General features: G+C 50.3%; 43 protein-coding genes and 2 pseudogenes (2 of these 45 only partly in view). 22 read left to right on the forward strand and 23 right to left on the reverse strand.

The window, feature by feature from the left end:
• From AC6I7T_RS12935 to AC6I7T_RS12955, 5 genes are all read right to left on the reverse strand, one after another.
• Window positions 1-168, reverse strand: partial view of a hypothetical protein gene (locus tag AC6I7T_RS12935; protein WP_497793874.1) — the 5' end (the start) only. 423 nt of this gene lie to the left of the window's left edge; 168 of the gene's 591 nt are visible here — the first part of the coding sequence; the start codon lies at window positions 166-168; the stop codon falls past the left edge of the window.
• Window positions 169-274: 106 nt separating this feature from the next.
• A complete protein-coding gene (locus AC6I7T_RS12940) occupies window positions 275-685 on the reverse strand; it encodes a very short patch repair endonuclease (RefSeq protein ID WP_497794603.1) in 411 nt (136 codons plus the stop codon).
• A gap of 122 nt (window positions 686-807) precedes the next feature.
• Window positions 808-1869 carry a DNA cytosine methyltransferase gene (locus tag AC6I7T_RS12945; RefSeq protein ID WP_497793875.1) on the reverse strand — a complete coding sequence of 354 codons (1062 nt, stop codon included), beginning with the start codon at window positions 1867-1869 and terminating at the stop codon, window positions 808-810.
• On the reverse strand, window positions 1866-2585 hold the full coding sequence (locus AC6I7T_RS12950; RefSeq protein ID WP_497793876.1) for an MAE_28990/MAE_18760 family HEPN-like nuclease: 720 nt from the start codon (window positions 2583-2585) through the stop codon (window positions 1866-1868). Before AC6I7T_RS12950 ends, AC6I7T_RS12945 begins: the two co-directional genes overlap by 4 nt.
• Before the next feature lie 2 nt (window positions 2586-2587).
• Entirely contained in the window at window positions 2588-3688 is a 1101-nt protein-coding gene (locus AC6I7T_RS12955; RefSeq protein WP_497793877.1) for a DUF262 domain-containing protein, read from the reverse strand.
• Window positions 3689-4346: 658 nt separating this feature from the next.
• Between AC6I7T_RS12955 and AC6I7T_RS12960 the strand changes: the two genes are divergently transcribed.
• The 4 genes from AC6I7T_RS12960 to AC6I7T_RS12975 all read left to right on the forward strand — a co-directional run bounded on the left by AC6I7T_RS12960 (window position 4347) and on the right by AC6I7T_RS12975 (window position 13111).
• Window positions 4347-5495: a type IV toxin-antitoxin system AbiEi family antitoxin gene (locus AC6I7T_RS12960; protein WP_497793879.1), complete on the forward strand. Its 1149-nt coding sequence runs from the start codon at window positions 4347-4349 to the stop codon at window positions 5493-5495.
• Complete coding sequence (locus AC6I7T_RS12965; RefSeq protein WP_497793880.1) at window positions 5492-6646, forward strand: nucleotidyl transferase AbiEii/AbiGii toxin family protein; 1155 nt, start codon at window positions 5492-5494, stop codon at window positions 6644-6646. Before AC6I7T_RS12960 ends, AC6I7T_RS12965 begins: the two co-directional genes overlap by 4 nt.
• Before the next feature lie 30 nt (window positions 6647-6676).
• On the forward strand, window positions 6677-11308 hold the full coding sequence (locus AC6I7T_RS12970) for an NACHT domain-containing protein (protein WP_497793881.1): 4632 nt from the start codon (window positions 6677-6679) through the stop codon (window positions 11306-11308).
• Window positions 11309-11713: 405 nt separating this feature from the next.
• Window positions 11714-13111, forward strand: coding sequence for a hypothetical protein (locus tag AC6I7T_RS12975; protein WP_497793882.1), 1398 nt, complete (start codon window positions 11714-11716; stop codon window positions 13109-13111).
• Between the two features lie 126 nt (window positions 13112-13237).
• Here AC6I7T_RS12975 and AC6I7T_RS12980 read toward each other — a convergent pair whose 3' ends face one another.
• Window positions 13238-14215, reverse strand: a complete 978-nt coding sequence (locus AC6I7T_RS12980) for a LysR family transcriptional regulator (protein WP_497793883.1) — start codon at window positions 14213-14215, stop codon at window positions 13238-13240.
• A gap of 314 nt (window positions 14216-14529) precedes the next feature.
• Between AC6I7T_RS12980 and AC6I7T_RS12985 the strand changes: the two genes are divergently transcribed.
• From AC6I7T_RS12985 to AC6I7T_RS13015, 7 genes are all read left to right on the forward strand, one after another.
• A complete protein-coding gene (locus AC6I7T_RS12985; RefSeq protein WP_497793884.1) occupies window positions 14530-15423 on the forward strand; it encodes a hypothetical protein in 894 nt (297 codons plus the stop codon).
• A gap of 7 nt (window positions 15424-15430) precedes the next feature.
• Entirely contained in the window at window positions 15431-16081 is a 651-nt protein-coding gene (locus AC6I7T_RS12990; protein ID WP_497793885.1) for a hypothetical protein, read from the forward strand.
• A gap of 233 nt (window positions 16082-16314) precedes the next feature.
• Complete coding sequence (locus tag AC6I7T_RS12995; protein WP_497793886.1) at window positions 16315-16569, forward strand: PqqD family protein; 255 nt, start codon at window positions 16315-16317, stop codon at window positions 16567-16569.
• Window positions 16570-16580: 11 nt separating this feature from the next.
• Window positions 16581-17936, forward strand: a complete 1356-nt coding sequence (locus AC6I7T_RS13000) for a phosphotransferase family protein (RefSeq protein WP_497793887.1) — start codon at window positions 16581-16583, stop codon at window positions 17934-17936.
• A gap of 180 nt (window positions 17937-18116) precedes the next feature.
• Window positions 18117-18494 (forward strand): lasso peptide biosynthesis B2 protein, encoded by a 378-nt coding sequence (locus AC6I7T_RS13005; protein ID WP_497793888.1) that lies wholly within the window; start codon window positions 18117-18119, stop codon window positions 18492-18494.
• Between the two features lie 15 nt (window positions 18495-18509).
• Window positions 18510-20486: an asparagine synthetase B family protein gene (locus tag AC6I7T_RS13010; RefSeq protein WP_497793889.1), complete on the forward strand. Its 1977-nt coding sequence runs from the start codon at window positions 18510-18512 to the stop codon at window positions 20484-20486.
• Window positions 20467-20598 carry a hypothetical protein gene (locus AC6I7T_RS13015; protein WP_497793890.1) on the forward strand — a complete coding sequence of 44 codons (132 nt, stop codon included), beginning with the start codon at window positions 20467-20469 and terminating at the stop codon, window positions 20596-20598. Before AC6I7T_RS13010 ends, AC6I7T_RS13015 begins: the two co-directional genes overlap by 20 nt.
• 57 nt (window positions 20599-20655) lie before the next feature.
• Here the strand turns inward: AC6I7T_RS13015 and AC6I7T_RS13020 are convergent, their stop codons facing one another.
• Together AC6I7T_RS13020 and AC6I7T_RS13025 are read right to left on the reverse strand one after the other, a co-directional pair.
• Complete coding sequence (locus AC6I7T_RS13020; protein ID WP_497793891.1) at window positions 20656-22944, reverse strand: prolyl oligopeptidase family serine peptidase; 2289 nt, start codon at window positions 22942-22944, stop codon at window positions 20656-20658.
• A 171-nt stretch (window positions 22945-23115) separates the two neighbouring features.
• Complete coding sequence (locus AC6I7T_RS13025; RefSeq protein WP_497793892.1) at window positions 23116-26256, reverse strand: TonB-dependent receptor; 3141 nt, start codon at window positions 26254-26256, stop codon at window positions 23116-23118.
• A 179-nt stretch (window positions 26257-26435) separates the two neighbouring features.
• Between AC6I7T_RS13025 and AC6I7T_RS13030 the strand changes: the two genes are divergently transcribed.
• Window positions 26436-27518: a hypothetical protein gene (locus AC6I7T_RS13030; RefSeq protein ID WP_497793894.1), complete on the forward strand. Its 1083-nt coding sequence runs from the start codon at window positions 26436-26438 to the stop codon at window positions 27516-27518.
• A 61-nt stretch (window positions 27519-27579) separates the two neighbouring features.
• Window positions 27580-28020: a hypothetical protein gene (locus tag AC6I7T_RS13035; RefSeq protein ID WP_497793895.1), complete on the forward strand. Its 441-nt coding sequence runs from the start codon at window positions 27580-27582 to the stop codon at window positions 28018-28020.
• A gap of 94 nt (window positions 28021-28114) precedes the next feature.
• Here AC6I7T_RS13035 and AC6I7T_RS13040 read toward each other — a convergent pair whose 3' ends face one another.
• From AC6I7T_RS13040 to AC6I7T_RS13060, 5 genes are all read right to left on the reverse strand, one after another.
• Entirely contained in the window at window positions 28115-29047 is a 933-nt protein-coding gene (locus AC6I7T_RS13040; RefSeq protein ID WP_497793896.1) for a hypothetical protein, read from the reverse strand.
• A gap of 11 nt (window positions 29048-29058) precedes the next feature.
• Window positions 29059-30039 carry a hypothetical protein gene (locus AC6I7T_RS13045; RefSeq protein WP_497793897.1) on the reverse strand — a complete coding sequence of 327 codons (981 nt, stop codon included), beginning with the start codon at window positions 30037-30039 and terminating at the stop codon, window positions 29059-29061.
• A gap of 23 nt (window positions 30040-30062) precedes the next feature.
• On the reverse strand, window positions 30063-30869 hold the full coding sequence (locus tag AC6I7T_RS13050; RefSeq protein ID WP_497793898.1) for a hypothetical protein: 807 nt from the start codon (window positions 30867-30869) through the stop codon (window positions 30063-30065).
• A gap of 872 nt (window positions 30870-31741) precedes the next feature.
• Window positions 31742-33049: a zf-HC2 domain-containing protein gene (locus AC6I7T_RS13055; protein WP_497793899.1), complete on the reverse strand. Its 1308-nt coding sequence runs from the start codon at window positions 33047-33049 to the stop codon at window positions 31742-31744.
• A 5-nt stretch (window positions 33050-33054) separates the two neighbouring features.
• Window positions 33055-33747, reverse strand: a complete 693-nt coding sequence (locus AC6I7T_RS13060; RefSeq protein ID WP_497793900.1) for an RNA polymerase sigma factor — start codon at window positions 33745-33747, stop codon at window positions 33055-33057.
• Between the two features lie 117 nt (window positions 33748-33864).
• Here AC6I7T_RS13060 and AC6I7T_RS13065 point away from each other — a divergent pair, with 117 nt between their 5' ends.
• The 6 genes and pseudogenes from AC6I7T_RS13065 to AC6I7T_RS13090 all read left to right on the forward strand — a co-directional run bounded on the left by AC6I7T_RS13065 (window position 33865) and on the right by AC6I7T_RS13090 (window position 38980).
• Entirely contained in the window at window positions 33865-34107 is a 243-nt protein-coding gene (locus AC6I7T_RS13065) for a helix-turn-helix domain-containing protein (protein WP_497793901.1), read from the forward strand.
• A 135-nt stretch (window positions 34108-34242) separates the two neighbouring features.
• Window positions 34243-34557: a helix-turn-helix domain-containing protein gene (locus AC6I7T_RS13070; RefSeq protein ID WP_497793902.1), complete on the forward strand. Its 315-nt coding sequence runs from the start codon at window positions 34243-34245 to the stop codon at window positions 34555-34557.
• Between the two features lie 796 nt (window positions 34558-35353).
• Complete coding sequence (locus tag AC6I7T_RS13075; protein ID WP_497793903.1) at window positions 35354-35542, forward strand: hypothetical protein; 189 nt, start codon at window positions 35354-35356, stop codon at window positions 35540-35542.
• Between the two features lie 192 nt (window positions 35543-35734).
• A complete protein-coding gene (locus AC6I7T_RS13080; protein WP_497793904.1) occupies window positions 35735-37735 on the forward strand; it encodes an ATP-binding protein in 2001 nt (666 codons plus the stop codon).
• Window positions 37736-38050: 315 nt separating this feature from the next.
• A pseudogene (locus tag AC6I7T_RS13085) lies at window positions 38051-38206 on the forward strand (HNH endonuclease); the annotation flags it as partial.
• Between the two features lie 174 nt (window positions 38207-38380).
• Window positions 38381-38980, forward strand: a complete 600-nt coding sequence (locus AC6I7T_RS13090; RefSeq protein WP_497794663.1) for a hypothetical protein — start codon at window positions 38381-38383, stop codon at window positions 38978-38980.
• A gap of 259 nt (window positions 38981-39239) precedes the next feature.
• Here the strand turns inward: AC6I7T_RS13090 and AC6I7T_RS13095 are convergent, their stop codons facing one another.
• Both AC6I7T_RS13095 and AC6I7T_RS13100 read right to left on the reverse strand, forming a co-directional pair.
• The gene (locus AC6I7T_RS13095) at window positions 39240-40070 is read right to left on the reverse strand and encodes a TadA family conjugal transfer-associated ATPase (RefSeq protein WP_497793905.1); all 831 of its coding nucleotides are present in this window, start codon (window positions 40068-40070) and stop codon (window positions 39240-39242) included.
• Between the two features lie 389 nt (window positions 40071-40459).
• Window positions 40460-41098 (reverse strand): uracil-DNA glycosylase, encoded by a 639-nt coding sequence (locus AC6I7T_RS13100; RefSeq protein ID WP_497793906.1) that lies wholly within the window; start codon window positions 41096-41098, stop codon window positions 40460-40462.
• 104 nt (window positions 41099-41202) lie between these two features.
• Between AC6I7T_RS13100 and AC6I7T_RS13105 the strand changes: the two genes are divergently transcribed.
• On the forward strand, window positions 41203-41565 hold the full coding sequence (locus AC6I7T_RS13105) for a hypothetical protein (RefSeq protein ID WP_497793907.1): 363 nt from the start codon (window positions 41203-41205) through the stop codon (window positions 41563-41565).
• 282 nt (window positions 41566-41847) lie between these two features.
• Here the strand turns inward: AC6I7T_RS13105 and AC6I7T_RS13110 are convergent, their stop codons facing one another.
• Window positions 41848-44349, reverse strand: coding sequence for a hypothetical protein (locus AC6I7T_RS13110; protein ID WP_497793908.1), 2502 nt, complete (start codon window positions 44347-44349; stop codon window positions 41848-41850).
• A gap of 927 nt (window positions 44350-45276) precedes the next feature.
• On the opposite strand from AC6I7T_RS13110, the gene AC6I7T_RS13115 reads away from it, so the two are divergent.
• On the forward strand, window positions 45277-46518 hold the full coding sequence (locus tag AC6I7T_RS13115) for an ISL3 family transposase (protein WP_497793910.1): 1242 nt from the start codon (window positions 45277-45279) through the stop codon (window positions 46516-46518).
• 71 nt (window positions 46519-46589) lie between these two features.
• On the opposite strand, the gene AC6I7T_RS13120 is transcribed toward AC6I7T_RS13115, so the two are convergent.
• From AC6I7T_RS13120 to AC6I7T_RS13135, 4 genes are all read right to left on the reverse strand, one after another.
• A complete protein-coding gene (locus AC6I7T_RS13120) occupies window positions 46590-47825 on the reverse strand; it encodes an ISL3 family transposase (protein WP_497793911.1) in 1236 nt (411 codons plus the stop codon).
• A 236-nt stretch (window positions 47826-48061) separates the two neighbouring features.
• A complete protein-coding gene (locus AC6I7T_RS13125) occupies window positions 48062-49459 on the reverse strand; it encodes a hypothetical protein (RefSeq protein ID WP_497793912.1) in 1398 nt (465 codons plus the stop codon).
• Window positions 49460-49519: 60 nt separating this feature from the next.
• Window positions 49520-50644 carry a hypothetical protein gene (locus AC6I7T_RS13130; protein WP_497793913.1) on the reverse strand — a complete coding sequence of 375 codons (1125 nt, stop codon included), beginning with the start codon at window positions 50642-50644 and terminating at the stop codon, window positions 49520-49522.
• Between the two features lie 484 nt (window positions 50645-51128).
• Window positions 51129-51449 carry a hypothetical protein gene (locus tag AC6I7T_RS13135; protein ID WP_497793914.1) on the reverse strand — a complete coding sequence of 107 codons (321 nt, stop codon included), beginning with the start codon at window positions 51447-51449 and terminating at the stop codon, window positions 51129-51131.
• 479 nt (window positions 51450-51928) lie between these two features.
• Here AC6I7T_RS13135 and AC6I7T_RS13140 point away from each other — a divergent pair.
• Window positions 51929-52456 (forward strand): annotated as a pseudogene (locus tag AC6I7T_RS13140) (transposase); the annotation flags it as partial.
• A gap of 525 nt (window positions 52457-52981) precedes the next feature.
• Here AC6I7T_RS13140 and AC6I7T_RS13145 read toward each other — a convergent pair.
• From AC6I7T_RS13145 to AC6I7T_RS13155, 3 genes are all read right to left on the reverse strand, one after another.
• Window positions 52982-53554 (reverse strand): hypothetical protein, encoded by a 573-nt coding sequence (locus AC6I7T_RS13145; RefSeq protein ID WP_497793915.1) that lies wholly within the window; start codon window positions 53552-53554, stop codon window positions 52982-52984.
• A gap of 74 nt (window positions 53555-53628) precedes the next feature.
• Window positions 53629-55824: an RHS repeat-associated core domain-containing protein gene (locus tag AC6I7T_RS13150; RefSeq protein WP_497793916.1), complete on the reverse strand. Its 2196-nt coding sequence runs from the start codon at window positions 55822-55824 to the stop codon at window positions 53629-53631.
• A gap of 112 nt (window positions 55825-55936) precedes the next feature.
• Window positions 55937-57671: the end of an RHS repeat domain-containing protein gene (locus tag AC6I7T_RS13155; RefSeq protein ID WP_497793917.1), read on the reverse strand. 1943 nt of this gene lie beyond the right edge of the window; the window shows 1735 of its 3678 coding nt (coding positions 1944-3678); its start codon lies off the right edge, out of view; the stop codon is at window positions 55937-55939.

Here is a 57671-nt window from a genome sequence, read left to right on the forward strand (position 1 = left end):
CTTTCGCTTGGTGCCACCGATCCATCCAGATCGCGCGTCAGCAAAGCCGCGATGCCTTGGCGGGCTTGGCAGCGTTACCTCCACGCAATTTGCAGGCTTCTTTGCTTTGACGTCTGACCCAGAAACGGGCTCGATCTGTTTTGCCCAATTATTCTTAGCATTTCCCACTTTTTCGCTAACTCGCCATAAACCTATATAAGATGGTGAGCGGATCGTCGCGACGAATAAGTAGGAGTTGTGGTGCTTTGAGAATCTTGATAATTGGTGCCGTTCATCAAGTTCTAAGGGCAGCCCGCAATCTACTCTCTAGAGAGAGGTCGTCGATTGTTTCGCACTCCCATATCTGGATCACTGACCACCCAGACTGCATCAAAGCATCTACATTGCGACGATCGCGCATAACGTTTTGTTCGAATTTGTTGGCCCAGAAATTTACCCTCGTTTTAGGTAGAGTCGCTTTTTTGCAACCGTCATGTCGATGCCAGAAGCATCCATGAACGAAGATGGCCGTCCTATACTTGGGCAAGACAATGTCGGGCGTTCCTGGAAGGTCTTTTCGATGCAGTCGGAATCGAAAACCTAAAGCATGGAGAACTCGACGAACTGCGATCTCCGGTGTCGTGCTAGAGCGCCGAACCGAACGCATAATCTTGCTTCGGGTTGGATCTACATCTACTGACTTCATGATTTCGAAGGAGGAGCGAAACCAAAGATAGCTTTGAATACGTTTCACGGCTTACCTTATTTGTCTTCAACAGGGTAAGCAGCATACGCCTGCCATGCGTTATTAAAGAGCTCGTCTTTGGATCACACCACAGTTTTTCGGGTGCTGCTCTTAATTTGTCGAACATGCTGTAACAGGCTTTCCGCGACAATCTCACCGATTCGGACAGGCACGGCGTTGCCAATGAGCCGGCCCAGGACGTTGTAGCGTACTTTCTCCCCCTTCGTCAGGAACTTATATGTCCGCGGAAAAGTCTGTAAAAGAGCAGCTTCTCGAAGCGTAATCGCTCGGTCTTGCTCCGGATGTCCGAATCGTCCATTCCCGTAGCCAAAACATTGAGTCGTAATGGTCGGAGCCGGCTTATCCCATTCCATACGTCCATAGACTGATGGATAGGTTGTCCCAGAGTCTTTTTTATGGCACTCAGCCAAGAGACTCTCATCCCAATCGCGCCAGGTCCCGCCTGGAGTGGATGCCTTGATCCTGCGGAGGTTTAGCTCGCTCAGTTTGCAAGCCGAATGTAAGGGATCAGTTGGATCGAAATCGCCAGCGCTCAATTGCGGCAAGGAAGAAATCGCTTGTCTGACAGTGGCTTTTTTTCTGCCTTTTAAATTTTGGGGAGAAACCAACTCGATCGGACCGAATCGGGAAGCCAGCAATACAAGCCGCTTACGTGTCTGTGGCACACCGTATTGAACACAATCGATAGTCTGCCAAGATATGTGGTACTCGCTCAAACTGCTAGTCAGTTGATCGAATACCTTGTGATGAACTAATTGCGGCACGTTCTCCATCGTGACTAAATCAGGCTTGGCTTCGCGTGCTAAGCGAGCGAAGTCAGATACGAGGTCCCAGCGCTTTTTACTTCCTGGGTGTTTGCCCTTCTGACGCCCATACGTAGAGAAGGGTTGGCATGGAGCGCAACCCGCAAGTAAAGTGTATTTGCCCTTGGTCCACAGAGAGCACACGTACTCTCCTGATACAGAATGAACGTCCATCTCGAGGAACTTGGCACTATTATTCGTTTCGTATGGGAAACGGCATTCTGGGTCCAAGTCAATACCCGCAACGACGTGAACGCCTCCTTTCGCGAGACCGTGAGTGAGCCCTCCAACGCCACAGAAGAGATCAACGCACTCGATCATGGACGCCTCGCGGGATCGAGATACTCGTAACCATCTATGTATGCACGAAAGCCAGCAATGATTTCGCGCAAATAGAGAGCGGTTCGCGCTTTGAGGTCGCGTAAGTCTATAACGGTTACTCCCTCGCCGCATTCTGAAAAAGAAAGACTGCCATGCCCCAGTCTATTGCGAAGGTCCTTGACCAAGGCTAATGGCCCTTTGTCATCGCGGACTGGCTGCTTCACGCTACGGAGAGCTTCCTGACTGAACTGCAGTTGAAGCCCGAGACGTTCGGCAATCTGCTGTATCACCAGGTCATCAATGTTGTTACGTCGTTCCAAGCTGAATTTCAAGAGAGGCAGTGCATTGATGAGGTGCTCGCAGACTTCAACGGCACTGTTCAAACGATGCTCCGCCGTAAGCTCGAGGTGAGTGCGAGCCGTTGACCGAATCCATTCTCGGCGAACAAGCGTTGCTAAATCGCTCGGTTTCCAACGACCACTTTCGGTGGCCGCGCTACAAACGGCATCGACACACCAAGTAATGGTAGCTTCCACGAGGTTGTAGAGTTGGATATAGACCGACGAGTAGAGGATTTTTTGCTGCTGGGTCGTGATGGAAGATTCACCAATCTTCGGGGGACCGATGGCGACTTGCTGCTCCAAATGCTCCAATAAATCCAAGTAAACCTCAATCTCTTGGAGGCGTTCTTCAAAAGACTGCGTCAGTGGGTCCATAGCTATATTACGAGCCCCAGCAGGCGATCACGAACGAACCCGATTCTGCCTTCCAGTCGAGCAATTGCGTTAGCTCCATCCGAGCCCGTGACATCTTTGAATTCGTCGCTATCTAGCCACTGGGCAACACTAATCTGACTTGCGGTAAGAGCGGGGTTCTGCTTCAGTGCCAGAAACGTACCGATCGCAATAGCTTCGAATCTTGCGCGAGGGGTAGCGATTCCATCTCGCGTTCTGCGAAATCCATACGGGAAGACCTCCGCAACGAACTGCATCGTTCGCGCGAATCGCTCTTTGTACTCATCAGTTGCAGTTGGATCCTCAGCCAAATATGCATTCATCTTCTTTGCATACGCGAAGAGGAAGGGAGACACTCGATCCTGGTATCCCTCAAGCCCATCTCCGTAAGCAAAGAACCTCGTCACCAATTCTTCCCGCTCCCGAAGCTTCGCTTGTTTGTCGGGCACTGGTGCGAGAGTGCCAAATAACTCATTTTGAGCAAGGTCGATGACCAGATTAAGAAACGGCCCTACAAGCGCTCCGCGACGCACCTCAGCTTTGTTGGCAATCTTGCTGCCAGTGTTAATCCTATCGAAGAGGTCGAATCGGGCCTGCTCGTCGGCATGTTCATTGAGGACTATGCCACGTATAGAACGGTTCTTGATCTTCCTCTGGCGAGATTCCGGAAGGTCGTGGAAGGACATTCCTTGAAGCGAAATGAGATTTTCCAACTCTCCCAAGACCATGCTGCCCAGGATGAATTGCTGAATAGTTCTGAGGCGTTGGGAGCCATCCACAATTTCGAGCTTGCCAGTCGTAGGACTCTCCCAAAAAAAGAGAAATGGGATTGGCAGCCCCATAAGGAGCGACTCAATGAACCGATGTTTCCGTTCCGGCTCCCAAGTGTCCTCACGCTGGTAAGGGGGAATAACGAACTCCCCGCTTGCCATCTTGGAAGCCAGTAGCTCAACGGTATATTCCGTGAGGTAGAACTCAATTCTCTTTGAGTGCTCTACGATTTCCTTCTCGGCAGCCACTTTCTGTTCTTCCGTAATGAACGAAAGTTGCACATCCTCTGCCGGGTTATTCCTCGAGCTGCTCATGTCGCTATGCCCCCTGCGATTCCCGAACATCGCCCAGGTTACAGTGGTTGATGGCGGGTAGCCTCTGCGAATTCTAGCAGATGCTAGTATTCTCCCGGGCCACGTTCGGCAGTCCGACCACGAAGGGTAAAGGTTCCCCTAATCTCCTATGGCTCACAGCCATGATTGTCGTCCGACGGTTTGAGGATCGGCGTGGATTTCCTTTGCAACCGAGAGAAAAAGACTCCATTTCGTTACTCCTTTTCTGTTCTTTCTTCCTCCACCGCCGACGATGGCGGTTAAAGGGCGTAACCTCACGGGTCGAAGCGATCCAGCAACCGCCGAGAACCTTAAAGTGGGGATGCAGGTTACCGAAGAATGTCGTCCCACAGCTTCTGGCATCTACTCAGACCGATTGAGAATGAAGTCGGTAGTTGACCCGATGAGTGTGTGTAACCGTGATGCTGGGCAAGGCACGGAGCAAAATGCCGCGCCAAGAAATAAAGGTAAACCCTCGAGAATTCCTGGCTTACGCCGCTGATTCCATCGGGGGTGCTCTGAAAGGGATTGATAGCAAATTAGGATGGTTGTCAGGGGGCTATTGTTTCCAATTTCAGAAAATTCACTTATAGGAAAATTTTCCTTTACGATGGTTTTCCAGTATGAGAAAGTGGATGTCATGCAGAGTTCGGCCCTCACCTTAGAGACAACCGTCATCCGCTCCTTAAAGGAACAACTTCCCTTTACACAGCTGTCGGGAATACGCGCGTTCAATGTGGGAGAGAGCCGTCCCTTCGACATTCGCTTCGACCTTGAGTCCGGAGAGAACAAGATCTCCGTCTACGCAGAAATCAAACAGTCAATCAGCCCCAAACAGCTTGAAATCATCGCGCCGTGGATCGCGCGCTTGAAAGCGCTTGAGAAGGATGCTGCATTTGCCATCATCTCCCCGGTTCTTTCGCCACAGGCACAAACCTTCTGCATAGATGCGGGAATCGACTTCATCGACTTGGCAGGCAACATATCCATCAATGTTCCGGGAAAATTCTTCCTTCAACGGACGGGCCTCCGTAACAACAACTCGGCTCAAACAATCGATCCCAGTCGCGAGGTAAACATCTTTTCCGGTCGCTTTTCCCGCGTACTCCGGGTTCTGCTTCAAAACCCGAGGCCATGGACTCTCAGCGAGATCGCACGGGAAATGGAACGAGAATCAAGTAACAATCCTGTTATCTCCGAGATGCTGGCCGATCCTAACGCTGGAAAGACTTTCGCTGTCAGCTTAGGGACCATATCGAAAGCTCTCAGCACACTGGAGGAACAGCTTTGGGTACGGAGACGCGGCTCCTCCGTACTCCTGCCGGAGCCGAAGCGCCTTCTGTTCGCATGGGCCGCCAAGTACCGTGAACGATATCGAGCGCGATTGCGAACCAGCATCACCTATCCCAATTCCTTCGGGGCGGATCTGGCGAGTGTTAAAGATGGACTCGCGTCCATGTCTATCGGCGCATTTGCTTTCACTGGACCTGCCGCCGCCACCGTACGTGCGCCATTTATAGATATCGACATCGTCGACATCTATCTTCCTTCCCCAGACCAGAAACAAAAGCTCAAGAGTCTTGCGGGCCGGACAACAGGTGGAGCCTCTCTCCGATTCCTGGAGCCCTATGATCTTGGAGTATTCATGTATGCCAAACAATACGACGACATTTTGACAGCCTCGGATATCCAGGTGTATCTCGATCTCGTCGCGCGCGGAGGGCGGGACCAGAAACAGGCAGACTACCTGTTCGACAATGCAATTGAACCAATGTGGAAGGCGGCATGATTCCCGAACCACAAAAGACCTATCTGCTGGAACTCCTCACTGCACTAGGCCCCGCCGCAGATGAATTCGTGCTGGTTGGCGGACAAGCTCTGAAGTTTGTTCTTGCAGAGGCCAGGGCCACGAAAGATTTTGATTTCCTTCTCGATGCCATTGCGCTACGGGAGAACCCTGCAAATGTGGCTGAGAAGCTGGCAGCATTGGGCTATACCGTTGTTCCCGAATCGCGCAACTTTCAGTTTCAGAAGCCAATTCCAGGCACAAATGAAATCATGCGCGTCGAATTCATGGCGCCGCATGAGTTGAAAAGAGGAAATAACTTCCGGGTTGACATCGAAAAAGGACTGCACGCACGAGAATGCCTCGGAGGCACAATCGCGCTGCAGGAATCTGACTTACACGAAATAACGGGCACACTGCCGGGCGGGATACCCGCTCGCGTCAACCTCCGCGTCACTCGTCCGCACGCACTTGTTCTGCTAAAACTCCTTGCGCTCGATGACCGATACAGAAACGTACGAGGATCTGAACATGTCGAGCACGATCGCAATGAAGCCAGGGTTCACGCTTCTGATATCGTGTCCATTCTCAATGCAGTAATCGACATCGCAGTTTTTCGAGAAGTGTTCTACAGCCAATTCGTGGCAGACCCCGTTCTGGGAATACGTGCCACAGGTCATCTGCAGAATTATTTTAGGGAAGATACGAGCCCCGGCATTCTGCTCTACGAGGAAATGTTGCGCGCCGGTGCTCCTATCGACCGCAATATCAGAGTTCAGCTTGCAGACGAATTACTACGCGCTTCCCGCATGATGACAAAAATCATTCCGTCCAGTTCCTTTTCAGCGCTGCGTTCTGCGGTGGATGATGTTTGCAACATCGATCAGTATCGGGGACTTGCCGAGGATCTCCTGCACGGTCTAACGAATGCCGGTGTACCTGTTAGCTCGGAACAAGCGATCCAGTTCTTTCCAGGAGAGGTTTTTGGTGGTACCTATGGTCGCGGTGAGGTTTTCAAGATAAGCGCACACAAAGAAGCGCAGAACCTCAGCACTGGGGAGAAATCGCTTCTAGTAGGTTATTGGCGAATTCAATCCACAACCCTGCTCAATGACGAGGAGTTCAAGGTTCGCTTCAAGCCAATCTTGAAGTAGCAGTACAACCACGAGCGTCCAGTGAGTCCTATGTCTATTTCCCGTGTCGCGATCGAACATGCGCTCGACGCAATTGCCTCTGACGAAGGGGGCATGCGGTTTCAGGGACTCGCCGTCGTCTTGGCAAAACTCAGGTGGCCTGAACTGATCGCTTGCGAGAGGAAGTGGGATCTTGGGCTCGACGCTCACGCACCGGCAATACTATCGCCATTGCATGTAGGCATGGGCCTCTCCTCATCAATTACTCCCGAACTGGAGAAAATCCAGACTGACGCCAAGCGCGCAAAGCCGCATTTTTCCGACCTGCAGATATTGGTCTTTGTCACCTCCGGCAAAGTGTCGAACTTCGCCGTCGAGAAGTGGCAAGCAGAGATTAAGAAAGAGTACGGCTGGGATCTGATCGTGATGTCGCGAGAAGAGATCATCTCGACACTCCAAGTACCGGATAACATCGGTCTGTGCGCCGAACATCTCGGGATTGCAGTTCCTCCGCAGGAACCAACGGTCGAAGCTCTCATTCAACGCACTCTTGCCGCCAATGGAGAGATCATTGCAAACTGGTCGCGAAGATTGGGCGATAATCCCGTCATCGATCTGCGGTTACTCCGTCTGGACGAGAAGGGTGCGGAGACCCAGGAGGTACAACAACGGGCTGGATTGCACGATCTCCTTTCGCGAAGCCATCGAGTCGTGTTCGAGGCCCCTGCCGGTCGTGGAAAGACCACCACGCTCATCCAACTGGCCCGCGAGCAGCATATCCAGGGCAAGCTCGCCTTCCTGATCGACCTTCCGGCTTGGGTGCGGCGGAACGTTGGGGTCTTCGAGTTCATCTCAGGAACGCCAGAGTTCCAGTCGCGCGATGTAACGGCCAGTGATTTGGCCCGTATCCGCCAAACCGGGCACATCATTTTTCTTCTCAACGGATGGAATGAGCTTGCGGTTTCAGAATCAGCAACTGCGGCGGGCATGATTCGCGACCTAGAATGCTCATTCGCGGGTGCGGGGATTGCGGTCGCTACCCGCGCGCATCCAATCGCTCCTCCTCTTCCCGGGAGTTCTCGCTTCAAGATTCAAGCACTGACAAGACAGGAACGAGGTGACTACGTTCGCGCTCGCCTCGGCGCCGCCGCCGCATCCCTCAACGAGCAGCTCCGTGTAGACCGTATCTTGGACGACTTAACCCGAACGCCGATGATTTTGGCCGAGGTGGTCTCCCTCTTTCAGTCCGGCAAGAAGATCCCCACCAGCCGCCTGGGCGTTCTGGACGCCGTCACTCAGATGATGGAGAATTCGGAAATCCATCAGACCGCTCTCGCAAATGCTCCTCTTTCGGGTTTGGGACGTGCCTTCCTGGAGAGACTCGGGAGTTTTCTGGTTACGGGCGGTGGCGTTCAACTCCCGGAAGCGGCGGCTCGCCGAGAGATTAGTGTGTGTTCGCGTGTCCTTCAAGACACTGGACAGTTGGGTACAATGCCAGATCCAGGCATCGTTTTGACGGCGCTGTGCTCCCATCATGTACTTGAACGGTCGACGTACCCGGAGATAACCTACACGTTTTTGCACCAGCAGTTCCAAGAGTTATTTGCAGCACTTCACCTGAAACGGAAGCTGGTCGAAATTGTGACGACGGGAACGGGGCGAGATGACTTCGCTGCTCGCTATGTCAATGAGCCTGCCTGGACTCAGCCGGTCGAGATGCTGACGGAGTTCATCGGGCGACACACCGAGGATGAACCGCTTCCCAATGCGGTAGCGATGGGACAGGCACTTGTGGAGATGGCGCTGCCGCTGGATGCAGCCTTCGCGGCTAAACTGGCTCGCTTGTGCGGTTCTGAGGTCTGGGGATTGATACGGGAGGCGTTGAGCGCTCGTCTTCGCCAGTTGTGGCAGAGTTCTTTCAGACAACACAGAGAAATCGCTGTGGCCGGCATGGTGGCAAGCGGGTCAGAGGACTTCAGGGACATTTTGGAACCACTGTTGTCCTCTAAAGATACCAACCTTCAGCTTGGGCCGTATCGAACAGGCGAATCATTCGAGGTCGCCAGCCTCGGCACGGCGTGGGAGGAGACGGTAAGTCGGTGGCCCGAAAACGCCAGGGCGAGTTTCGTTGCTGAAATGATGCAAAGAAGCCCAGCTCCCGCTGAAGTTGTCGCCTTTGCCATGAAGGACCCGAGCCCTGGTGTCCGAAAAAATCTGTTGTCGTTTGTCTGGTGGGGGATGTCACCGGACGAGATATCCCGTTTCTCGCAGACGTTGGACGACGCTAACTTCAAGGAGTTGATCGCCCGGATGTACGCCAGCGAGTTGCCGCCATCAATGCATCCCCGAGCTTTGCAGAGTTATGTCGCCGCGGCAAACTATGCAACTGCACCTCTCGACAGGTTTCTGGCGTGGAGACAGGCCGCGAGCTTCGGTCATGAGAGCTTCGTCGACGAACTCAAAGAGTCGCTCTCCCAACTGGAAGTCGACCAAGTCAGAGAACTTGAGAGTCGCGATCTTCAGGGCCGGGAACTCCGGGTCACAATAGAGATGCTAAAGAGGGCGGACTCCCAGTGGGTAACGGCATGGGTCGTTCAGAACCTACTGGCAGGAGCACTTCGCCCGGACGGTTGGATCGACCTTGTCGACGGGCTCACCGAAGCCCAGCGCGACGAGTTTCTGAATCGAGCCACCAGTGATGATCTCACTGAGATGAGAGTGCCGGGCATCATCCCGCTGCTCCGCAAATTCGCGGATCGCGAAATCGTACGATGTCTGTTTCGTCGTATCTGCGAGCTGGTCCCGATCATCGCCACCAGCAAACCCGGTGATGATAAGCAGGTAGAAGCAAAGCTTGCAAGACAATTGGAGGACCTGCTGCGAGAGATGCCACCAAACCCGGTCGTCAATGGCATTCTGCAGGAAATCGGCGGTAGGGCTGACGCAGTGCAGATCGAAGTCGTGACCGAGATTTTCCATCTAGTCGGACGAGACAATACATCGCTCCGGGAGGGATTATCAGCAGAAGTCCGCGAGGCGTTGCGCAATTGTCTCAATGCAGCGATGCCAACTGTACTCGCCCAGAATGACTTCAGCGGACAGTTGAAAGGGTATTTCGCTACGGTCATGGCTCAGGTCGGCGAACTCTCCGACTTGGCTACAATCGAGCGCTTGGTCGAGGCTGATATCGAGCGAGTCCGAACCGGTCGGCTGGCACGGGCAGCAGATTACCGTAGCAAGCAAGGAAACGGAGCTGTGATGAGCTGGACGGGATGGTATGTCCAGGCAATGATTCATTTGGCTTCCGACGCCGCCAGAGACTTGTTGATTCGGCTCTTGATGGCTCCCGATTACGAACATGATGCTGCATGGGGTCTTTTCCAACTAGCTCTAACTGAACGTCCTTCACCACTCTTACGGGCGAGAAGCTGGCCAATGCGAAGCAAGGACTTCAGCGTTGTTTGGAAAGCCAGAACAGGTGAAGCAGAATCGATTTTTGTAGAGCCGCGACGAACCGAAATAGCTGCCGTATTGAGGCGGCATATCGAGACTCTAGTCGCTGAGCGAGCAGCGGAGCTCCAACCCGCTGGACTCAACGGGCGGCTGAAACACCTTGCCATTGTATTGGCGGAATTGGATGGGCAAGCTTCCGCGGAGTTGGTTTTGGAGATCTTGAGCTACCCACAGATCGAGCATTCAAGGCTGAGGACATATCGCGCATCCACACAACCAGTTTACTTGTACGATGCTTGGCCCCGCATTCACGGACTCGAAGCTCTGTTAATGCAGGGAGTCGTTTTGCCGTCCGAGAAGACCTGGGAGATCGTCGAACCGATCATCGAACACGTCCGAGCCCATCACTGGAACTCCCAGGAATCAAGCCTTATGTCGCAAGTTATTGGTATTGTTCTGTTCACCGAAGACCAGAGTGCGAGCATCCAACGGGTGCGGCACCTGATTGAGGAAAAGATTGTGTCGATGGAAGGTGCGCGGGGGCTGGCAAAGGCATTGGGGCACACCCGCTGCCCCGATGCGGTGGCGCTACTACGAGAACTTGCCAGCGATAGTGTGCGCGTTCAATATTTGGGCAATGACTTGGTAGACGCAGTCGCTCAGTTTGATTCCCAGGAAGCTCGCAACCTGCTTCTGAGTTTCATTGATCCCACTCTACCGCCCTTATCAAACGAGCTGATCCGTCATCACGACGGCAGACTCGTTCGCAGACTCACCGAGCTGGCGCAGCGTGATGCGTCAGTACGGCAGCGAATGTTTGACTTGGCTCAAGAGAATGTTCCAGTCACGTATGCGGTCGTGCTCGGAAAGGTGTTAGCGAATCTCGGTACAACCGATGCCTTGCTGGCGTCGCTGCAACTGCTTCGAGACGGCGTCGCCGGAGGCGCCTCGTATGAATTGCACAAGAACCTTGAGGAGACCTTCGTGGAGCATCGGCCCTATCCCGGTTCATCCAATGCGGTCACGATGTTGCCACGCAATTCTAACGCAATCCGAAGCCGGCTCATGGAGATGATGCAACACGACCCGCTACGCAGAAAGTCGGCATTCGCATTGCTCAACGAAATAGAAAAATTGCGCATGTGGCATGGAAGGCCAGATGGTGAGCCTCGCAGCCCGAAGATGGAAGCTGGTTTCTTCTGGCCACCCGAGCTTGAAGGTGGTGAGTGAGTTACCTACGCATTTCGTGAGGCGAAGCCCACCTCTTGGGCGGGAGATGAAGCAGTTGGGGGAAGACCGCCGCGTAACGCCCGAGGAGAACGCGTAGACGCTTGCCTGGGCTGTATGCTCGTTATCGAGAATCCACGCAATGACCGAAAAGACGTTTAGCGTAAGAGATTTCATAATACCGCCATATAAGACATGCCCGAAGTGCGGGTACGATACCTTCGGCGTGCTGACGATAGACGGGAATAGATATTCACGGCGTTGCCGTGACTGTCTGCATATGATGGATCGGTTTTATTCATTGAATAATCGAATAGAGTTCATGGATTATCTTCGAATGATCGGAAACAGTATCACGCCCGAACATGCACAAGCCCTCAGGGACTTATACGGTGAGGCGAAACCGTCATGACAAGTGTCGAAGAACGCTTGAAGAGGCTTGAACTGCTCGACTTCAATGACAGAGGTGAACCTTTCGTTGAATCGAATTTCCTCACTCCGCTGTTGGAGTGCCTCGGATATGAAACGCACAAGGACTATGAGGTTCGACGCCACGGAGATCGCGGCACATCCTTCAAGCTCCGTTATCCCCCCGTCGAGAAGGGAGCGAGGAGAGTAAAGCACTATAACCCTGATTACATTCCTACGATCAGGAAGAAGATGTTTTGGGTGATCGAGGCTAAGTCACCGAAGGATGTTCCTGACCCTTTTGAGCCTCCGTACCTCGTTCAGGGCCTTCAGTACTGCATCCACCCGGAGATCCAAGCCCCATATCTTTTCGTGACCAATGGTCTGATCTCCTCCGTTTTTGATGCACACGGTTCGGTGTTCCTGGAAACAGAGATGTATCAGCCGATTCTTCAGTTCAGAGTTAACGAACTCTTGAGCAAGTGGACGGAGATTTATGAACTGCTCGCTGTGGACAAGGTCAGACATCGCGTTGAGGAACAGCTCAAGGCGATGTACGACAAGCTCTGTATGTCCAGCCTCGATAAAGACTACCCTGCTGCCCTCATCAAGCGAATCGGTGTCAACATTGGTGAGAATGTTTCCAGAATCGAAAAGACAGTGAATAGGCTCTATGTGGAAGGCATGGACCGAGAGACCGCGAACTGGCTCGAATACATGGAAAGTCTGGACCTCGACGCTACCCTTGCCACAATGGATGAACCTGCTATGCCTGGCCGCACACAGGCTCACTTCGTCTTCTCGAAGAGTTTCGAATCTGGAGACTCACACAGTAAAATTCTTAAACGCCTCACTGATGATTTTGACCGTCAAAGTATCTTCCGCAAGCTGCAATCATTCCATGTGGTCGCCCTGCTCTTCTTGAAAACACCCGACCCGGTAGCGAAAGCAGAAGCAAAGACATTTCTGCAGAGGCACAAGGATGGCAATCTACCTCTTCTCAATCAGGTCGAATGCGCTTTTCTTCGTCTGACACGAAAACGGAACGTCCTCTTCTTTTACCCGACGCTACGCACACACATCGCCAACGCTCTGGATTCGGCCCCTGAGATAGAGCGGTTCGTTGGGCCGCCCAATGCCTACACTGTTACCTATGCTGGAGAGGTCCAACAGCATCACGATACCTTTGCGAAATTGAAGTTCTTGACGGAAGACCAACTTGAGAAACTCCTAACGCCGCTCCTCAATGCCGAGGCAAAAATAAACGACGACTTCTGGAATGCCCGCAACAACCTCTCAAACTCGGAGAAGCAGTTGCTCGGCTTTGAAATTTATGGAGATGGCGGCCGTCACTATGCTTTCAAAGGTATTCTCCGGGACTACGGAATCGAATGTTGAACTCTAGCTTCACGAGGTGGAGTCATCGTTCCCGTCAGCTAGAGTTTCCCATTTCTGCTATCGCCAATAAAAAGGGATGAGCCTTCCTAGCGTACTCATCCCTTACTCAATCACACCCCTCCAAAGTTACTTCAGTTGAATCATGGACAGCACATTTGGGAGGATCTCCTGAATCCTGCCTGAACGCTGGTCGTTCCGAAGAAATAGTGCAGTCTCAATCCAGAGCAATTTGTCTGTTACCGGTTTGAAGATAACCCCCATATGGGAATGTCTCGAAGCAGACTGGGGTAGTAGTGCCACTCCGAAGTTGTAAGCCACGATCTCCACCGCATGCGTAAATGACAACACCTCCCGGAAGATTGGTTTGGCTCCAGTGCTTTCGATGTACTCGACTGCATTGGCGTAAAACCTGGGATGTATCGCCCTTGGCACAAAGAAAACTGTCTCTCCATCCAGTTCCTTTGCCAAAATCGACTGTTGCTTTGAGAAGCGATGATTCTTTGATACGCCAATGCAGAATGACTCACGTGCGATCGGCCTTACCCAGAGATCATCATCCAGGACAGGCTGCACGCCAAAGGCAGCATGCAACTTGCCATGCAAAACATCTTCCACCAACTGAATCGTAGAGCCACTCTCCAGAACGATCCTCAATTCGGAATTCTCAGCACTGGATATCGGATTATTCTGTTCCTGTTGACCTGTTGGTTCTGGAGCGCTCCTACTTGTTCCAGACAGTAGATCCAGACGGTGTAAAGCAGAAACCAATCGACTGTGGACGTAGCCAGAATAGCCAAGGCGGAAAGGCCCATGCTCCAAGTGCGCATGATACTTCGTTAAATCCCATGCTCGTTCGGCATGGTCGAGTGCAGATTGAATTTCCCGGACAAAATATTTACCGGCAGACGTGACCTCGAAGCGGTTACGGTCCCGCTCGAAGATCTTCACGCCAAGGTCACTTTCCAATTTGTCGATACTCCGGACAACGATCGAGCTATCGACGCCTAGCTTCTTCGCTGCCTTGTGAAAGCCTCCAGCTTGTGCGGCGAGCACCACAAGCTGTTGGGTTCGAAATGGTATGTTGAAATTCTGGTCCGGCCGCATATATCTATCACCTCATGAGGGAGTGCGCATATGAGCAGCCCTGTGCGCGCCCAGGAGCGTGGCTCGCAGCTTGTATCCTTGGAACACCAATTCCGCCCTAAATGTGTCGGCATGGGACACGACGCCTGTTCAGGCTTCGAATATTTTCGTAACCAACGGGTTCGAGTGCAGTCTAAGAATCAGTTCTCTCTTGACTTTTAGGTCCGGAGAAATCATTTAATAGAGACAAAGTAACAAGAAGCTGTAGCAATACCCTTTTTCCCGATCTGCATAAAACAACTCTCTACTTCCAGATTGTCTTCTGGGAAGGTTGGGTGAACGTGTATGAACCAGTGCCGTCCCAACATGCTGCCGAAGTGCTCTCACAGTTGTTTTCGATGCTCCGAGAAGCACCGGGGGAATTCAGGAGTCGTTTTCGAGGAAATGACGATGGTGCAAGCACAAGTTTAATCAAGAATCTGAAAAAATTTGGCTCCATACCTTCTCCCCGGCAATTGCATGGTCTATCTTTGCGTCTTCCGCTCACTCTGGGCGGAGCATTCAGGGTATTCGGCTATCGTCTCGATCAGATGCGACAGCTGGACTTTCGTCTCAATGGAGATATTACCCGCTTCGTCGAATCGTATCCCTTTTATCGAGATCGCAAGGTGGATCTACCTGGAGATCTCGGAAAGCCTGAGGTGTTTCGCCGGAGCTCATTGCTCTCGGAGGCCATCGTAAATTGGCAACACGAAATCACCATACGGTCCATTAGCGGCCCGCACTGGCAGCGACAAGGATTCGTGTATGCACAGCTCGGTACCAATCACACTTTAGCGATGCCCAAAATCCCTCCCGGCGCGTTTGTAGCGATTGAGCTAGTTAACGCGGAAGAACGGAGGAATCCAGATCCGACAAAGATCTATTTTCTTCAACACGGCAGCGCATATTTCTGCTGTAGCTGTGTCGTGGAACGAGGAAAATTGATTCTTACCACCTCCGATCGCGACTACAGGGGACCCCGCGAGTTTCGCTATCCCCAAGAGATTCATATTGTGGGCAGAGTCAGGTCCTTCGGCGTGCGTCTTCCACTCTATCCGCACGATGGTGAACAGGAAATAGATATTCATCGATTTACTCCATTGATCCTGCCCTGGGAGCATGTGAGCTTTTATCAGCTCGTTGCAGCAGAACGGGAAAACAAATTCTCGCATCAAGAGGGACAATGAGATCTTGATGGAAGCGCTCGGCGGAGATGTTAGTGATCGAACCCTTATCCGGTATCAGAGTGAAACCGATTCAATCCCCCACACAAGTGGCCTGATTGCTCTGGCACTCATCAACTCTCTTCGTTTCTCAGACGTACTTCGTAGCCTGAGACTTTGGGCTGACGATACCCATCGCTATTCCTATAGAACGCTGATGGGCATTGAAAGTTATCTCGATTTGCCATCAATCCGCCCTGAAGCGGAGAGCCCGCGCCCCAGAGCGCAATGGGAACCAATCTTCAATCGGTGGGGAGAATGGCCCACGTTGCTTTCGATGGCTATTCCAGATCTCGGGAATTGGGGACATCGGATACTTTGTCTTAATCAAAGCGAATGGTTCAAAGGGCTTGATCCATTCATTCCTCCGCATTCGGTTGTTGTTTTAGAGGAGCAGAAATCCCGAACGTTCGACGATGGTGATCGTTATCGCCATGACTGGGAGCGCCCCTTATTCGCTCTTCGATCTGAGGGCAGAATATTCTGCGGATATCTCGCAACAGACGGACCTAATATTTCTCTCATTCCTCACCCTTCAGCAGCATCTCTGCGCCCGATGATATTTCGCCGGAACACAATACAAGCACTATGGCGTGTTATTGGGGTCGCAGTTCCGTTGTGATTTTCTGTTGCAGGTCTGCCCTTCTGCACCTCTGCGGATTATTTTGGCCAAAACGCCCTTTTAAATTGCACTGCCAGCGATGCAATGCACGTCGCTAACTATGTTTGTTTTTGTCTCAAGAGGGATAAAAATGGCGGTGAAGAATTTTTCTTGTTTTTTATTTTGGAACTCTACCTTACTCTTCCCATCACCAGACTTGAGATCTTCCATTCTGGCATCGCGAGGCGATACGTATGTCATTCCCCACTACGCACCTTCGCTCCGTTGTTACTCCAGATGGAGCAGTTATTCTCGACGGCGAGCATGATCTGATGTATGCCCTCAATACCACTGGAGGGTACATCTGGAGGGCGCTCCAAGAAGGTTCTCCAATCGAAGAAATCATTCAGAGGCTTGCCAACGAGACTGGCGCCGATCCCACGCTTGTAAGCAACGACGTTCAGGCGTTTCTCAGCCAACTTGCACAAAGGCATCTACTGGCTAGCTGACGGAGGACCCCATGGCTTCAGCCATTCGTTCAGTGCATGAGGATCTATACAGGCTTTTACTGATTCATGTCGAGACACGCCTCATGTTAGCAAAGCACGGCCTCGTGGGTATCTGCCTACCACGTATCTCAGTGAACCGTGAAATACGAATCACTGAGCAAGCGCAAAAAGCAATCGAAAAGATATTGGGTGCCGAGATTACCATTTTGGATTTCGCGTTTTCGAATGGTATGGATACCCCGGCAATCATCGTAGAAGTCCGAAGTCAGCACGTACCCAATGATTTTCTTGCGATACCTCTAGATGAGATTCCTCACAGCGAGATATCTCAAGAAGAGAGGGCACTTGTTGAATCCATGCTCGCTGATAGTCGAAACAACCGCAACTCATTTCAACGAATGGGATGGATTGACGAGGCCCGTGCATGGATACAGCGGGAAATCGGAGAGAAGATTGCGCTCACGGGGAGGTTTGAGCAATACAACGCCAGCGCAGATTTTGCGCTGATACGCTTCCCTGCTTACGGGAACCAGGCCTATTGGATGAAGGCTACAGGCACACCGAACACCCATGAGTTCGCTGTCACACGTCTTCTTGCCAGCCTTTGCGATAAAGGTCTGCCTTTGCTCGTTGCCACGCGTGATGACTGGAATGCTTGGGTAATGGAAGATGCCGGCAAAGCACTGTCTGACGAGATGCACCCAGCGTTGCACCGTCGAGCAGTAGAGGTACTGGCAAGAATACAGAGGGCCACCACAAACCATATTGAAGAACTGCTGTCCGCCGGTGCATTTGATCAACGCCTCGAACTTATGAGGTCCCAGGTAGATGCGATGATCAACTATCTCGTCGAGGTGATGGAGAGACAAAGGGCGATAGGGCAGACAGTTCTTCCTGAGCATCGCCTGCAGGAGATTGGGAGAATTCTCAAAGATGCATGTGCGGCAATGATCGATCTGGATATACCAGATTCGATCATTCACAACGACATCAATCGCGGGAACGTTCTGGTGCGCGACAACGAATGTGTCGTAACGGATTGGGCTGAGGCGTACATCGGCAATCCGTTCCTGACCTTTCAACATCTCTTGTCCCTGCTTTCAAAAGGCTATCCCGACCCGGAACTGTCATTGTTGAGAGATGTCTATCGAGATCAGTGGGCAGACGCTCTCACCATGGAACAAATACGGAAGGCATTTGCCCTGGCGCCGATATTGGCCATCATGTCTCATCTTTATGGACGCGGCAACTGGCTGCAAAGCGAAAAGAGGCACGATTGGCACATGCAACACTGCGCGTGGGTTCTTGCGAAGCACCTGGATAGAGAGGCTCATAATATGTCGTTGAGAAAAGCACTATGCGCCTAACGCGCTTCAACATCTTCTTTTTAGATAGTCCGGGCTCTCAACGAGTCGGTGACAGGCCAGGGAGTTTTCTCATACGGCGCGCTCGTATAGAGAACTACCTGGTCTTGCTCGCCGAGCACTCCATCAGTCATTAAGCCAAGGATTTTGGAACCTGTAGTGAATATCTCTCAGGAGACATGCATGGCAATGCTTATTTTGAAAAGCTGGCTATTGCTCCTCTATTTCGAGCTTCCGATACGCTCTCACAATTTCGAGAGATTGCGCCAATTGGTGCAAAGGGAGGACGTCAAAGCAGGTCACAACTCAACCTTCCATTCGATCGAAAGCCTTTGCCGTGCGATCGACCTTGCATGTGTTTTTTATTTCAGGCGAGTCCTATGTCTTCAGCGTTCTGCGGCAACCACACTATTGCTGAGACAGTATGGTCATAAAGCTGAGATGGTGATCGGAGCACAGATACTTCCATTCAAAACTCACGCATGGACCGAGGTAAAAAGCGAGATTGTTAATGACAAGCCGTACTTGCTTGATATGTACCAAGTGCTGGGGCGCTACTGAAGGGCGGAATCCTCTATGAGCATCATATTCGGGCTACTCAAACCTCATGGAAGTCGCTGCCTAAACGAGGAGCTACTGCACCTTGCAAAAGCTACACGCCGCTATGCCCCGGATGGCCTATTCACACATGTTCACAAGCACGTTGGTTTTGGGTGTCAGCCTTATTACACGCATCTGCGTTCTGAGCTCGAAACGACTGTAGCTCGAGACAAGTATGGCAGTATGCTCATTCTCGATGGAAGACTCGATAACCATGCAAATCTTTGTGCGGAATTAGACATTCCATCAAGCGATACTCCTGATTCCCAAATCATTCTGTGTGCGTTTAAGCAATGGGGAGAAGATTGCTTTCAGAAGCTCGTCGGCGATTGGGCGTTGGCACTGTGGTCCGAACGGGACCAATCACTCTATCTCGCTCGGGATCACGCCGGCAGCCGAAGTTTGTATTACCGGCAGACAGGCTCACTTGTTTTTTGGTCCACATTCCTTGAGACCTTCTTTGCTGACTCTGTGACTCCAGAGCTCAATAAGGACTACCTATCACGTTATCTCTCCTGTCAGCCTGTCAGTGAATTGACTCCCTACAAGGGAATCACGGCTGTGCGGCCTGCCCACTATCTCGTCTTTCACAATGGGAAGTCGAGGTACAGCCCTCACTGGCAGTGGGTAGCACAAACAGAAATAGAGTACCCCGACGGTAACGAATACGCCGCACAATTTGGTGAACTCTTTCGTCAGTCGGTTATGCGGCGAATTGGACCGGGAGTTCCAATCCTTGCTCAACTCAGTGGCGGCATGGATTCCAGTTCGATTGTCTGCATGTCCGATCAGATCCGAAGGAAAGAGCAAACAACTCACGAAGAACTTCTCGATACGATTTCTTTTTATGACGATAACGATCCAAGCTGGAATGAGGTGCCATATTTCTCAGCAGTAGAGCAGCAGCGAGGTAAGACCGGGATCCATTTGCAGCTCCCTCTCCTCAGTGAGAAGTTCGAGGCCGCTCCAATCCATTACCTCGTTCCGGGTTCCGATCAAAACACCTACGCAAATGAATTACAGCTCGAAAATGTGACATGCCATAAGGGATATCGTGTCATCCTGGCAGGGTTTGGTGGAGACGAACTATTAGGTGGGATTCCGACCCCAGTTCCCGAACTTGCAGATTATCTGGTTTCCTGCAATCTGGTTCAATTCCTCAGAAGGATGGTTGCGTGGTGTTTGATCGATCGCACGCCCATTCTCGAAATGACCGCCCAGGTTGCACGATTTATCTGGGACCAATATTCCTGGTCCTATTCGAATGCCATTCCGCTTCCGCCGTGGTGTGCTCCCGAGTCGCTGCATTTTGAATCGCCTTTTCCTGCATTTCCGACACTGAAGTCTTTCAGATTCCGACCCAGCCGAATCGCGAATGGAATGACCTGGTGGAACATGACCGAGACACTTCCACACCTTCGCTCTGGCTCAATCCGAAGATATGAATACCGATACCCATATCTTGATCGCGACTTAGTAGATTTTCTCCTTCGCATCCCAAGGGAGGCCCTGCTACAACCCGGCCGCAGACGAGCCTTAATGCGGCGGGCAATGAACGGAATCGTTCCTGCGTCAGTTATCGAACGCAGGCGCAAAGGTTATCGAATCCGGAGCCTGTTCGCGACCCTCAGGAACGGTACTGAGAACATTTCGCGTTTGCTGGAAAGATCGCATGCCGCCGAGCTTGGATTGGTTTCTTCCGATGGACTTTCTCAAAAGGTTCTCGCGGTAATCCGCGAGGGAGATCCAAAATGGATACCCGCCGTCATCCGCTTAATCCATCTTGAGCTTTGGTGGAAAAGTGCCAGGCAAGAGATGACCGGTACGCGAACAGGTAGAGAGTTTGCCACATGTTCTGTGGCATACAAGATCCGGGCTGATGAGCCGACCGCCGCGCTATCAGAACGGAAATACGAAGCAAAGGAGAACGACCATGAAGTATACGAAGCCTGAAATAGTGGCTACCTATAGCTCGACAGAAGCCATCCAGACTTCTATGGCCAAGGTTGGAACGAATTCGGATGGAATTCAGCCGACCAACCTTGCCTATGAAGCAGATGAATAACGGTAAACCGTGTTCGACCGGGCCGTATGTTTTCATGTATGGCCCGGGTTTCTTCTCTTAGCGTGTACCAGGGATTACAAGGTGCCGTTGTTCTCCCGCGTGCTTCCAACGCGCCAGTGCTGGAGTTTCTTTGCCCTGCAGCCAGAAGAGAAACCAGTCAATCGTGCTCTGTTGAGATGCCATTCTGTCGAGTGGTTTTTGCAGGATGTGCTGACCATCGGGAATATAGATCATCTCAACCGTCTTTTTCTGCTGTCGAAGGCCGGAATACAACTCCCACTCCATCAAAACAGATGCCGGGCCAATGGCCTGAACCAGCAGAGGTGTGGTCACTTTATCCAAATTGAAGCCTGGGGCATGCTGCAGCCACAAGCTTAGTCCCTTTCCAGCTGGTGAAGCACCAATGGTCTTTTCTATCTCCCCGCCAAATGCGGAATTGCTTTCGCCGAAGAGCCTGAACTGCATATAGCTGTTATCTATCCCATCCGCCAGAACCGCGGCGGCAAAGAGATTTGGGTCTTCTACCAGGCTCTGTTCTACATGCCAGCAGACACGGCTGAAGCCAACGATGCCAACATGTTTTGGATCAATAATTCCCTCAAAGCTGAGTTGCGAGATTGCTCCTCGATATCCGGCCAACTGGTCCAAGGCCTCTTGTTGCGACATGGCGTGGTCTGTTCTATATGGCATCTGAAGAACCACAAAACCTACGGAGGCTAATGGACGGGCTGCCATGGCAGTCGAGTATTTGCCATCAGTAATGAAGCCGTGGTCCGGCACACCATGAGGCTGTATCACGAGCGGATAGCGGGTTCCTTTCACATAACCGACCGGAAGGACCAAGGCCCCGGACCAGGAATAGCCGCTGTTATCTCTCCAATGAAAAGGTATGGCCTTCCCAAGATTCATTTTTCGCAGTTGTGGATTCGGATCCCAGATCAAGCGCTCTTTCTCCAAGTTTCGCTCCCGGGCCCAGAGCTTTGGCGGCTCATTCAGATCTTCTTTGATCTTCAGAGAGAATTCACTTTCCCTGTCTCGGAGCTCACGGGACACATTGGCAATTTGACCACGAGAAGCGCAAACGGAGTTCTCCACGATCCGCCAACCATCATTCTGAATCTGGTAGCATTCAATCTTCCCTTGGCCATCAGGAAGACTCAAATGTAGCACTACTTCATCGCGACTCAATCCAAAGGCGGCGTCTCTGAGCCGCGCAGATACAGTACCGGCATCCAGAGGGCCTGTATCCCGAGTGAAGGAGACACAGCGGACCTTGAAAGAAGGTATATCCACCGTCGCGGCAGCACACGTATTTTTGCGACGCTCTGCCTCCGCTGAGGCTACACCAACAAAAGGCAAGGCTACATTCCCAAGCAGGATTCGCCGTCCATCCGAAGACCAGACGGCTTGATTCTGATCAAGCTCGGCGAGAGAAGTTCCATTCGGCGCGTCTATTAGGGCAGTACTCTTGGATGTTCTGGTGTCGAACAACTCGTATTCTTTCAATCTGTAGAGGTTGGAGGGAAGAGTGAACTTCGAGTCGAGTGGATTGATGCGCCATGATTCAAACCCCTGCTTGGGGCGGTACTGGCTCCAAGCCGCTGGCACTCTCAGGACCGGAAGAAGGCGGATGACAAACCGTCCATCCGGAGAGAGGGACAATACATTCTCCATGTACCCCGTGCTGCGCATGGCTCCGTTCTTCGCATAGTTTGTCAAACGGCGACAATGTCTTCTCTTGCATATCCATAGATCTGGTATCGGACTGACGACTCCGAATGCATGAGCATTTGCAGGGAAGAGGATGTCCTGGAGACGCAACCCTGTTACTACCCCAGCATCTGCATTCAACGCCTTTAAAGGGCTCCAGGGATTTTCTTTTTCGGGACCATCCGTTCTCCGGGCCGTATAGGTAATGATGTTCCCTGCAATGTCAAATTGGACAACGTCGGCACCGAGGGTGCTGATTCGCGTCCTCCTTCTATTGGGTAGTTCTACTTTGAACAGCTCATTGTTCCCTGCTGGGTTTTGAGCGAGGAAATAGACAGCTTTGGAATCAGAGGACCAGCGTACATCCGATATCACAGGAGAATAAGACTCATACGCCGGCCTCACGGGAACAGATGTATTTCTTGCAAGGAGTTTCGGAGCCGGTGCACTGTTATCGCCTGCATCAGCAAGATACCGTTTGATGACTCCAGTCCTGAACAGCCACAAGGTAGATTCAACTTGGTTGCGTGCGAGAATGCCTCTGGAGGTTTCGACAAGAAAGTACTTGTGATCAGGCGATGGAACAACCCGCCGCTGATCTTGATCGGAACCAGAGAATGAGCTGAACCTGTTCATCGCAATAGAGTCTTCTACCGTAAAAGCATGCTGCGCAGCAGCTCTTTGGGAAGAACAGAGAAAAAGCAACAACGTGCATGCTACACCAAAAACGCTCGAGCACTTCCTAACCGACATCAGCTTCGTTTCCTCGCAACGCGCTAAATGAAACGGTCTGATTCCAACTGAGTCTTAAAACAGCAGCTTCAGCGCGAGTTGAAGCGATCGAGGGCCACCTTGCTGGTATAACGCGTTCTGATTCCCCAGACTGACGTTCAAGGTGTTGTATGCCTGGCCGAACTGAGAGGCTCCATAATCTGTGGTGTTATAAATCGCACCGAAGTTGGGATGGTTCAGGACATTGAATGCCTCAGCGCGAAATTGTGCACGCAAGTTTTCTGTTAGAGAAAATTCTCTTCTTACCGCAAGATCAATTTCATTGGCGCCGAAACCTCTAAGGAAATTGCGGGGTGCATTCCCGATAGAACCCGGCACTGACTGAAATGCATTCAGGTTGATCTTCTTTCCACCAGGAATCAAAGCCCTCGATCCTTCGACATAGAGTGGCACTCCGGAAACTATGTTGGGCCTTGCATACTGCTCGGTTCCATTAGGAGCGACATATGCGTCTCCATACACATCGACCGGAGCGGCAGACCGGGCGGTTGCCCGAAGATCCAGTGCCCAGTTTCTTGTTATTACGGAGATCATCCTTGCTTTGCTTTCGCCGGGAATCTGGTATGTAATGGCTGCCTGAAAATTCTTGCGCACATCGAAATCGGAGTCGCCTTTGAGTAATGGCTGATAGCTGACGAAGCTATTAGAGAGGTCGTCAATACTGTGAGACCACGTCATCGAAGCAGCCACCTGCAATCCATGATCTAGGCGTTGTTGAAATTGAGCCTGGAGAGAGTTGTAGTTTGACCAGGATCCGTTTTTGAAAATATAGGCCCCATTGCCGAGAGAGAATGCCGGATTGATCGATTCAGGGTTCTGAAATGTTCCTGCCAGCAGACGTCTACCTGCCGATCCAACGTATCCTAGTGTGACAGAACGCCTTGTTCCCAGTGCCTGCTCAACCGAAAGATTCCACTCAAGAGTGTAGGGCAACTTTAGATTCCTGTCATAGCCCACGACTGTCTGGTTGTATGGAGCAGATGTCGATGGGGCAGGCAAAGCATAGACCAAATCTGGAAAGGGATAGCTCAGACTGGAATAATGTTGCGTCGAAGCGAAGCCGAGCTGAGTGAAACCGATTGCTCCCAGCGTATTTCCGGTATCAAGGAAATTGCCTACGCCTATTCGCAGAACCGTTTCATAGCCACTCCTCTGACTTAGCTGAGAAGCCATCCCCAGCCTCGGAGCGAACCCAACGTAGTAGGTGTTCCATTCGGGAGTTCCTGCAGGTGCGATCGTGGCAGTAGCTAGATTGGAAATCTGGTTCAAGACCGGAGGGATACGTCCATTACCGTTCGTTGGGGGTGGATTAACGTCCCAACGCAGTCCAAAGGAGAACGTCGTCCGGGAGTTTAGCTTCCACTCATCTTGCGCAAAGGCGGAGAAGTTCTTGAAGATGGGCGCAGGAGAAGTCGCCCCGTAAGTCAACCCATACGCGTATCCTGTACTGTTTGCTTGAACCTGTTGAGCGCTATAGTACAGGGCTTCCAGGAATAACTGGTTTATGTTCTGTGTAGTTTCAATTCGGCGGAAATCGATCCCGAGCTTCAACAGATGATGTCCCATCATGAACTGCTGCGTGTCCAGGATATTCAGTTGCGTCTGTCCGACCCGCGCCTCCGAGAAGTCGATAGCCGGATGAGTACCCCAATAAAGAAACGCGGCAAATTGTGAATAGCGCGGCGAAGCTGACGAGAGAAAGGTGCTCAGGGTAGAGGTTTGGGCTCCGCCGAACGAATCTATCTGCCCATGAGCGGTGCTTGCAGTCCACGAATAATTGAACCGCATCTGGTTCGTTGCCCAGTCATTAAAAACATGATCGGCTCCGGCTGTCGCACTGCGCGAAACAAATTCCTGACGAGTGATCTGCGCGAGATTCCGGCTGTAGCGGCTATCACTGTATGAGCTTGAATTCCCATAGCGTCCGAAGAGATGGGTTCTTTCCTTGAGCGTATGGTCGACTCTGATGCTATGCGCGTTTAGCCTCGATGGAAGAGAATATGCTCCTGTAAAGTAAGCCAACCCCGTGGCGCCCGCTACTTCATTTCCATTGGGAACGGGGAAGGCGTTGAGCACTGGAGATAACGCTGCCGCAGACTGTCTCAGGGACTGATCCGGAACTTGCGTTGTAATCGCTGGTGTTGGAACCGTGAGCCTTAGGCCCTCATAGGAGTAGAAGAAGAAGGAATGATTTCTACCATCGTATATGGATGGCAGATAGATTGGTCCTCCTGCGGTTCCGCCAAAATCATTCTGGCGCTCAGCAGTCTTTTTGACCACTGGCCTCAAGTGATCGTTAAACCAATTGTTCGCGTCGAGCGCATCATTCCGGAAATAGTCGAACACAGTGCCGTGCAGCTCATTTGTTCCGGCACGTGTTTGCAGGGATATCTGACCTCCCGGTGTTCGTCCATATTCAGCAGAGTAACTGGAGGTATTGATCCTGAATTCTTGCAGTGCATCGACGCTCACCATACTCTGCGTCGTTCCCAGTGCTGTCTGATTCGGCAGCAGTCCAGAAGCGCCAGCTGTGTACGTGCCGTTGACGCTGGTTCCAACATTGGCACTGACTCCGTCCAGCATGTAATAGTTCCCTTCTGTCCGCTGCCCATTAATGCTGAACTCACCACTGTTGCCGGCTGATGAGCCATAGGGAAGCGGAGTCTGGACTACACCTGGTGCAAGGGAAACAAGGTTCTGCAGGCTCCTGCCGTTGAGAGGCATATTCTCGACAAATTTGCGATCAATTACGGTACTGACGGATGCATCTGTTGTGTTGATTGTTGATGCGCCAGCTTCGACAGTAATGCTTTCGGAAGTCGCACCTAGCGGCAGCGTGAAATTAAGCTCCAGGGCAGTTTGGACATTTAACGTGATGTCGGGTTTGATGATGGTCTTGAATCCCCCTTTCGAGACCTGTACCCGATACTGCCCTGGAGGAAGAATCGAGACGGTAAAGATACCGTCTCGATTGGTTGTTGTTGAATAGCGCACTCCAGTTGCTTCGTTCAGGATGATGACGTCCGCCTCTGTAATTGACTTGCTCGACGGATCTGTTACTAAACCACTTATTGTTGCATTCGTAGACTGGGCAAGGGACGACGCAGAAAGACACACTACAAGTATCAGCAGGGAGAACAATAGCAAACGTTTCAAGAGATGGCGCTCCGGATGAATCGGAATGATCGTCTTTCATTGCGTATACGCAGCGCTATCCGGAAAGTGTGCCATCTCTTTATAGAAAAATTGTTTGCTCTACAGAGATCTCCGATCACTGCTAATTCACCGTGAATTCGATCAATCACGCTCGAAATTTGTGATATTGTTTCCGAGTCATGACGAAAGCTCAGGCAGCTAGGGCCCATTCGGAAGAGCCTCTGATATCTCTGGAGTTAGTTACCAGCTTCACAGCGCTTCTATACAAATACGACACCAACTTCGCTGGATGGTTCTCATCGACATACGTGGATCAGTCAAATGATGCGACTCACGCCTTTCGATGTGAATGCTGGAAAGCCATTCACGACGGCCCCCATTTTGCAGAGTTTGTACGAGACTCAATCGAACAAGAGCTCACCGCATCGGAGTGCTATTGGCCCGATTTTCAAACTGACGAGCAGATATCTTCCAAACGCTACGGCGTTGACCTGGCGCCTCCAAAAGAGGGTGAGGAATCTTTAGAGGATTGCATCTCAACCCTGAGGTCCTGTTTATATCTTCGGCATGATCAGGCAGAGCTTCGCTACAGCTCTGCCTTGGGAACAACAGGCATCATGGAAACCTCCGAGTTCGAAAAGAGAGACTCCGACCCGGTCAGCCGTTGGATGAGTGGCACTCTTGGAGGAAAGGTTCCTCTTCTCCGGCCGATTTGCGCATGCCCTGGTGAGACATACACGAAGATGCATGTATTCAAAAGGAAAACCGGGCACAGTGGCGAATGTACGCCGGGCGAGAAATTGTGGAAGGCAGTGTCCAGGATTCCTGATCTAGCGACAACAATTCTTCTGGAACACACCATCTCGGATGCGTATAACGGCTACTGTATGGAAGATGGGCTCTTTTCACGAATCATGAATGCGTTTCCGCAGACAAACTACGCAACCAGAACTGCCGAGTACGAACAGTTGCTTCCCGCAATAGAGCTGCTCTCTCCGCAAGATCAAGAGCTCTGCTCCAAATACCACCATGAAGATGTAGTCAATTCCAATCAAAATGGATTCATGATTGTGGCTTCTAATCTGTACGAGGAACTCAAGAGCGAGTTTGGCATCACCGTGGCAAAGACGGGAGAGCCCTACAGTCTCACAGAGCTTCAAGGAGCGGAACTGATGAGCAAAGCTCTCACGGCCGCTCGGGACTGGGAGGAACTTGAGATGAAAGCCACAAGGTTCTTCAAAACCGGAACTAGGGACAATTGAGAGATTTCAGCTCCTAACCGAACGATAGCGTTAAGGATGATTGGGAGGAATCCGAAGATAGGTGAACAAAAGCGACTTGCCGCTGGGCTTTGACAGTTCTGGCTTCGTCTCCACTGTCACAAAAACAGTACGTCTTCTGCGTCGTCCAGCCCAAAGCAGGGCGGCACTTTACCAGGCCCACTACCAACCGCTCCTCGCCGGAATTTGCCGATTACCTGGTGGAGATCTGGAGATCGTGGCCAGCTATCCGGAGGCTGAAACCATCCATTTGGTGGACAGTCTGAGTTCTCACACTCGCAAGGCAATGATGGAGCAATTCGGAGAAAAGATCGGAGGTCTGCTGTGGAATCGGTTCACAGTGCACTACACACCAAGCATGGCAGTTGGCTCAAGCAAGCGGAGATCGAGATTGGCATGTTCTCCCGCTAGTGCCTGGGCCGCAGAAGAATTCCGTCCCTGGCAGAACTGCAGAAGGAAACACAGACATGGAATCAGAAAATGAACCGCGACCATGTCACCATCAACTGGCAGTTTACGCGCAAAAAGGCACTACAGAAATTCGGCCACAAAAGAAACATATTCACACGGTCATAGACCTAGTTAGCTTCAGAAAAAGCCATAACAAGACTGGCAGCGAGTTCACGCTCGAATTGCGAGTCTGGTTTCTCAATTCCCAAAACGCTAGCTGGCGTATGCATTTTCACCTTCCGAAGAAATGCTAAAGCCGATTGAACCATGGAAGATTGTGAGTTCAATTGCCCAGAGCGGATGAGATCTTGAATTCCCGACTCATAATCATCTGCAATCTCTTCAGCAGAGGTGCCGGATGGGAAGCGCGGACCAAAGGTAATAGGATGTTTATAAGCCCATCCAGGACTTGCAATCGGATCAAGTTGATCAATGACCGGCTCCGGCCAATCAGCAGAAACGTCTAGGACCGGGAAATGACCCACATACGCGGTCGTAAATCCGGGCTTACTTGTTGAATCCACAGTGAAGTCACTTTGGGTGCCTCCAGGCTGTAGCTCTCTGGTCTGTCCAGGGCTAATCCAAAGAAGGAATATACCAGGGACATTTTTGCTTAGGCCAATACGTTCGGCCACTGGGCGTATTGACTTTGATCCTGGCCATGTTGTCTGACGAATCTCCGTTTCTGCAGAAGGTGAATCCACCACAATTTGAAAGGTGGTTATGGTGTCCAGTGAACCAGAGTCATTCGTGATGGTATACCTGTATTCATACTTCCCATTAACGCGCTGAACATTGCTAGAAACGCTTGTGGCAAATTGATCGTGAATGGGTAGCTTTTCGACTCTTCGCGGACCAGCGCCTTCGCTTGGCAAAGGCGGAAACGCTATAACTACTTTCTTCCTGTCTGGCGTGAGGAAAACATAATGATCCTTCAACTGATCCGGAATACGCCCATCGGAAGGCCAGATTGGAGCTACGCTCTGTTGAGCTAAGACCGTAGCTCCCAAAATAAAGCATATCGCATTTATCGCGACTACCAACAAACGAACATACTTCATTACACGACTCCCTATTGAACAACACTCATTCGAAACGCATTTGCTATCTCTGTCTCCAAATCACCCTTCGCGGTCTGTAAAAAAGCGAAGCTTTCTGGTCGGGATGTATCCGTTTGCCCAGACTTCAAATATTCACCTAACGAAGCCAATGCTCCAATCACAAAAGGGGAATTGGGATCCAATGTCTTGTGACGTGCTAGGACACTTATACCGTAGAAAAAATTCTGAATCACATCAACAGGCGAGGACGTGTTTGAGAAACGCGGACCCAGAGTTAGGCGTACTTGGCTGTCCCATGTGGGGCTAAGGACCTTCTCAATTTGCTCTCTCACCACCAAAGGAAGACTATTACTTCCTCGTGCATCGTATTCTTTGCTCGCTTGTCCGCGCACTAGAATGTTCACAAATCCTGGCCGGAAGGCAGAGGTAGCAACAAAGCCGGAAGTTGATGCTCCAGCGTTGATTGGCTGACCAGCTGGCATTACCGACCAGGAAAGACTAACAAGAGGTACCTGCGGATCAGCCAGGTCATGGAGAGCAGCAGCATCTGCCCTTTCCATTTTCCAGCTAGAGCTAATGCTCTGACCAGCCATAGTGGGGATAGCGGTTCTATCCGGTGCAAGTAAAGACACCTGCTCAATACCACGTCGTGCTTGTTGGCCATTCGCCACTGAATAGGAGTACCGATATTGACCAAGACCGCTCATCTCGATATGAGAAGTGACCTGCGGATCAGTCAGTGAATGATTTCCAAAGCGAAGTTTAATATTTTCTGGACCAACAACCCCTGTGACGCTGGGATAGTACACGATATATTCGCCCGTCTCTGGGCTGTAGAAGACGTATTGCCCTTTGGGAAGCTGCGAGGTGTCTCCATTGGCAGGCCAGAGAGGAACAGGACTGATGGCCGGAACAGTGCGGGTCCTGTCGGCAGCAAGCGCCGATAGGGTCGTGAAAGCCAATACAAGACTAATACTACGGAAGTATCTCATACGATTCTCCTTATCGAAGCCGGTTAGTTAGGCCACCTGCAATGAACATGATTGCCTTCTACAATCGAGTTTGCAGCCAAAGCGCCATTCGCAACACACAGTTGTATGAAGGCCTGTTGGTTCGCTGGTGGCACGATGTAGCTTGCGGAACACTGATTTGTAGTGCTGGCTATATCCGCGGCTGTCCCATAATCGTGAGAAGAATGAGGCGGATTCCAAGTATTATTTATATCGAATACTCCACCGATTGGCAGAGACATATCGTTAATGCAAACCTTCTGGCCAGGGTTGTAGGTATTGAGATATGATGTAACTGCTCCGCTCAATCCGGATTGAGCATTCGGTGTCATCCAATGGTTCCAGGTATTATTCCCATGATTCGTCGTATTCCCGCCGATCTGCGTCCAAATCGCTGAATTATCTACATATACAAAATTCCCATAGCCCACGGCATAGTCAAAAAGAATTCCATATCCCGAATCATCGTCTTGAAGATATAGACTTTCTATTTGTCCTACCCGGGTTGTCTGTATTCTTATCGGCATATATCCGCTCGAACCGGTATTCCCAGAGGAAGGAGTAACCGAGGATATCGGATGCGAAGGATCATCATGATAATGCCCATTTGTTGCATAGTAATAATATGTCGACAAGCTCATATTGCAATTGGGAACAACTTGCCCGGTGTCTATATTTACGCAATATGCCGTACCAGAATTGCTTGAGTTTGGTGAAAAAACAGCTTGTGGATTCTGCGACAATACATAATTGCCGATCATAAATACGCCGACAACGAGAAGTTTAAGGGTACCGCGAACAATGCGAGTCATAGCATATCTCCGTATTGAAGTCTGGAATAAAGATGCGCTGAATGCACCCTAGCGAACATGCAGACAGGAGGAGCCCGTAGTGATATCGGACGGGATTCGCTTGAATAGTTACATCTTGTAATTACAAAGAGCTTATATTCAACAAGAACATTGTTATTTTTACAAGCAGCGTACTTAGCGCGCAGAAATGCCCGGCAAGGTATCGGGAACGAGCCAAAGCGAGAATTTCGATATTCAGCAAAAACTGGCGTATTTAACGAGATGAACGCCGCGGACATGGTAATAACCCTGTGGTGGTTTCAACGCGAATAATTCGCACGAAACATGTCTAGAACATCGCAGCGGGAAATAAGGCAAGAGGTATCTTGAGAAAAGGGCAGAAGTACGGTACTTGTGTGCTATTCGGATCAGTAATACGCATCAGTAGCGTAGTCGATCTCTCGAAACGCACTATCTAAGACGGGTCCAATAGTACCACACATCTAAACTCCGTCAAGTTATTGAAGTTCAAAATAAGCAAATATCACACTAAGGCATGATATCGAAATCTCATACCAACTCCGGGAAGGGACACTGACGCGCTGGCATGCTGTCACAGATGTTGGCATGCCATAAAATCGAACCCCTGCAAGATTACTCCACATCAGTCCCTCGTCAGTACTCTTGAATACCTTTTGTGCGCCGAGACAGATAGTCGATGGATTAGCGGGACCAATGACATCTGCTGTGAACTGAGAATGACGGAAATTTTCAATTATGGATGGTATTCCAGATGAGGCAATTGTGAAATCGGGCAGCCAATTGATCCGGCTCGTAGGTGCGATGCAATAGGGGCATTTGAGGGGTTTGAGCCTCCCCTCCTAACGATAGAGCTAAGGATGATTGGGAGGGATGCGCAGATAGGTGAATAACAAAGGTTTGCCGCTTGGCTTCGATGGCTCAGGTTTCGTTTCGACTGTTACAAACACTGCATCGATCTGAGCCAGAGTCCTGGGATCGGATGACTTTAGAATCCAGCGTTTATTTGTCGAATCGTCTTGGTAGAAGATTCCGAGATTGACATCGCTCTTTGGATCGGAGCCCTTTCTGCCCCAAGCTTGAAATACTGCAGCTCGTTTCAGCCCTGGCTGCTGATCGAGGTCATAGGCGTAAAAGACCAGCGATTTTCCTCTCGTATAGAAAACGCGGCCAAACGGTTTGTTGGTCTCCCCTTTCTTTCCAACGTCGTAGATCTCGGCAATATAAAGATCTCTCGCACTGATCAGGTTGCGGATATCGCGATCATGCTGGAGCAGGTCCTTATCCTGCGCAATCTGTTGATCTCTTTCCTGGATCTGGTCTCGAAGATCCTGCAGTTGACTTTCCTCCACAGAGGTTCGTACAGGCTCTGAGGGCTTCTGCAATGCTATGAGGCTGAGTTTCTCCTGGAGACCTGCGGCATTTGCCTGTGCCTGACTCAGTTGGCGGTCGAGATCTGCACGCTCCGCTGTGATGTGAGCGAGATCTGCATTTTTGTTTGTCAATTCTTGTTGAAGCTTGGCTTGCTGCTGTTTCAGTGCAAACACTTCCTTCAGGTTGTCCGCCAACTGGCTCCTCAGGCTTTTCAGAATCTCCTGATCTTCGGTTTGGACCTTTACGGCATGATTCTTATCGTCGGCCGATGGCAGAGCCAGAGGCTGGGAAACGGATGAGACCGGCGGTTGTATGTTTGCAGTCGGCTCCGGTCTTTTGTGGGACACGCCGAGTTGATATGCTGCCAGGCTGCAGATACCTACCAATGAAGCGGCAATAGCGTATGGCCACGCCTGAGAACGTAGTCTGGACTTTTTCGCCTGAGCTGGCTCTTTCTTTGGCGAGTTGGTCCAGACCTCTTCTCTGTCCAGTGCAGCCATCAAGGAGGCTTCCGCCCGCTCCAACGACCAGCCGCTATGCGATCCAATGGATGGCTCGTCCAATCGTGACTCGAATGCCAGGGCCGGAACATCGCGGCCAATAACAGCCTCGTACTGTGACTTGAGGTCGCGGCATTCGGCGCAGGAGTCCAGATGTTGTTCCAATATCTGCCGTTCCTCTGCACTCAATTCCTCCGTAGTGGAGAGAGCACAGAGTTCAACGAAACGCTCATGGGGAAAATTCGACGACAGGTTTTTGACTCCCGGATTGGAGCCATTTTCTAACATTCTTTTCACTTTGACCGCAATTTTGTTGCTAAGGCAGACTTCCGGATCTTCTCCAGCCCGCGATAGTAATGATGTCTTACGCTGACGAGGGATTGCCCCATCCGTTCAGCGATCTCTTTTAGGGAATATCCCTCGAAGAAGTAGAGTTCGAACGTTGTACGCTGGTCCTCGGAAAGCAGGGCCTGAAGCCTCTCTGCCGCGTCCCTCCCCCAGAGTCCAGCTATGGAACGCTCGTAGAAGGGAAGCTCTTCGCGATGATCTATCAGTTCGGGCGCTAAGGTTTCAATGCCCTGGCTCGTATAGAAATGCCTCGAAGCCAGATACCGGCGCCGATCAAAGGCGCGATGGTAGGCCACGTAAAAGATCCATGACCTGGCAGATCCTTGCGAAGGGTCAAACAGATTCGCTCTACGAAAGATGAACAGAAAGACTTCTTGCAGCAGGTCATCGGCTTCTGCTTCATCCCGGAGAACTGACTGCGCTACATTCCTCACAGAACGGGCATATTTTTTGAAGAGGACACCTAAAGCTTCCCGCGATCCTTGGCTAACACGCTGTAACAGTTCCTCGTCTGAATCCTGCGAATGAAGTTCGGGTATTTCCGAACAATGCAGTCTTACATCAGGTTTGGAATAGGCTATCGAAGTGTCCTCAGCACTCGCAAGAGCGTTGAGATACGCCGTTGCCTCGAAGCTCATATGCCCCCGTTAGGCGTTGGCGTGTGTGTCATCTGAGAAGCCAGCATCAAGTTGAGTTCCTATTGTATGAACTTAAAGATCATTTTCTTTGATGGTTGAATTCTAGACACTTAGCTCGTGTCAAAGCTTCAGATTCAACTCGGGCGAAGAATACGTGAGCTACGTGACCTGTCCGGGATGAGCCGTGAAGAATATTCAGCAAAAGTTCGTCTCAGCTCACGACGAGTCGCCTCTCTTGAGTTGGGAAAGGGGTGGCCGCGACCAGCCGCTCTAGAACGCATCGCAAAATCATTTGGCCTAGAAGTACGGGATCTTTTTGATTTCTCCTCGTCTCGGATACTCCCTCGAAAAGCACTTTAGCCGTCGATTTCAACTCTCAGATCTCTCAAGATGCCCATAAAACACGTCTTGAGCTCGCGTATATGAAGTATCAGTTCATAAAAGATGAACGTCAAGATCATTTATTTTGAATTCTTGCAGAATGACACTTGATGCGTGCTAGATCTTCGAGTATCGCTTGGACTGCGAATTGAGGAATGCAGAAACGCGTTGGATCTCACCCGAGAGGAGTTGGCCGAACTCGTGGGCGTCGCGTCACGGCAAATTGCCAATTATGAGCTATACGGCGCTTGGCCTGATCCTGAATCAGTGGCACCCCTGGTTAAAGCCCTACGCATTGATACTCGTGATCTCTTCGATTTCTCGCCAACGCGTCCAATTCCTCGCTTGACCTTTGAGGAAAGATTAGCTAATCGAGAATTAAGGGCTGATAAGCAAAGACCTCGGCCTGTCGACAGCTCGTTGGAGTAGGCTTATTTTTCAAAAATCAGCGCTTCAAATTTCGATCATCGGGAGAGATTTATACCAATCATGCCAAGGATTGCTGATACCGACACTCTGTTTGCAATTTTGCAATAAGACAACGTCTGAAGCGTCGAAACTTCGGGACATCGCTATTAGTAAGGCGAATGTAAAGATTTAGGAATCCAACAGCGGGCCAATGAGGCAGCTCTTTGCGGAATATAGATAGACCAGCGCTTATTTTCTCCAGCTGTTTTCCACTTTCGGCCAAAGCCCCAGGAACAACAACCAAGCCCCACAAATCTCAGCACTCCTCTTTGCTGGAGGGATTCTGGAATTCCTCAAAGGAACGCAAAAATTCAGAACCATTAGAGGTATAACAGTCCGGCACATACTCCAGGCTTCCCGAATCATAGCCCCCGGATCCCGAAGTCTTGAGTCTAAAGCTCCCTTAAGAAACCAGCGGGCACTTTCAATGCCTGCATCTGCAAGAAATCCCGTCCACCTGGCTTCCCGCTCGTTTATCTGATGTGTTGTTCTCTTCCGAAATCGTGGCATTGTGGTTTATTTCGAGCGTCTCCAGCAACATGAAAGTAAATCTGGATCATTCTCAAGCGTTCTGGCTCGGGAATTCCAGATCAATTTCCTTTTTATCCTGGATTTCCAATGCGTTGCATGAAGTTCGGTGCAGTTTTGTTGATATTCCGCTGTAAACCGCGTCCATGAGCATTCCGTTTCGGCCAGAGTTGGAAGAACTGATCAGACTGGACATTCAGCGCGGCCTATATGGGAGCATAGATGGATTGTGGAACGTGCGGTTCGCTTGCTCCACGATCAAGTGACTTGGCCAGCTACTCACCGCAACGAAATCTCCGCAAAAATCGAAGAAGTCTGGAAGGCCGCCGAATGCGGAGATCTGATCGACGGGGAGAAACTCCAGACCAACATGAAGGCACGCAAGCAGGCTTGGATGGATGAACATCGCCCGGCATGAGCAGCTAGATCTTCACTCAAGAAGCTGAGGAGGATCTGTGCTATCTGGTCTCATATAGCACAAGCCAATCTCGAAGCCGCAAATCGCGTAGAAGCCCAATCTGCACCACATGTGAGTTCATGTCTATGAACCCGCAAGCTGACCACATACCATATCTTCCCCCAGTTGACACCTTGGCATAAACTTCTCCATATGGCAACAGAACTGTCAGGAACTGAACTGCTTAAAATCTCTGAGCGTCTAGCCGCGGGCATTGAGCAAGGAGAAAGTCAATTTCGCGAATTCAAGAGTGCTATTGATCGCAGCTGTGTTCCCCCGAAAGGGCGCGACGTAAAGGGTATTTGTCGTGATATTGGCGAGACAATAGTCTCATTTGCTAATGCTGATGGGGGAGAACTGTTTGTTGGAGTAGAGGACGAAGGGACGGTTACAGGCATTCCCCATAAGGAAGAGTTGATTCTCCTGATGACCAAGGCTCCAGAGACTCATGTTCACGCCAACACACCATTGGCTGGAGCTACTGTCCTTCGATTCAAAAGCGAGGGTGCCACAGTTCTGTCCTTCCAGGTTGCCAAGAGTACCACGCGTGTCCATCTCACATCCGACGGACGATGCCTGCAACGATTCGACAAAGAAAACCGTCCCGTCGCAGCAGAAGAGATTCAGTACAGTCGACAGGAACAAAAGTCGCGTGAATATGATAGGGAGTTTATTGACGGAGCAAAGATCTCCGATCTCGATTCCGAATTGCTTCAGCGTGTTTCCAGACTCATAGCAGGAGGACAGTCTTCTGAGAAGTTCCTTCAGTATGTAGACCTTGCAGACTACAGGCACGAAGGGCTGATTCTTCGCCGAGCTGCTCTTCTGTTGTTCGCAAAGGACATAAACAAATGGCATCCACGTTGCCAAGTTAGGATTGCCAGAGTATCTGGCACTACTCTTAAATTTGGGCAGGAATATAATATTTCCTCTCGTGATGATCACATCGTGCGAGGAAATGTACTGCGCATTCTAGAAAGCGCATGGGATACTTTGCGTCCTTTCTTGGCGAGAACACGCCTAGTAGATTCAAGCATTTTTGCAGAAAGCTTGGTTTATCCGGAAGATGCCTGCCGAGAAGCACTTGTAAATGCTGTTGCACACCGGGATTACGGAATCGAAGGGAAAGGCGTTGAAATTCTTATTTTTGATGATCGACTTGAGATCAATAGCCCTGGACAACTTCTCTCGTCGATCTCTATCTCAGATTTGCAGTCTGGAAAGCGCACCCATCAGTCACGAAACGCATACATGGCGCGTGTTCTTCGTGAACTTGGCTATATGCGAGAGATGGGCGAGGGAATGCTGAGAATTTTCGCGAGGATGCGAGATCAAGACTTGGTTCCCCCAGAGATCAACTCCGCTTCACAAGCTTTCGAACTTACGCTGCATCATCGATCCGTCTTTTCGCCCAAGGATCAAGAATGGCTCAATGCGTATTCGCAGTACTCTCTTTCACGTGATGAGCAGAGAGTTGTTTTGCTAGGTCGAGGCGGAACTTTGCTCTCAACCAACGACATTATGAAAGCTCTCAACATAGGCGATGTGGATGGGTTTAGAAAGTTGATTGAATGTCTCCGACGCAAAGGAATTATCTACAATGCTGCCTCAAGCCGTGGGGCCGGAATTAAGAGACGTAATGATCGCCGGTGGGCAGTACGTCCCCCCGATCAAGCGGAGCAATATCGAAATGAATTGATTGCCACCCTCAAGGGCAATATTCAGGGAATGATAAGCCCCCAAGCGTCCCGACAAATCGCCTCAAAACTATCTCCGGGAAGTCCATACAAGGAAATGCTTCAAGAGAGCCTCAAACTGCTCGGACTTATTGATGAACGGTTCCGACCTCTACCCACACTGCTGGCCTTATTGGGGCAGCAGCCGAGGGCAAAAGACCAAGATGTTTCGGAATCATCAAATATGCACCGTGCGACTTCAGTAAATGATCGTACACAGGGAAAGATCCAGGCCATAAAGACGAATGGATATGGGTTCATTGAGACAGACGATGAAAGTATGTATTTCTTTCACATTTCAGATTTGCTGGATCGAACCTACTGGGATCGGATGCAAGTTGGAGACGTGGTAAGCTTTTTGCCAAAGGAGAGCACAAAAGGTTTTGTCGCGAGCGAGGTTCAGCCTGCCTCCAACTGATTTCATCATCCAAGGCACAGCTCAATCAATCATCTGTGGATTATCGGAAATCTGCAAACATATGTAAATCACCCGTCCGCGCCTTCAGACAAAACAATCCTGATGTGCCCACTCGAACCGAAACACACGACGATGTGGCCTATTGGTGCAAACATTGATCAGGCAGGAAATGGCCGTCCTGGTCTTATTGATCCGATAGAACTCGATGAAAACTGGCTCCCCCAAATGATTTATTCCCACTATTCCTCTTCCATAATTGTGCAGCTACAATGCTCCCGAGGGATTTTGTAAACCCCACAGAACTGGACCCATAAAATGGCCTTTACGGAACAGATCAAGCTCGCGGTGAAGAGGAAAGCGCACCTTCAATGCTGTCTATGCCGCCAATTATTCGTCGAAGTTCATCATATTGTGCCTCAGGCTGAAAACGGTCCAGACACGGAGGATAATGCCGCTCCCCTTTGTCCATCCTGCCATGAGACGTGGGGAGCCAATCCAGAAAAAAGAAAGTTCATTCGAGAAGCGAGAGATCTTTGGTACGATATTTGTTCCCGGAGATATGCCTCAGAAGCGGAGCAATTTAAAGAGTTTATTGCAGATGCGCTGAAGGGTGTCGCCAGCAAAGAAGATTTGGAGCGATTGTCCGTGCAGAATTCTTCATTCACTCTAGGTTCCTTCTCAAAGGAAGGAAAATTAGCGCTCGACCAACTCCAATACTCATTTGTACGTGAGGAATTCATACACCCACGTATTTTGCAGGAACTGGGCGGTTGGATTTCAGACCGATACGAAACCATAGTCGGAATTGACCTCTCCTCAGCAAATCGCAGTAACCGATTTTTCGGTGAGATTCAGGTCAGGGAACAGGACAAGAGAGTATGGGTTAGGTGGACCGGGACAATTCAGGACTCTGGGATTTCATATGAGGAGGGATTTGAGTATTCTTATTTCGCCACCTCTCCATCAGGTGTCCATATGGTGGAAACCTCAGAATGGTCAGGCGGCACGGGAGTATTCAAACACATCCAGCTCTTAGCGTTTGATCGGGATCGCTCTCTGTCAACTGATAATTCCGGCAAAGTGGTTACCAGAGAGCGAATTGTGATCAAGACGCTTGGTTCAATCCCTATTGGGGATAGGTACGAGGGAGATATTAACTATCTTGACGGTTACCTCACAATAGGTCCAGATCGAGGGCATTTCGAACGCGGAGATGCCGCATCACAGCAGATTCCAATTCTCTAGGCCCGATCTTCAAGAGCTACAAGCGAGAGAACCCTCGGATCAAATCGACCACTTCTTCCAGTTCTCCCTGACCGACATACAGTCTCGTCACACCTTCAAAGCGGCCATTCCATGCGATTACTTGCAGTTCCACCATGTCAACATCGTGGTATACATAAGCAAGTCGAGCACCTTCGTCAATAAATATGTCTTTTTCGTCCTTTTAGATCTAGAGACTCGACAGGCTTCACTGAAGTTCTCATAAGGCTCTAAGAAACACTCAGACTGATTTGACATCGAGAATCTCTCGAATGCGGCGCTGTTCATTGTGTCGTTCAATGTGGACGACACAATGAACAGCTGCTCGGATTTCAGAATCTGCTTCTTTGGAAAACAATGATTTAGTCCCTCGCATAAGCAAGCTTCGAAGCCGAAGCAACGCACCTAGTGCACTACTTGCGTGGATCGTGGCAAGAACTCCCCGGTGACCGGTATTGATGGCATCGAGAAGTGTCTTTGCCTCGGTCCCTCTAATCTCACCGAGTATGATCCTGTCCGGTCGGTGCCGAAGAACAGCTTTAAGCAGATCGTCAAATGTGACAGGGCTCTTGTGCGTATCAATCTGAGCTTCCGCTGAGACTACATGCGGCTTACGGATATGCAATTCGGCGGTATCCTCTATGACCAGAATTCGCTCCTCTTCCGGTATCGCATCCGAAAGAACATTTAGGAGTATCGTTTTGCCGCTGGTTGTTCCACCCGAGATCAAAATATTGTCCCCTCTGCGAACCGCTTCAGATAGGGACGTGGCCTGATCTTCGGTGAGCATCTTGCGCTCGATCAGTTCATTCATTTTGAAGTTCCTGGAGGTAAGCTTGCGAATCGTCATTAGCGGCTGAGGATGTACTATCGGCGGAATGGCAGCAGCGAGACGACTTCCATCTGAAAGACGAAGGTTCATGATTGGAGAATCGGCGTCGAGTTTCTTACCGAATCTATTAGCGACAACCTCCAACGCGGTTTGGAGTGCCCCGTCTTCAAACCGAATCTCAGGACATGATTCGATGCGGCCATCTTCTTCCATCCATACGGTGCCATCAGGATTCACCATAATCGACCGCCACTGCTGGATTCGTTTGGCTATGAGGATACCGAAAAGGGATGATAATTATTTCGCCACCCCGGTTCGAAGGATGCTGTACAGGCTCAGGTGTTTAACCCGGGAATCTGGGCCCGAATAGAATTGGTCCGCAGCCAATTCTGGAGGAGGGCAACGATGCACGTCAGCAGCAAAACTCTTGAGGAAGTTGAAGCGGCACTCCGAAATATGAGCGGGAAGTTCAAGGATCAAAGATGACAGCTTCCACGAAGCACACATACCTGCTCCACAGTGGGAATTTTGTGAAGTGGCTGAAAGGGGAATTCGTTCCAGGTGGGCGTGTGAAGTAGGTACGATCTTTCTGCTTTTAAGCAAGAATGCCCGTAGCAAGAAAACAGAGTTCAACCCAGTTGTTCCCGGCTTTCCTTTATCGATGCTAGGGCCTTCTCCCACTCCGCAGGAATCGACTTCCACCTCTCTGGATATCTGGCTTTCACCAGCGGGGACGGATGAGCCGAAGTGAACAGCATCAGGCCCGATTCACGAAGGTGTCTCTTTGCTATTGCAGCTCTACGCCCAACCATGACCACGGATCGGACCCTTGGCAACAGGCCAATGAGTTCCCGGACACAAGCAACCCCTTCACACAATTCCTTTCCCGTCACCTTGCGTGTTCCATTCCACCATGGAATGACATTCCAACTCACCGTCAGTTTGCGGGGAATATGTGCAGTGCGCATGAAGTTGAAGGTCGCCTCAGCACTGGGATCATCGTTGTTTCGGCTAATAAAGCCCGAGCCACCGCCGCCAGCAGTCATAGGACCGGGCTTTTCGAACAGGAATAGGATCTGAGCGTCGATTCCTCCATCAAGCGGATCGAACTCAGGAACTTCGCCTAATCCTCGCTCACGCAGTTTGGCTGCATATGCAGTTAAAGGCGCAATGTGTGGGTCGCGAAGCATGGCCCTTCGACGTTGACGAATCGCAGCATCGCGCATCGAACGGGGACGATCATCTTGTTCATGCTCATTCACTGCCATTTGGGTTTGTTCCTGTAGGCATTATCCAGTTTTGCTAGGCTAATCGGGACTTGAGAATACCACCGTTCCACGTTTAAACCGAATAAGGAGATGGCTATATGTTCATGAACAAAGGGATTCATGAAATGGCAGAGAGGTGCTACGGATATGGCAGCTGGACAGCCCCATATTGGTTCATCGGTCCAGAACAAGGTATGTCATCGGGCGAAAACATTCAGCGGCGCATTGATGCCTGGGTAGACCTGGGAAGAAAAGAACTGAATGACTGCCGTCAATTTCACATGCACATCGGGGAAATAAGATGGCATGGAGAGCCCCCTAAGCTGCAGAAGACCTGGAAGCAGCTGATGTTGCTTCTTATGTCCTTTCGTGGAACGCCTCTCAACCTTGAAGTGCGTGAGATAAAACGAAATTGTGCCACTATCAACGAGACCATTGAGAACGAGCCAACGATGAAAGCTGTGTAATTGAATTGTCTGGCTTGTCAGCTCACTGTTAGGAATCGTCGAAGCGGCAAAGGCACGAACTGTTCGAGCTAGATCAATTCGACGCGATTCGTCAGCGCAGGATTGCGGTCATTTGCGAGCGGATCTTGTATTACCATCCGAAACTAGTTGTGATGTATGAATTGAACGAACGAGAACATTGGAAGAAGATCGGCAATGTTGTACAGGAACTCCCTCCCGGTATGATTCTTTCTCCCTTTTGATCGTTGATCTTCGCCTGATCTCTTGCCATCAGACGAAGACTCAAGGTCCAAGAGTAACCTTTTGACTCGAGGAAACGGAGGCGCTTCCTACCACTAAATCAAGAGAATACGGGACTTGGGGCATACCATTGAGCATAGCGCCAGTAAAACTAACCGTGAGCGTCTGTCCGTCTGGCGAGGACTGTATCTGCGTAGTACTAACTGACTTTCCACTTGAGGCCAAAGTAACGCTAGTCACTTGATCGAGATTCGCACCCTTGAGTTGCATTGTGAGGGGCTGGGCAACGGAGGCGTTTCCATCGGCAGGAGAGGTTATCTGGACTGAAGCAACCGTGGGAGCAGGATGCAGGGCAAGGATCTGCTGCAGGTCAGACTCATTACCAAATTTAGTGACAGCAAAGAGTTCGTAGGACTTTTCGGTTAGCTTGGTAACATCCTCTTTCGAGACTGTCATCTTCGCGGTGGTGGAATCGCCCGAGATAGAGGAGACCGTGGCATCAATTCCATCGGATGAAGTGTTACTGGAGGGTCGAAGGCGGACCTTTGTTAGCTGGTCGAGCGACGCTCCTGTGATAGTGCATATGAGGGGCTTGGACTGGAGAGAGGCCATGGAAACAACCCCGTTGTTGTCAGGAGTGCCAAGACACTGCACGGCACGAACGGCTGGCTGTCCTCCGACAGGTTGGATATGAGTTCCCGCGATGACGGCGTACGCATGTTTCTGTAGTCCGGCAACCTGCATTGGCGTCCATTTCTTGAAGGGAATCTGTTTGAGCTTGTAGGGCCAAGCCTGTACAAGAGTTCCGTCGCTCCCGTATTCTCCTGCCGTGTCTTTGATCGTCTCAGGAGGAGCTGAGTTGATACGTTTGCCTAGAGACTGACCTTGGGAGAGACCGTATATGGCGTCGCAGGCCGTCTTAGGGGCCAGATCTGCGGAGGGGACATAGCCGGTCTGCAGCCAGCAGGCTTGTTCGAGGGGTTTCACGGGAACGAAGATGACGAAGGGTACGGAGCCTCCCTTAGGAACAACGATGCGGCTGGCAGCAGCTGCGCTGAAGGCAAGATCGTTTAGGTTGTTCAGATTCATGGTCGAAAGCTCGGGAAAGAGCTTGCCAAACCCAAAAGGAACAGCAGTATTGTATCCACTGGATGCGGCGGTAAGTTCGGGGCTGATCACCTGAGGAGCTCCGACAATGGTGCCGAGGATGATCCCAAGGTCTTCCACGATGTGACTGCCGAGAGCGCGACGGTCATAGTTCTGACCGTAAAGAACGACTCCCCGAACAGCCTCCTTCTCATGCCCGACCTGGAAGCGCTCGATCTGACCGCTGTAAGCGTCAACAGCGAGCTCGGCGTCATGGATCAGGTATTCGTGTTCTGCATCAAGATTACGAACTACGATCTGGACGGCAAGGTAGTGATCAGCCACAGCGCGACCAAATATCATGTGCGAAAGGTCCCAGGGGAAGACGGACATAGAGCAGCCGACGTTCTGAAGTGCGGCGGGTTGAGGAGCTGCACTTTGTAATTCTTGATGGGCTTTGTCATCAGCCTGCTGACTATTATTTTGTGCCTGAAGAATCGCCGCAAACTTGGGATTATTATTGACGTGATCCGCTATCGTCTCGTCAATGACCTGCTTGAACGCGTGCGCCTGCAAAAGCTGATCAACCGACTTTTGCTTTAGTGCGTCTGTAATGCTTTTTTGTAATTCACGATTACCTGGAGATGCCAGCTGAGCCGCAGTGGTAATCGCCGAATCTTTGGCCTTCGCTGGAGCATTTGCGCTTTGTAATTTTTGATAGGCGCTTTCGTCGGCCTGCTGGCTATTGTTCTGCGCCTGAAAGATTGCCGCAGTTTTAGGATCGCTCTTATTGATGAAATCCCGAGTTGTCTTGTCAATGATTTGTTTAAACGCGTGCGGCTGTGAAAGCTGCGAAACAGATTTGGACATGAGTGCAGTTGTAATGCTTGCCTGTAACCCAGGATCATCGGGAGCTGCCGTCCGCGCCGCAGTGGCAATAGCTGAGGTTTTGGCTTCCTCTTGAGTCGGTGGCTTTGGTGGTCGTGGCAGCCCGTGAGCGTCGTACAGATTGTCTTTGCCCATCAAGCAGGGGATGTAATCGCTCAACAACTTGGCACCATCAAAGTTTGCTAGAACTGCGGCCCCAGGAGAAAATGCGGCAGCCCGATCAATGGTGGCCTGAGCCTCTTTCTGCCTTGCTTGAGCATCGTCCAATTGCTTCTGTGCTTTCTTCGCAATATCGCTGGCCGAGTTTGCAGCGCCATTCATTTCGGAAGTCGCGTTGGTAATGACTTGCGTTGCAGTATGAATGTCCTCTGAGGAGTGCGCACTTGCCTCAGCGGCACCATTTATCTTGTCGGCCGCTTTAGAAATCGTGTCGGCGGCCTGCTGGATTTTGACGGTCGCATCAGAAGGAGGAGAAGACTGAGCCAGTGGTGGAGCAACCGGTGAGTTCTGCTCCGAAGACAAAGATGTCTCTGCAAGAAATAAGGCGATGGCCACGAGCAAGATACGCATGTATGGAACTCCTCAGCAGGCAATATGTATAGCTTCTGGGACACTGCTCAAGGAGCCTTAGGCGGCAATCGTTCCTGTATAAAAAGTTGATAAGTGCGAATCCCAGAAAAGCTAGGCACTTCTGTCGTAACGTCTTTTTACTCTGTTGAACTTTTAGCTTTTGTTATAAGCCTTATGAGGGCAAACGTCGTTTTGCTGAATATCCCTTTTTTACCAAAATGCTTCAGGAGATTTTCACGACACGAACAGAACTTGTTTCATGCCACAAATAAATGCTTTACCTTTACTAACTAAAAACGTAATGAGCTTAGCTTAACCATCTTCTGAAGTTCTGCCATCTCCTATTTGGGAGAGAGCTTTCAGATTTTGACCATTACGACGGCCCAATTACCTGGATCTATCAATAAAAAGCACTAGAACGCCACTCATTTGAGAGAATCACCATCAGTGCTTAGTGGTAGGAGCAAAGTGCGAACGGCTAGTGTCCGGTTTCTCATTTGCGAACTATCCAAGAAGATGCTTCCCTACGTCAAAAAGGTTCGTTCCGTTCTGCTTATGGGGTCAATGTGGGCGCTAGGCTTAGTTGTGTTTTGCCTAAGCCTACTTATGCAGAGGAGGAGACTGGCGACCTACAGGTGCGGCATGCGGCAAAGTAGCCGTATCAAATCGGACTGACTGTTCGTCGCAGTCTTAGCGAATACCGACTTCAGCTGAGTTCTGATTGTGCCGATCCCAACTTTTCGCAGGAGCGCTATTTCATGCAGTGAATATCCAGTTAGCAATCCATTAGCAAGTTCAATTTCGGCCTTACTCAGACCAAATGTAACTTGCAGTACGGGGTCAGGAACTTCTGGCTCTGAGCAGGAATTCGACGGCATAGGCTATTTATGCGGCTTTTGAAAAACAACGAGTTGGTAATGTAGAGGGATGCAAGAACGGGAATGGACGAAGATATTGGATTGGCCAGGATTTCTGGTATATCGAGTGGAAGTGAAGGAGAAGGAGAAACAGCTGCGATTGTGGACACGGAGGAAGAAGGCTAATTTACATCTGACCTGTAGTGGCTGTGGACGGAGGTTAAGTCATCGAGCGATTCGGGATACGCAGCAGCGAGAGGTGCGAGGATTACCATGCCTGAAGTACCTGACGACAGTGGTGGTAGAGACCTATCGAGTCGATTGTCCGGAGTGTGGACTGAAACAAGAACGAGTGTCACAATTGCCATCCAAAGCTCCATTCAGCAAAGAATTTGAAGATGCGATAGGAGGGACATGCGAGTCAGCCTCGGCGCGCCAAGTGGCTCGGCAGTTTGGATTGGCAGAGAGTACGGTGCGAGCTATCGATCAACGGTATCTGGAACGATGGTCTAAAAGCCGAGTTCGGCCAGTGCTACGGCAAATGGGTGTGGATGAAATCTATCTGGGCAAGAGGAAGAAATTCATTACCGTAGTTAGCAACTTGCAGACGGCAGAGCCGGTATGGTTTGGCGAAGAGAGGAAGAAGGAAACACTTGATAGCTTCTTCCAACAGCATCTGAGCGCCTTTCAAAGGGGTGGAATTGAAGTTGCCTGCATCGACATGTGGAAGCCTTTTCGCTTGAGTTTGGAAGAAAATGCGCCGGGCTATGCGATCGTTTATGACAAGTTTCATATTTTGCAACATGCCAATCAGGCAGTCGATGAAGTCCGTCGGGCTGAATTTTTTCGCCAGGGCAAACAAATGCGAGATTTAGTTAAGGGCAAGCGTTGGCTATTGCTCTCGCGCTGGGACAATCTGGAGGGGGAAAAACAACAGACTCTGAACGCCTTATTTCGTATCAACAAGAAACTGATGAAAGCCTATCTGCTGAAAGAAAGCTTGGATCAACTTTGGCTCTATCGCTACGAAGGAGTCATGCTGAACTACTTACAGCACTGGATCAGTCAACTGCGCTGGCAGAACCTGATCCCCTTTGAAAAGCTAGCCAAAATGCTTGTAGAGCATCTGGACGGAATTCTGAACTACTGCCGGGTTCAACCCCCATTGGGAGTGGTGGAAGCCATCAATGGCAACATCAAGATCTTGATCCGACGCGGCAGGGGATACAAAAATCTGACTTACCTTTTGCTCAAGGCCCAACGAATTGCTTATACGAACACTCAACTCGTTGTTTTTCAAAAAGCCGCATAAATAGCCTATGCCGTCGAATTCCTGCTCAGAGCCCAATAGGCTCTGTACGAGAAAGTGGAAAAGAGGCCATATTACGCGGCTTTCTGAAAGACGACGAATTCGGTTCTTGTGGCGGCAAGGCGCTGAGTTTTCAAGAGTAAATAGCTCAGGTTCTTGTAACCACGAGCTCTGCGTAAAAGAACTTTGATATTTCCGCTGATCGCTTCGACCACGCCAAGAGGAACTTTAGTCCGACAGTAATTCAGGATCCCGTCCAAATGCTTGAGCAGCATGTCAGCCAGTTTCTCCATCGGTTTGAGCCTTTGCCAACGAAGTTGATCTATCCAGTTCTTCAGGTAGTTCAACATCGGAGCCTCATAGGTGTAGTTCCAAAGCTGATCCAGGCTCTCTTTCAACAGGTATGCCTTCATCACACGCCGGTTCATCGCAAAGAGGGTGTTCAATTGACCCTTCTTTTGCTTATCCAAATGCTCCCATCTCGATAGCAATAACCAACGTTTTCCTTTGACTAGGGCTCTTGCAGTTCCTCCTCGACGGAAAAACTCGGCGCGGCGAACTTCGTCGACCGCTGTAGCCGCATGCTGCAGAATATGAAACTTGTCATAGATAATCCGGCACTGGGGGAGCCATTGCTCGATGCTTTGCCGAAAGGGAAGCCACATATCCACACAAGCTGCTTGCACTACACTTCGCTGGAATGGGCTTAGCTCTTTGTTGAAGAATGCATCCAGCGTCTCCTTCTTTCGCTCTTTTCCAAACCATACCGGCTCACAGGTTTCCAGATTACTGACCACGGTAATGAACTTCTGCTTTTTGCCTAAGTAAATCTCATCTACGCCCATCTTGCGCAGGGCCGGTTTCCGCCTGCTTTGCGCCCAGCGCTCCAAGTAGCGCTGATCGATCGTCAGCACGGTACTGACTGCAAGACCAAACTGCTGGGCTACCCGACGCGCCGAGGCGTTCTCACAGCACTGTCCAATCGCCTCCTCAAAGCGTTTGCTGAAGGGAGCATTGCTGGGCAACTGTGGTGCCTTTTCCGTTTTTACTCCACAGTTCGGACAGTTGACTCGATACAATTCCACCACCACCGTCGTTCGATACTCTGACCATGGCAGATCCCGTATTTCTCGCTCATAGACGTCCACTATCTTACTGGCTGGCTTTCCACATCCGGAACAACTCAGCTGTCGGTATCCGCGCTTGCGCCTTACCCACAATTTCAGATTCTTGTTCTTTTCATCGATCTCTTGCCGGTATACCTTGTATCCTGGCCAATTCAGCAATCGCGTCCAATCACTCTCTCGCATATTGCTCAGTCTAGATCCTTGCTCCGTCTTTCAGAAAGCCGCGTAATATGGCCTCTTTTCCACTTTCTCGTACAGAGCCAGGAAAGGAAACCCTACTGCAGCGGAATCAGCACTTCGTCACATTCCCTCTCGCTCCGCTAGAAAATGCCATCAAGCAAACCTTTAGCAATCCACTGCGTAATACATTCATTTTCACTAAATCCTCACGCTGTACTTGAACATCTGTCAATAGCGGACTACTGCAAAGAAATTAATGCTTCGATAACTCCCGTTCCTGTAGCCAGAGAGTCCATGGCTTTGCCAACAATAGCTCCAGTCAACAAACTGCGATCTGTGCCCTTCATGGCATATCCCGGAGTAGCAGAGGTAACTAAAACATCTCCTGGTTCTATCGCACCATTTTCTGTACTCACTTTCGTTGGAACGATACCCACAACAGCCATTGGAACTTCGTCTGGATTCTTCTCCGTAGTTTGTCTTCTTCCGATGACTCCAGGTTTTGTGGAATATACGCCTGCCACGGCCATCGAATATGGCGTACTTGCTTTTATAAATTTGCCCCTTACTCTAGGATCGATCATCAGCACATCTCCCGGCTCATACTTTGTATGATCTTCCGATATGTCTACCGATTCTGCATAATCCCCTCCGCAAAGCGAACCTGTCCACGCTACGGTTTGTGTGCCTCCACCATTGGGAAAGGTAATGGACGCTCCGCTGCCGCTCAGATTGATACTGCCATTGACATCCAGTTTGGCTGTTGGAGTCGTCGTGCCGATGCCTACATTGCCAGCAGAACTAATCCTCAGTCGTTCTTGCCAAATGTACTGCGATCCGTTGTAATACGATCCGAGGAATTGAATGCCTGAGTCGTAGGTACTACCTCCATCATGCGTCGAGCGCATTAAGGCTGTTCCTCCTGGACCCATCATTGCGATCGCTTGAGGATAGTTGGTGCTTGCAATTCCGTTCGGGTCTTGCCCGCCCGTAATTACTGCTAGCGTAGCCTGAGGATTGGCCGTCCCGATTCCAACATATCCAGCAGAGTTAATCCTCATCCTTTCTTGCCAAATATATTGTGACCCGTTGTAATACGATCCGAGGAATTGAATGCCTGAGTCGTAGGTACTACCTCCATCATGCGTCGAGCGCATTAAGGCTGTTCCTCCTGGACCCATCATTGCAATAGCTTGAGGATAGTTGGTGCTCTCCGTTCCATTTGGATCTGGCCCACCTGTAGCTACCGCCAAGGAAGCCTGCGGATTCGTCGTTCCGATCCCGACATTGCCAGATGGTGCAATAACCATTCTTCCGTCGTTACCTCCGCTTCGGAAAGCAAGCATTCCATTTCCTGGACTATTCATTCCTGTTTGACTAGTAGGATCGTTATAGAATCCTCCGCTAGAGTCAATCCAACCACCCTCTACATCTAGTTTCGCCGCAGGGCTTGTAGTACCGATCCCGACATTACCATTTGATTCATATAGGGAAGAAGATCCGACAATAGTCGAGCTACCAGAAAACTTAGCTACTGAATTGGCCGTATTACTGCTTGAGGTAGTAACGGTATTTTGAGCAACAGTACTAAACGTGAGCACGGAGCACATTATTATTCCTGGTATCTTATTGTTCATTTTTCTTTCCTCTTTATTCTTCTATCGACATCTGCTTGATAAGTGATATAAAACAACAGGCTATTGTAACGAAACAAGCACCTCGATGATCCCCATCCCTGAATCCAGATTCCCCATAGCTTTCCTGATGACGGCACCGAGCATTCGGCTGCGATCTGTTCCCTTCATTGCATAACCTGGAGTAGACGAAGTAACAAGTAGGTCTCCTCTCCGAATGGGACCATTTTCCGTGCTGATTTTCGTAGGAACAATGCCTATCATGGCCATGGGAGCTTCCGTCTTGCTCTTGGATTTCTCCGAGATCTGTCTTCGGCCAATTACACCTGGTTTTGTGGAATATATTCCAGCGATAAAGGTGGAGTAGGCCTCGGTAGATTTTGTCACATCGGATGAACTCTCTTTCCCGATGACCAGAACATCTCCAGGTTCGTAGTTCGCCCGGCCACCTGCTACATCTACCGATTCAGCGTAATCACCGCCACAGAGGGATCCGGTCCATGCTACGCTTTGAACGCTGCCATCGGGAAAGATGATAGAACTGCCACTACCACTTACCTTCAGGCTGCCAGCAACTTCAAGCTTAGCTCCAGGGGCTGTCGTGCCGATACCCACGTTGCCCGAAGCAAGCGCAGCTAATGCATATATGTTATTGGTCGCATTCCGAATAAAAGAGCTTCCCGCACCACCAGCGTTCTCCGAACCAGTCGAAAATAGTTGCCATATCTTTCCTCCAGCATCCGCATTTTGCAGAAGTAGTTGTGTACCAGTTGTGGCTGAGGAGAAAAGATGAAGCAGGGCCGAAGGAGAGTTAGTACCAATACCAATATTGCCGCTATCCATGAGCGTCAGGCGTGGAGCACAAAGACCACCTGACGCACATCCTATACTATCGTATGTCCAGAACTGCATCGAGTCCCCGTAACTAGAGGTCATGTTATAAATTTTCCATACGGACGCAGTTCCCTTCGTCGTCTTCAGAGGATTGACAAGCGACAGAGCACCACCCACATCTATTGCTTGAGTTGCCTGAATCTGGCCGATTACTTCTAGGGAATTGTTTGGCGTAGTCGTACCGATTCCCACATTACCGTTCCCGGGGAAGATATTCGTTGTCTGTGCCTTTGCCACACCGGTAATCAAGGTTAGGACCGAGATCGCCCATATCAGATTTATATATTTTCCCATGCTTACAAGCCTTTCTCTTTCAACTGCTTTGCCGTGTTTCGAGTAACGACCAATTACTGCAGCATGATCAGCACTTCGACCCTCACGGTACCAGAACCAAGAGAATCCATCGCTTTACCAATAACCGTTCTGAACATCCGACTACGATCTGCACCCTTCATCGCGTATCCAGGAGCCGAGGATGTAACTAAATATCTCCGGGCTCGATTGTCCCATTTTCAGCACTCACCTTGGTTGGAACGATGCCCACAACAGCCAGGGAATCTCATTAGCACCTTTTTCAGAAGTCTGCCTTCGTCCGACAACTCCAGGCTTAGTGAGAAAACACCCACAACCGTTGTCAAATATGCGGCATTCACCTTGAGAAACTTCCCTCTTGTTTTGACATCAATTACCAGCACATCCCCTGCTTCATAGCTCTTTCGATCATCTGAGACATCTCTTGATTCTGCATAATCTCCGCCGCAAGGAGAATCTCTCCATGCTATTGCCGGTGTGCTTCCATCCCGAACACTACAGAACCCGAAGTATGGAAATTCCCAGCAACATCTAGTTTGTAGTTCGAACCAGGGACCGCTGTACCGGTGCCCACGTTGCCAAAGAAATTTACATACATTGCATTGTACGGATTATTTGCTGTATACGACGCGTTAGTTGTAAATAGAATTCCCGATCTGCCGGGATCAAACCCAGACGCGATTAAGTTATTATTGTCGTAACTAACATTATCGCCGCCAGGGAATATGCTATATGTGTTGAGAATGTTCCCATTCACCTGCAACGCCTGTCTAGGAGGTGCTTTCATGCCTATCCTTACGTTGCCAGGGTTTGTTGTGATTATCGGCGGATTGCCGAGGATCGAATTTTCAGTAAAAACAGGAATAGTTCCTGAAGAGCCGCTACCCATTACGCTTTGCCCATCAGCACCCTAAGTAATCCATGTTAAGGTTAACCAGAGTAGATTTCCACACTTACCAATCGTTGCCAGATAACGTACGATATTTTTCGCACATTTAGGTCGAAGATGTAGGCTTGGGAGGTTGGTACAAGCAGGGGGAGCAAGACCACCGGGGCGAGAACGATGGAACCAACCGAGTAAGAGGAAGTTGGGCCTAGTGGTAGTGCGAAATCGGCAATATCGACGGTAATATAGATCCACCAACAGCAGATGCAGTCACATCTGGAAGAAGTAGTGCGAACGACGGTCGAGGAGATCTTGAACGGTCTGCTGGATGCAGAAGTGGATCAACTGTGCGCGGCCCGGAAGTTCGAACACACTGAGAGTTAAAGCAACGCGGACTAAATAGTGTTCAACTGATTGTTTCTAACAAGTGCCTTGGCTCGGCCGAGTTCTATCCGGAAGCATGCTGGCAACGCTGCGTAGTTCACTTTTATCGCAACGTGTGGACTGCAGTGCCTACGGGCAAGGTGAAGGAAGTAGCAGCGATGCTCAAGGCGATCCATGCGCAGGAAGACGCCACAGCTGCCAGAGAAAAGGCCCGTCAAGTGATAGAGAAGCTGCGTACGATGCGTCTATCTAAGGCTGCCGAAATCGTGGAAAATGGTGTCGAAGAAACGCTGAGTTACTACAAAATGCCGCCTGAACACTGGCGCTGTATCCGAACCAATAACCCGCTGGAACGACTGAATCGTGAGATACGACGACGAACACGAGTAGTAGGCGCATTCCCGGACGGACATTCGGCACTGATGTTGGTCGCTGCCCGCCTGCGTCATATTGCTGCCACCAAGTGGGGCACGAAACGGTATCTGCAGATGAACAGGCTGGCCGAAGTGGTGGCCATCGCCTGAGCCGCTTAGTCACTGGGCTCCATGGAGCCCAGTGACTAAACAACTTCAACCAACAACCTCCTAAGTCCTACAGGAGATCAAAAGTGCGAAAGATACTGGACACTACCTGAAGATGCTGCTCGTAAGCTTGCTGTGCAGCACAGCTGCAATGGGGTGTTCCTCTGCGCCGCCGAGCGTCGGCGGTGCAGAGGCCGACCGCATCATCATTTTCAAATCCAAGCACTCAATGGTTCTGATGGCGAACGGAAAGCCCCTCCGGAACTACCGCGTTGCAGAAATAGCGCGCTGAGAAGTAATCGTTGCCTGATTCTGAGTCACGTTCTTTGCCGATATCACGGGGCGGGTGGCGGACGCTGCGCTGGAAAGACAAGTGAGCGACGGTGTCGTAGATGTATTGGTTAATCGAACCGAGCGCGGCGTTCGCATCGTATCAATATTCCAGGTCTCCAAAACCAGAGGACCTAGGTTAACCCGAGATCGGGACCACCCACCATGGCCGTCTCTGGGATACAGGGGATGAACAGCTCAACAGGGCTCTCGTGTCCAAACCACGTAGCCCTCTCCGTCGTATGCCCCAACGAAAATACAATAGACGTATTTGGAAAATTCGGCCAGTTGCTCTCCGGTTATGTTGCGTGTAAACAGAAACTGCGATCCTGAATCAAACGGCGGTTTCGAGATCGCGCCGATTGAAATAGGGTTACCATACGATTCTCTGATTGCCTGCTCAATCGTGGCTATTGACTCGCCGCTCGCTATCAGATGAATAACATCCCTTTCATGAAAGACGATTCGAGAAGTGGCTCGTTCAAGCCAAGGATCGCTTGCTTCGGCCAACGAATTCTCAATCAGGCCCACCGATCCACCACTTTCCAGCATTCTGTAAATAATCTTGGCCATCTGATGACTTACATTTACGGTGGGAGAACCGGTGTAGGAATCATTGCCCACCTTGATCTGACTGAAGGCCTGCTGCGTTGCTGGGGACGAATTTCCCCACTCGAATTGCGGAACATCCTGAACCTTTAGAGGCGATGCGCTAAGGACGGATATTTTCTGTTCGCTGAGCGGTGCGGAGTCAAGAAGGAACCTTGACAAGGATTTTCCTTGCTCGAGCACCCGCTTCAGATAGCTCAGTGCTGACGTGGAGACATTTTTATCCAAAATAGTAATCATTTGGGTTGTACCGACCCGTCTTGAAACAATCGCCAGGATTTTCCGCCTGTGTCTTTGTAGTCCCAATGAGGGCCTATCGGATCGGGATGGCCCAGGTCGGGATGTAAGCTTTCCCCTGTAGAGGGATTGTACCAACTGCCTTGGGGACTCCCCGGTGACCCATTTCCTCGCCACACCCATCCAGGACCAGGAGGTAGCGCTGGATCGACCGGTGGCTTTGGCGCAGATGGTTTTATGGCTGGTTCCGGAGGACTCATCCGCGGAAGTCCAGGCCCTTCCGCTGCCGTCAGTTCGCCAAGCCCTTCGATCCCGATCGGGTAAACAATGCCATATTGTATTTGCGGAGGATGCTCTTTCATCTCCTCCTTCATCCGATTGAACCGCCGCGTCTTCGCCTCTTGACGGTCTAGTTGACGAATCTCGGCCCCTTTTGTATCCGTGGTGAATTCACCGTGAAGAACTTTGTTCTTTACCTTCACAACAAAATTGCAGAGCCACTCTGGCCAGCAATGCCCGTCTGCATCAATATGGATAAGGGGGTTATTGCCAGCATAGGTGTACAGGTTGAAGCTTTGTGGATTCGCAAGATCAGCATATGGAACAGGTTCTGGCGAACTGCTCCAGTCCGGGCTTAACCAGCGCCCCATCGTAGATGCGTAGTACCGAGCCCCGAAGTAGTCGTTGCCGGACTCTGAGTCACGTTCTTTGCCAGTGAAGTGATGCTCGGTTGCTTCATTATCCGTTCCGGTTGCCGAATTAGGACCATAGCAATTTAGACCATTGCCAAAGGGAAGGCTCTCGCATGCCTCGTAAGCGCTAAGATCGGCCAATACCTGCAAACGCTTTGTACCCAGAGGGTCTGTAAGATTGAAGTGTACACCGGAGATATCATAGGTTGCGAGCAATTGTCCCCCAGCATACACGTTCGAATGCAACCAGTTGCCAGTCCCGTCTAATTCACTGACCTGCTCTCCTGACTTTCCCACTATATATTGAGTGGTCACAGTGAAGCCATTGGTAGAGCTGTCGCATGAAAGTGAGTTGATTGCTCCCTTTGCAACCCGATTCCCATCAGCGTCATAGATGTATTGGGTATAGGAGCCCGTGAATCCGTCGTAAACAGCACACAACCGCCCCTCCTCATCATATGCGTATTGATTTCGACCATCCGCCAGCACGTTGCCAGCTCCATCATAACGGTAACCGGTCGTGACCTGCGTTGTGCCACTTATTCGATTGTTGGCATCGTAATTTGCCCATGTAATAGGTGTCGGTGAAGAATCGCACTTTGCAGATGAAAGACTCTCCATCGTCCGGTTTCCAAAGGCGTCGTATGCCCAACACATGTATGGACCTTGGCTCAGATAGTTACCTGAAGAAATTGTCCCACTCGATACACGATTTAGTGAATCGTATGTAAAATGCCATCCACCGGTTACCGAATCTTGAAAGTCGGTAACGTTGCCATTTTCTTCATATCCCGTTCCTGTGTAGCTATAGAGTGTTCCTCTTACGATGGGAGAAGAGGAGTTGTCAGTTTTTACTGTAAAGGTAACAGAATTACTAGCAGTTCCAGCCGAAGTGACTACTAGCGATCCAGTGGACGCATCATCTGGAATCGTTATCACAATCTCTGTATCAGTCCAGACTGTCGCAGACGCCACCACTCCGTTGATGGTTACCACATTGACGCCTGCATTAGCCAACCCAAATCCATTACCTGAAATAATGACCTGTGAGCCTAACTTGCCCGAGGTTGGAGACAACGCGTTAATATGAGGTGCAGCTCCTGATCCACGAGAGGTATCCACGGTAAAGGAACTCGACGAAAAACCCGCAGTTGAGACAGCCGAAACTATAATCGAGTCGATTGAAGATCCATTGCTTCCACGAAAGACAATCTCCGCGCCATTTGCCCTAGCACAGGCTGGACCGCCTTTGCAGCCACAATTCTTCGTAAACATAACAGCAAGAGCTGAGGCAATAGAAGCCGGGGTAGAATACTGGCCATAACTAACAGTTTCAGAATGACCATTCACAGTTATGGTTACCGTCCCCGAATCCCACACCCCATTTGCATACTGCTCCGCCCCTTGTATGGTGACCGCAGCATATTCCAGAGCGAACACTGGGCAGGATACGCCCCAAATTATCCACAAAAGCAGAACAATACGGCCTAACTTACTTGCCATCTTACTCTCCACCGAGATCCGATCCCGGGCCTCGCTGCCAACCTCAGACCATCTCACTAATATCCATCGTGTGCACATCGCCTTAACGACGATCTATAGATCTAGGAAACAACTACCATGGCTGTTCGGTAGAATAAACCTTTTGAGTCACACGATTCCGTTTATCGAATGGCTGATACAGGTAGAATTTCGGCGCGTTACTACTATTTACCCCGAGCACTCCAAATTGTCCGAAATTTAGATTGCCAAAAGGGTCATACGCCTCGACAGAAGAAGAATTGGGAACAGCGAACAATGTATCTGGATGTAGAGAATCTCCGCCCCAATTGCTAGTTACAGTCTTGAGATGAGCAGCAGAATCGTAATTATAGGTAAATTGAATTCCTTGATTCAAAACCCCGTTCGTTGAAGATGTCGGATTTCCGGCAAGATCATACGTATATTGAAGCGGCTGCCCGAAACTCGCGCCTGCAGCACACCCCCCAGTTGCTGAGAAACAGGAAGCCTTAGCACGCAAATGTCCGGAAGGATCATATGCGTATACTGTTCTAGTCTTGTTGTCGGTAGTATAACTTTCAGTCATTCGCCCCATCGGATTTGAGGAAGAAAACAAGCGCGAGCCGTTGCATCCCGAACAAATATTCGTCGTCTGGTATTGACTATAGATATATGCTACAGCTGCACCAGTTGAACAGGAGCTTGCGCCATAAGACTTAGAAATCAAGCGGTTGAGCCCATCATAACAGTAGTTGGTAATCACTCCACGTCCATCCGTTTTGGCAACCAGATTACTGTTATTGTCATACCCGTTCAGACATGCCCCATTATTCCATTTACCATAACAAATCATTCCGGTTTCGACATTTGAGGCAGTGATCAACCGAGAGAGTGCATCATAGCTAAACTGCCGCACATGATCTCCAACTGCACCATCCGCCCCTCCCCATTGATCTACTCTTATAAGATTGCCAAGTACATCATATTGATAGCCAGTCTTAATAGTTGCATTGTTGCTCGAATCCGGCTCAAACACGCTAGTCATATTTCCCAATACGTCATAGACGCGTTTCCAATGTTTTTGTGTCTCATCCCAAAACTCCACAACATTATCCGTATATTTCCATTGCAGATAGCTATTACCGGCTTGGCAGGGGCTGTTGCTATTATTATCTGGCTGGCATTGCAACAGCTTTCTATTTAAGCCGTCGTAATAGTAGGAGGTTATACCATACGTAGCATCGCTAGTGGATCGATATGGATTAGAGACACTCGCGACACGTCCAATTCCATCATAATTCATATCCACATAAACTGTTTTGCTACCAGGGTCTGAGATCAATTGGTGCTGGATAACTCTCCCAAAGCCATCCAGCACATCCTTTGTCTTTACGCCGATCGGATTTGTGGTCGTAATGGTCCAGCCACCGCTGTCATCAGTGTAGGCATATTGAGTATGGGGTTGAACAGCGGCATTGTCTGGAGAGGCAGGCTCATAGATATCGGTTAACCTATAGAGCAAATCACCGTATGAATAGGTTGTTATCTGAGAATTGGGATCGGTGTGAGAGGTCATTTTCCCAGTATTACAATCGTACCCGTAGCCGTTAGTCTCGCTGATAGTCGTGGAACTCTGATATGGCGAAATTATGCTCTTGGGAAAGATTCCAGAGCATTGAAATTCTTTGATATATGTCTGATTACCATTACCATCAATCGTCGTGGTCGCAACCCCTTGACTATTAAAAACAGTCTGAGTCTTCAAAGATAAGTCTTTGGAAATAAAGCGAGTGGCAGACGTCCCATTTCCAAGAACTCCTTGAGGGCTGCCATTGTTTTCATCGTATGCA

The organism is Humiphilus diazotrophicus (assembly GCF_059726315.1).

What these genes read in the sequence shown, in the direction of transcription:
- AC6I7T_RS12965 (WP_497793880.1), top strand. Translation starts at nt 5,492, where the DNA reads ATGATTCCCGAACCACAAAAGACCTATCTGCTGGAACTCCTCACTGCA.
- AC6I7T_RS12955 (WP_497793877.1), bottom strand. Translation starts at nt 3,688, where the DNA reads ATGAGCAGCTCGAGGAATAACCCGGCAGAGGATGTGCAACTTTCGTTC.
- AC6I7T_RS13130 (WP_497793913.1), bottom strand. Translation starts at nt 50,644, where the DNA reads ATGGGAAAATATATAAATCTGATATGGGCGATCTCGGTCCTAACCTTG.
- AC6I7T_RS13050 (WP_497793898.1), bottom strand. Translation starts at nt 30,869, where the DNA reads ATGACTCGCATTGTTCGCGGTACCCTTAAACTTCTCGTTGTCGGCGTA.
- AC6I7T_RS12990 (WP_497793885.1), top strand. Translation starts at nt 15,431, where the DNA reads ATGGAAGCGCTCGGCGGAGATGTTAGTGATCGAACCCTTATCCGGTAT.
- AC6I7T_RS13110 (WP_497793908.1), bottom strand. Translation starts at nt 44,349, where the DNA reads ATGCGTATCTTGCTCGTGGCCATCGCCTTATTTCTTGCAGAGACATCT.
- AC6I7T_RS13105 (WP_497793907.1), top strand. Translation starts at nt 41,203, where the DNA reads ATGAACAAAGGGATTCATGAAATGGCAGAGAGGTGCTACGGATATGGC.
- AC6I7T_RS13055 (WP_497793899.1), bottom strand. Translation starts at nt 33,049, where the DNA reads ATGTTAGAAAATGGCTCCAATCCGGGAGTCAAAAACCTGTCGTCGAAT.
- AC6I7T_RS12980 (WP_497793883.1), bottom strand. Translation starts at nt 14,215, where the DNA reads ATGCGGCCGGACCAGAATTTCAACATACCATTTCGAACCCAACAGCTT.
- AC6I7T_RS13020 (WP_497793891.1), bottom strand. Translation starts at nt 22,944, where the DNA reads ATGAACAGGTTCAGCTCATTCTCTGGTTCCGATCAAGATCAGCGGCGG.
- AC6I7T_RS13115 (WP_497793910.1), top strand. Translation starts at nt 45,277, where the DNA reads ATGCAAGAACGGGAATGGACGAAGATATTGGATTGGCCAGGATTTCTG.
- AC6I7T_RS12960 (WP_497793879.1), top strand. Translation starts at nt 4,347, where the DNA reads ATGCAGAGTTCGGCCCTCACCTTAGAGACAACCGTCATCCGCTCCTTA.
- AC6I7T_RS12940 (WP_497794603.1), bottom strand. Translation starts at nt 685, where the DNA reads ATGAAGTCAGTAGATGTAGATCCAACCCGAAGCAAGATTATGCGTTCG.
- AC6I7T_RS12950 (WP_497793876.1), bottom strand. Translation starts at nt 2,585, where the DNA reads ATGGACCCACTGACGCAGTCTTTTGAAGAACGCCTCCAAGAGATTGAG.
- AC6I7T_RS13120 (WP_497793911.1), bottom strand. Translation starts at nt 47,825, where the DNA reads ATGCGAGAGAGTGATTGGACGCGATTGCTGAATTGGCCAGGATACAAG.
- AC6I7T_RS12975 (WP_497793882.1), top strand. Translation starts at nt 11,714, where the DNA reads ATGACAAGTGTCGAAGAACGCTTGAAGAGGCTTGAACTGCTCGACTTC.
- AC6I7T_RS13000 (WP_497793887.1), top strand. Translation starts at nt 16,581, where the DNA reads ATGGCTTCAGCCATTCGTTCAGTGCATGAGGATCTATACAGGCTTTTA.
- AC6I7T_RS13060 (WP_497793900.1), bottom strand. Translation starts at nt 33,747, where the DNA reads ATGAGCTTCGAGGCAACGGCGTATCTCAACGCTCTTGCGAGTGCTGAG.
- AC6I7T_RS12945 (WP_497793875.1), bottom strand. Translation starts at nt 1,869, where the DNA reads ATGATCGAGTGCGTTGATCTCTTCTGTGGCGTTGGAGGGCTCACTCAC.
- AC6I7T_RS12995 (WP_497793886.1), top strand. Translation starts at nt 16,315, where the DNA reads ATGTCATTCCCCACTACGCACCTTCGCTCCGTTGTTACTCCAGATGGA.
- AC6I7T_RS13080 (WP_497793904.1), top strand. Translation starts at nt 35,735, where the DNA reads ATGGCAACAGAACTGTCAGGAACTGAACTGCTTAAAATCTCTGAGCGT.
- AC6I7T_RS13015 (WP_497793890.1), top strand. Translation starts at nt 20,467, where the DNA reads ATGAAGTATACGAAGCCTGAAATAGTGGCTACCTATAGCTCGACAGAA.
- AC6I7T_RS13100 (WP_497793906.1), bottom strand. Translation starts at nt 41,098, where the DNA reads ATGGCAGTGAATGAGCATGAACAAGATGATCGTCCCCGTTCGATGCGC.
- AC6I7T_RS12970 (WP_497793881.1), top strand. Translation starts at nt 6,677, where the DNA reads ATGTCTATTTCCCGTGTCGCGATCGAACATGCGCTCGACGCAATTGCC.
- AC6I7T_RS13125 (WP_497793912.1), bottom strand. Translation starts at nt 49,459, where the DNA reads ATGAACAATAAGATACCAGGAATAATAATGTGCTCCGTGCTCACGTTT.
- AC6I7T_RS13150 (WP_497793916.1), bottom strand. Translation starts at nt 55,824, where the DNA reads ATGGCAAGTAAGTTAGGCCGTATTGTTCTGCTTTTGTGGATAATTTGG.
- AC6I7T_RS13095 (WP_497793905.1), bottom strand. Translation starts at nt 40,070, where the DNA reads ATGGTGAATCCTGATGGCACCGTATGGATGGAAGAAGATGGCCGCATC.
- AC6I7T_RS13010 (WP_497793889.1), top strand. Translation starts at nt 18,510, where the DNA reads ATGAGCATCATATTCGGGCTACTCAAACCTCATGGAAGTCGCTGCCTA.
- AC6I7T_RS13030 (WP_497793894.1), top strand. Translation starts at nt 26,436, where the DNA reads ATGACGAAAGCTCAGGCAGCTAGGGCCCATTCGGAAGAGCCTCTGATA.
- AC6I7T_RS13040 (WP_497793896.1), bottom strand. Translation starts at nt 29,047, where the DNA reads ATGAAGTATGTTCGTTTGTTGGTAGTCGCGATAAATGCGATATGCTTT.
- AC6I7T_RS13135 (WP_497793914.1), bottom strand. Translation starts at nt 51,449, where the DNA reads ATGAAAGCACCTCCTAGACAGGCGTTGCAGGTGAATGGGAACATTCTC.
- AC6I7T_RS13005 (WP_497793888.1), top strand. Translation starts at nt 18,117, where the DNA reads ATGGCAATGCTTATTTTGAAAAGCTGGCTATTGCTCCTCTATTTCGAG.
- AC6I7T_RS13045 (WP_497793897.1), bottom strand. Translation starts at nt 30,039, where the DNA reads ATGAGATACTTCCGTAGTATTAGTCTTGTATTGGCTTTCACGACCCTA.